Genomic DNA, 56,368 nt, shown 5'->3' with positions numbered 1-56,368 from the left:
TCTCGGCGACGCGCTGTCACTTGCCCGCTGGCTGACCGGCAATGCAGCCGATGCCGAGGATGTCGTGCAGGACGCCTGCATCAAGGCGCATGCCGGCATATCAGGCTATGCCGGCGGCAACGCTCGCGCCTGGCTGCTGACCATCGTGCGCAACACCTCCTACACCTGGATGTCGCGCAACCGGCCGCGCGCCATGGTGGCCGTCGGCGACCTCGGCGATCTCGACGACATGGCGGCGGCCCATGGCACCAGCCTGCCGGACGAGGACGGCCCGGAGGCGAGCCTGATCGCCAGGGCCGACACGGCCGCACTCGAGGCGGCGATCGCCGCATTGCCGCAGCCATTTCGCGAAACGCTGGTGTTGCGCGACATCAACGGCCTCAGCTATCGCGAGATATCGGCCATGCTCGACGTCCCGATGGGCACGGTGATGTCCAGGCTTGCCCGCGCTCGCGGCCTGCTTACGTCTGCACTGGGGAGAGCGCCATGACCAGCCATGACGACGGACTGCCCAATGATCCCGAAGGTATCAGACTGATGATCCACGCCCTTGTTGATGGCGAACTCGATGCCGCGGCCGCCCTTGCCGTGGAGCGCCGCATCGCCGCCGACCCCCGGCTTGCCGCCGAGCATGCCCGTATCGTTGCCTTGCGCGGCGCGGTCAGCCGTTTGCCGCGCCCCAACGTCAGCGAAGCCTTCCGGGCTCGCATCGCGGCGATCGGCATGGCGGGCACCGAACAGCAGGAGCAGGCCGAGGCGACAGAGCCGCGGCAGGGCGCGCCGTTGGCGCTGCCGGGATTGATTGCGGGCGCCGGCGCGGGCCAGAGACGAACCGCGGGGACACGTCCGTCGCGGACGCGGCCATCGCCGGGGGCACGCCGCTTCGGCTCGTTCGACTGGCGCGCACTTGCCGCGTCGATCATGATCAGCGCCGTGCTGGCCAGCGGAGCGACGCAATGGGTGATGCAGAGCGGCGTGGATGACGGCTTTGCCGCGGCGGTCGCCAGCGGCCACCGCCGCAGCCTGCTTGCCGCGAGCCCGATCGACATCGTCTCGTCCGACCGCCATACGGTCAAGCCGTGGCTCGACGCCCGCATCGGCGTGTCGCCGCCGGCGCCGGATCTTGCCCAGGACGGCTACGCGCTGATTGGTGGCCGGGTCGAGGTGATATCAGGCCGGCCGGTTCCGGCCCTGGTCTATCGCCACCGCGAGCACCTGATCACGCTGGTCGCCGAACCGCAGCAGCGCGGCAGGATCACCCAGCCCGACGACCTTTCGTCGGGTGGCTTCTCGATGGTGCAGTGGAGCGACGGCGCCTTCTCCTACTGGGCGATCTCCGACATGGAGCGGCCGGAGCTCGACGACTTCGTCGCCCGTTTCCGCAAGGCGGCGGTATGACCCAGTTTCAGGAAAACGGCCCAAACGATCCTGGTGGACGCGAGCATTCGCGCCGCCGACGGCCGCGAAGACCGGCGGTCGCTGGTTCCGTCGCCTGAACAGGAGCTGCCCATTCGGGCAAGAAACGCCGCGCGGCGCGCAGTCCTCGCCGGCAGCCATTTCATCCGGTTATCCTGGTTGCCGGCCTATGAGGCTCTCGCCAGAAGTGACACCGGCGCGCGTTTGCCGGGACGCGCCCAACGCTGCTCATCCTTGCCGTTGCCGCCGAATTCCGCTAAGGCGCGCCTTTGTCGCCGGGAGCAGAAGCTTGAACGATCAACGCGCCGACGTCGCCATCATCATGGGCAGCCAATCCGACTGGGCAACGATGCGCCAGGCGGCCGAAACGCTGGAGGCCCTAGGCGTGCCGCACAAACGGCTGATCATCTCCGCGCATCGCACGCCGGACCGGCTCTATGACTTCGCCAAGGGCGCCAAGGCCGCCGGCTACAAGGTGATCATCGCCGGCGCCGGCGGTGCCGCCCACCTGCCCGGCATGACAGCCGCCATGACGCCGCTGCCGGTATTCGGCGTGCCGGTGGAATCAAAGGCGCTGTCGGGGCAGGATTCGCTGCTCTCGATCGTCCAGATGCCGGCCGGCATTCCGGTGGGCACACTGGCGATCGGCAAGGCGGGTGCAGCCAATGCCGCCTTGCTGGCCGCCGCCGTGCTGGCGTTGAACGACGACAAGCTCGCCCAGCGGCTCGATGCCTGGCGCGCCTCGCAGACCGCCAAGGTCGCGGCTGAACCCACGGATACGCCATGAGCCTGCCCGCCGGATCGACCGTCGGCATCATTGGCGGCGGCCAGCTCGGCCGCATGCTGGCGATGGCAGCCGCCCGTCTCGGCTACCACACAGTGGTGCTGGAGCCGCAGCCAGATTGCCCGGCCGCCCAGGTCGCCAACCGGCAGATAACGGCCGACTATGACGACCCGGGCGCCCTTGCCGAACTGGCGGCGGCAAGTTCCGTCGTCACCTACGAGTTCGAGAACGTTCCGGTTGCCGCGGCACAAGCGCTCGCCGCCAAGGTCGCGGTCTATCCGCCGGCACGCGCGCTGGATGTGGCGCAGGACCGGGTGAGCGAAAAGACATTCCTGAATGGCATCGGCATTGCCACCGCCGATTTCCGGCGGGTCGACACTGACGATGAACTGACGGCGGCGCTGAAGGCATTCGGCGGCAGCGGCATCCTGAAGACCCGGCGCATGGGCTATGACGGCAAGGGCCAGCGCGTCTTCCGCGACATGGCAACCGGCGGCTTCGCCGGCACCTGCGAGGCGATGGGCAATGTGCCGCTGATCCTGGAAAGCTTCGTGCCGTTCGAATGCGAGATATCCGTGATCGCGGCGCGTGGACAGGACGGCGCTGTCGCCGCCTACGATCCGGCCGAGAATGTCCACCGCGACGGCATTCTCCACACATCGACCTTGCCGGCCGCCATCATGCCCGGAACGGCGGAAGCGGCGCGCGCGGCGGCGGCGAAGATCCTGTCGGCACTCGACTATGTCGGCGTCATCGGTGTCGAATTCTTCGTGCTGGCGGACGGTTCGCTGCTCGCCAACGAGATCGCGCCGCGCGTCCACAATTCCGGCCACTGGACCGAAGCCGCCTGCATCGTTTCGCAGTTCGAGCAGCACATCCGCGCCGTTGCCGGCCTGCCGCTCGGCAGCCCGGAGCGCCATTTGGATTGCGTGATGGAAAACCTGATCGGCGACGACGTGCTGCGCGTCCCAGCCCTGCTCGCCGAGCCCGACCTGATGCTGCATCTCTACGGCAAGGTGGAGGCAAGGCCCGGCCGCAAGATGGGTCATTTCACCCGGATCACCCGCCGATAAAGCCGCTCACGCCCTGCAATGGCTGCCCAAGGCCGGCAAACTACTCCCCCTCGTCGCTATCGTCTGGACTGGCGCAGCTCGCATCGTCCCCTTGGCAATTGGCCGAGGCGGCGAGCTGCTTGATACGCTCGTTGGTCAGCCTGGTCAGGCATTGCGAAACCTCCATGGCATGGATGGAGCCGCCCTGACTGGCGGCCGTGGTATGCGCGCATTCGGCGTCGCGGAAGGCGATCCAGGCGCGCTGCGCCGTCTGCAGCAATCTCTTGTCATCGGCATCGTCGGAGCCGATCAGATCCTGATAAGCCTTATTGAGCCTGCCGTCGGCCGCCTGATAGTCCTCGCCGGCGCAGATGTTCATCATCTGCTGGCTGTCGTCGGATCGGTCGCATTCCTGGGCGCGCACGGTTGCGGTCGCCGCCAGGACGATCAGACAGGCATACAGGAATGTTCGGCGCACGCTGGTCTCCAAATCACTTGAGATCTACGGCATCATTCCAGCCGGCCCGGAACCGTGCAATGCCGCGGAGCCGACATGGCGGATATTTGATGATATCGGAACGCGCGGCACGCTTGCGGTTGACTTACGGTTGACACGGGCAAGGCTCCTCGTTTATGAGCCACCCACCGTTCAAAAGGCGCGTCTTCTGGCGCGCCTTAAAATTTCGACCCGGGACCGGGTCCACACCGACAGGCAAGACCATGAAGATCAAGAATTCGCTCAAGGCGCTGAAGGCGCGTCACCGCGACAACCAGCTGGTTCGCCGCAAAGGCCGCGTCTACATCATCAACAAGACCGCTCCGCGCTACAAGGCGCGCCAGGGCTGAGCTTTCGGCAGGAGGCTTTTCGCCTCCGCCATTGATGCATGTCGGCCTGCCGACCCTTTTTACGCTGAAATCACTTTGATGTTCCGCCGCCCGGGACTAGAGTCGGGCGATGCGGATTCTTTTTGCATTTTTGACGGCTCTCCTGGTTTCCGGCGCCTTGCCGGCCCTGGCGGACGATCAGGCGGCTCAGTCGCCGGCTCCGGATGCTCCGGCGGCGCCAATGACGAAACAGGTTCGGCTCGACAAGCTGTTCGCCGACCTGAAGCGCGAGCGCAACGAAAAGGCCGCCGAACGCATCGCCGGCAACATCTGGAACGAATGGTTCCGGTCCGGCAGCGCTTCCATCGACCTGATGATGCAGTGGTCGCAAAAGGCGATCGAGAACCACAAGTTCGACGTCGCGCTCGATTTCCTCGACCAGGTGGTGACCTTGCAGCCGACCTATGCCGAAGGCTGGAACCGGCGCGCCACGGTGCATTTCATGATGAAAAACTACGGCAAGTCGATGTCCGACATCGAGCACACGCTGAAGCTCGAGCCGCGCCATTTCGGTGCGCTGTCGGGTCTGGCGCAGATCATGACGCTGACCGGCCACAAGCAGTCGGCGCTCGAGGCCTGGCAGAAAGTGCTGGCCATCTATCCGATGATGCGCAGCGCCCAGGACCAGGTCGCCACCCTTTCCGAAGAGCTTGCCGGCGAAGGAATTTGACCAGGCAGTGGGGAATAGGGATTAGGCAGTAGGCTGAGATGCCCCTCCCCCTACTGCCCTACTGCCCTACTGCCCTACTGCCCTACTGCCTGTTCCCTTCTCCACCCGTATATCCCCATGAACCTTCTTTACGCCGCGTTCGCCTTCCTTTTCGCACTCGTCTTTGCCCTTGTCGGCGTTACCCGGATCGGCTCGTGGCTGATCGAACGCCGTAATCCATCCATCGGTGAATTCGCCGACATCGGCGGCGCCCGTATTCACTACGTCCATATTCCCGCCCCCGCCGATGCGGACCTGCCGCCGGTCGTCTTCATCCATGGCGCCAGCGCCAATCTCAGGGATCAGATGCTGCCGCTGAGGCCGATGCTGGAAGGCCGCGCCGAAATGCTGTTCTTCGACCGGCCGGGATTCGGCTGGTCCGGGCGCGGACCGGGCACCAATGAAGACCCGTCGGCGCAGGCCAATACCCTCGCCGCGCTGATGGATCATCTGCGCATCCGCGAGGCAATCATCGTCGGCCATTCCTTTGGCGGCGTGGTGACATCGGCATTCGGCCGCGAACATCCCGACAGGACGCTCGGACTGATCTTCCTGGCGCCGGCGACCCATCCGTGGCCGGGCGGCGCGACATCCTGGTACTACGACCTGGCCATGCTTCCGGTGATCGGCCGGCTGTTCTCCGAAACGCTGACCTATCCCGCCGGAACACTGCGGATTGCCGATGCCACGACCTGCGTCTTCTCGCCGAACAAGGTGCCGGACGACTATATCGACAAGGCGTCGATCCCGCTGGTGCTGCGGCCAGCGGCCTTCCGCGCCAATGCCAGCGATGTTGCCGGGCTCTACCGCTATGCGCTCGGCGCCGCACCGCGCTACAACGAGATCAAGGCGCCGACCGTGGTCATCTCAGGCGACCGCGACAAGGTCGTCTACGCGCGTATCCATTCCGTCGGCCTGGTGCGCGACATCGCCGGCGCCGAACTCGTCTGGGTGGGCAATCTCGGCCACAAGCCAGACTGGATCGCCCCCGACCTCGTCGTCGGGGCTGTCGAGAAGGTCGCCGGCAAGGATATCGATCTCAAGGCGATGGCCAGGACGGTGGAGGCCCGGATCGCCGGCGATGCCTATGGCGCCGATACATGTGCCGACATCAGGGAACCCCAAGCTGAGCTCGCACCGACTTGAGGCCTGTCCCTGGGCGAACGAGCAGGCTGCGCCACAAGCTAAATGACCAGCAGCGGGGTTTTGCCGGGAACGCGCTCATAGAGGTCCATGACGTCTTGGTTGAACATGCGTACGCAGCCGGATGAAGCGGATTTGCCGATGGACTTCCAATCCGGCGACCCGTGAATGCGGTAAAGCGTGTCGACGCCATCCTTGAAGATGTAGAGGGCGCGAGATCCGAGCGGGTTGCTGACGCCGGGCTCCATGCCCTGGCGCCATTTTTCCAGCTTCGGATCCCGGCGGATCATCGCCGAAGGCGGCGTCCAGGTCGGCCATTTGCGTTTCCACTGGACGATCGCGCGACCCTTCCAGGAATAGCCCTGGCGACCCAGGCCGACGCCATAGCGCATGGCCTTGCCATCCTTGAGCACCAAGTAGAGGAATTTGTCGGTCCTATTGACCACGATCGTTCCAGGTCTCTCGCCCGTCGGATCGTCGACCATCTGCCGCAGAAATCGTTCGTCGACCTTGGTGAAGGGTATCGCCGGCAACGCATGGCCGCCATCCCCGACCGCGCTGTACATGCTCGCATGGTCGGGCGACGCCGGGACCATGATTTCAGGCGCGGCTTGTTCGATCGGCGTCTTTTCCGGTGTCGGCTCAAGCGGCGCGGGATTGAAGGAACTGGCCGCGCTGATCGGCTGCCTGGGCATCTGGGCACAGGCCGAGATCGCCGAAACGCCGACAAGCGACAGCCCGGTCAGCAGCGACCGGCGCGAAACGAGAGATGACATTGAAGTACACTTTCAAAATGGGAGATGCTGGCGGGTAGGGCGACTGTTAACGCCACTTCACCGCGTCTTGTAGAGGCGATCGCGGCAAGTCCGTGTCCAGACAGAGGCCAGGACCATTGTCCAAGCCTCTGTTGCATCGCGGCCACAGTGAGCTACGCACAGGGCGCGGGATATGCTTCCGTCAGGAAGGGCTGGGCTTACCGGCCGGCTGCTTCCGATCCGACATAGGCGATGCGCAGCATGTTGGTCGACCCCGGAGTCCGCAACGGCACGCCGGCGGTGATGATGACGCGGTCGCCCGGCTTGCCGAATTCTTCTTCCAGCGCAATGCGGCAGGCGCGGTTGACCATGTCGTCGAGATCGGTGGCATCGGGCGAGACCACGCAATGCGTGCCCCACAGCAGCGACAGCCGCCTGGCCGTGTTGACGATCGGCGACAGCGCCACGATCGGCACCTGCGGCCGTTCGCGCGCCGCGCGCAACCCGGTGGTGCCGGACGCGGTATAGGTGATGATCGCCGACAGTTTCAGCGTTTCGGCGATTTCGCGGGCGGCCAGCGAAATCGCGTCAGCCCCGGTCGCTTCCGGCTCAGAGCGCTGCGCGTTGATGATGCCGGCATAGGTCGGGTCGGTTTCGACCTTGGTGGCGATGCGGTTCATCATCGCCACCGCTTCCACGGGATAAGCACCCGCCGCCGATTCGGCCGACAGCATGATGGCGTCGGCACCCTCGAAGACGGCGATCGAAACGTCGGATACTTCGGCGCGGGTCGGCACCGGGGCGGTGATCATCGATTCCAGCATCTGCGTGGCGATCACCACCGGTTTGCCGGCGCGCCGCGCGGCGCGCGTGATCTGCTTCTGGATGCCCGGCACAGCTTCCAGCGGCATCTCGACGCCGAGGTCGCCGCGGGCGACCATCAGGGCGTCGGACAGCTCGATGATCTCGGCCAGCCTGGCGACGGCCTGCGGCTTTTCGATCTTGGCCATGATCAGAGCCCGGCCACGCGCGATCTTGCGCGCTTCCGCCAGATCCTCCGGCCGCTGCACGAAGGACAGCGCGACCCAGTCGACGCCCGTGGCGAGCACGGCGTCGAGATCCTTGCGGTCCTTCTCGGTCAACGCGCCGACCGGCAGGTCGGTATCGGGCAGGCTGACGCCCTTCTTATCGGAAATCGTGGTGCCGGCGACGACAGTGCAGGTGATCGACTTGCCGTTGCTCTTCACCGCCTTCAGCTCGAGCTTGCCATCATCGATCAAAAGTCGGTGACCGGCCTCGACCGAGCTCAGGATCTCCGGATGCGGCAGATAGACCCTGGTCGAATTGCCCGGTTCGGGATTGTCGTCAAGCGTGAAGGTTTGGCCTGATGTCAGCACTTCCTTGCCATTGGCGAACTTGCCGACGCGCAACTTGGGGCCTTGCAGGTCGGCCAGGATGCCGATCGGCCGGCCAACCTTTTCCTCGACGGCGCGGATGCGGCCCACCAGCGTGCGCATCAGCTCGTGGTCGGTGTGGCTCATGTTGATGCGGAACACATCGGCGCCCGCTTCGAACAATTTCTTCAGCATCTCCTCGGAGGAGGAGGCGGGGCCGATTGTGGCTAGGATCTTGACCTTGCGGCTACGTCTCATTGACTATTGATTCCCGGGGTGGCTGGGGCGCCTCCCGTTGCGGGCTCATCGGTCAGCTGGACCATCCAGCTTGCCTGCTCGCCCGTGTCATATTCCTGGAATCCGGCGCGCTGGAAGCCCCGGGCGACGCAGTCGTTTACGCCGGCGATCTTGAACTCTTTTTCAGCCACGCACATGTTGATCGGGCCGTCCCAGCGTCCACCACGCTCGGCGTCTTCTGCATAAAGATAGTAAAACCTTGATGACAGCGGCCCTTCGATCAACGTCTTGCAGCTCGATCCTTCAATGTGCCACCAGCCCTCTGTGATCCAGCCGGCCTTGGCACGATAGCCGATGCCGACGCCGACCAGGTTCTGCGTGGCGTTGCAGACGCGGAAATCGGCGCGTGCCGGCGAGGCCATGACCATTGCCGACATGCCGACGGTCAGGATCAGGAGCGGCATGGCAAAGGCAGGGCGCATGCGCTGCCTGCCGGCGGAACCCATTCCAAAACCCCTCAAGAACCACATCTGCATCTCTCTGCGCCCCTTTTCGGAAAAGTCCGAGCGCATGTCAACGCGCCGTTTTTACCAATTCCAATCGATTTAGGAAGGCTCCCGGCGCACTTTCCGTCGCCCCTTGCCAGATTTCGGCGGAAACCTTGGCCAAACAACGGCATTGCGCACGCGTCGTCTTCATGGAATGACGATAGCACCCTCCCCGGAAGCCAGCGAACAGACCTTTTCCCGCCAATGACCCGATCCACAGTTTTCGCGCCCTTCGATCTCGTCGAGGGCGACCGCAAGCGAGGCATCGTGCTCCTGGCCGATCATGCCCGCCGCGACCTGCCCGACGACTATGGCAGCCTCGGCCTGCCGGCTGCCGAGTTCGACCGCCATATCGCCTATGACATCGGCGTCGAGGCGGTGACGCGCGAGCTCGCCGCCTTGCTCGATGTGCCCGCGGTGATCGCCAATTTCTCGAGGCTGCTGATAGATCCCAACCGCGGCGAAGACGATCCGACCCTCATTCGCCAGCTCTATGACGGCACGATGGTGCCGGGAAACTATCCCATGGCGCCGGAGGAACGCGAAAGACGGCTCGATCGCTTCTACCGGCCTTATCACGACGCCGTTGCCGCCATGATCGCTTCGGTCGCGCAGGCTTCCGGGCAGGCGCCGTTCATCTTTTCGGTGCATTCCTTCACGCCGGTCATGCAAGGGATCCAGCGTCCCTGGCATGTCGGCATCCTGTGGGACAAGGACGACCGGGTGGCGCGGCCGCTGATCGATATGCTCGGTGAGGACAAGAACCTCGTCGTCGGCGACAATGAACCTTATGACGGCGCGCTGCGCGGCGACACCATGTTCAAGCATGCCATCGTCAACGGCTATGCCCACGCGCTCATCGAGATTCGTCAGGACCTGATATCTGACCAGAAAGGTGCGATCGCGTGGGCCGAGCGCCTGGCCCCGATCGTTGACGCTATCGATCGCCGTGCCGATATACACGTGATCAGGCAATTCGGCTCGCGCACCGGGCCGGTGTAAGCCGTATGGAGGTTGCGATGACCGAACTCAACGACCAGCAGAAGCGCGACTTCGAGGCCGCGGCCTTTCGCCGGCTGGTCGAGCATCTCAGAGAACGCAGCGATGTGCAGAACATCGAGCTGATGAACCTTGCCGGTTTCTGCCGCAACTGCCTGTCGAACTGGTATCGCGAAGCGGCGAATGCCGAGGGCGTCGACCTCTCCAAGGACCAGTCGCGCGAGATCGTCTACGGCATGCCCTATGCCGACTGGCAGGCGCTCCATCAGACGGAAGCTTCCGACGCCAAGAAGGCCGAGTTCGAGGCAAGGCGTCCCAAGGACCACTAGCGAACCTTGTACGGCCACCAGCCTCCGGCACTACTTCCGACGCGGGACGAAGTTTCTGAGGCTTCGTTATCCTCTGCGCCGCGTCGCTTCGCTCCTTGCTTTGCCCGTGGATGACGAATGGAGAAGCGTTTCTGCCAACCTCCAAAGCCGCAGCACGCCTCGAACGAAACCGACCCTCGGTTGCTTCCTTTGGTCCAAACACTTCCCATTGCGGGGTGCTTGACTGAAAATTGAATCGATCTAATTTGCCGCACAAAGCCATTTTCTGAGCGGATTCGCCTTTATGAACGTGTCGAACACCATGCAGACTGCCATTCGCGGGCGATGGGCCGTGGCCGCCATTTTCCTCGCCAATGGCTTCCTGACCGGCAGCTGGGCGCCGCAGATCCCGGTGTTCCTGACCCGGCTGGACATCTCGAAATTCACGCTCGGCCTGCTGATCCTTTTGTTCGGCGCCGGCGCGGTCACCGCGATGACCTGGTGCGGCCACCTGATTTCGAAACACGGTTCTCGCACCGTGCTGCGCTGGTTCGGCCTCTGCGGCAGCCTTGGCCTGCTGGTCGTGGCGCTGGCGCCCAACGTGCCGCTGGCGGCCATCGCCATGTTCATCTTCGGCGGCTCGATCGGCGGCATGGATGTCGCCATGAACGCCAACGCGGTGGTCGTCGAACGAAAATTGTCCCGCGCGATCATGTCCTCCTCGCACGGCTTCTGGAGTCTCGGCGGCTTCGCCGGCGGAGCGCTTGGTGGCTTCGGCATCCAGAATTATGGCCATCTCGCCCACGCCGCGGTGGTGACGGCGCTTGCCTTCGCGGCAATCGCGGCGGCGGTGCCTCATGTCGTGGCCGAACATAAGCCGCAGGCTGCCGAGCATCACAAATTCACCTTGCCGGCGAACCCGCTGGTCTACCTGGTCGGCCTGATGGCGCTGCTGACGATGATTTCCGAAGGTGCCGTGCTCGACTGGGCGGCGCTGTATCTGCGGCAGGAACTCGGCGCCGACCTTGCCGTTGCCGGTCTCGCCTACGCCGCCTTCTCCGGCGTCATGGCAATCATGCGTTTCTTCGGCGATGGCGTGCGCAACCGTTTCGGCGCGGTGACGACACTGCGCGGCTCTGCCATTGTCGCCGCCACCGGTATGCTGGTCGCCGGCCTGTCGCCCTCGCCCTGGCTCGCCATCGCGGCCTTTGCGCTTTGCGGCTTCGGCATCGCCAACATGGTGCCGATCATCTTTTCGGCCGGCGGTAACCAGGAAGGCATGTCGTCGGGCACCGGCATGAGCGTCGTCACCACCATGGGTTATTCCGGCATTCTGGTGGCGCCGTCGGCGATCGGCTTCGTCGCCGAGCATTTCAGCTTCGGCCCGATCTTCATCGCCATGGCGGGCTTGCTGATCGTCGTGTTGCTGATGGCCGGACTGGCTCACCGGGCCGAATTCGCGCCCGCACCCGCCGAATAGCGCTTCAGTTCCTCATGGAGAAAATCCGCCACGCGGCGGATGCGCACGCTGCCGCGCACATCGCGATGCAGGCGAGCCACATCGGCAGGTTCGGCAGCGGCAGGCTGGGCAGCACCTTCTCCATCAGCGAATCCCGCTCGGCCAGCGGTCGCTGGCCGAGGCCGATACCGTTTCCCGTCCGCACCGCTTCCCACTCGCCTGCTCGCTGACCGCCTTGCCGCGTTCGAACAGCGTGGCCCCGGCTTCCGTGAGCACATAGCTTCTTCGCCCACGCCGGAACAGCGTGACGCCCAGCGCCGCTCCAACTCCCCGATGTGACGGCCAAGCGTCGGCTGGCTGGCGGACAAGTTTCGCGCCGCGGCCGACAGGCTGCCTGTTCCAGCGACCGTGACGAAGGTTCCAGTCGACATTTTCCATTCAAGAATGAATATCGAACCTACGTTCATGGTCAATTTCAATTCATCTGCGGGACGATCATATTCGCCCTGCAAACACCGATGCGGACTGCAACTACCAGCCAGGGGTACTGACATGACCAAGATCGCAATTCTCGGCGCCAATGGCCGGCTCGGCCGCGTGGTTGCCAAAGCCTTCATCGACGCCGGCTTCGACGTTCGCGCCGTCACCCGTTCCGGCAAGGTGCCGGCCGAGCTCAAAGGCGCCATGGCGGTCGCCGGCGATGCGCTGGACCGTCAATCGCTGGTCCGCGCCACCGAGGGTGTCGATATCATCTTCAATGGCCTCAGCCCGATCTACACCGACTGGAGCAAGTGCTTGCCGATGGCGCAGAACGTCATGGCCGCCTGTTACGCGAACAACGCGCTGCATCTTTTTCCCGGTACCATCTACAATTACGGTTCGCCGATGCCGGCGGTGCTGTCAGAGGACACGCCTTTCAATCCGACGACCGAAAAGGGCCGCATCCGCTGTGCCATGGAGGAGCTGTTCCGGAACGAAGCCGAGGCAGGCCGGGTCCGAACCATTCTTCTGCGGGCCGGCGACTTTTTCGGCGGCACAGGCAGCGGCTCGTGGTTCGACCTGGTCGTCGCCGCCAAGATGACCAAGGGCATCTACACCGCGCCCGGCCCGGCCGACCTTGTGCATGAATGGGCCTATTTGCCGGACTTCGCCGTGGGCTTCGTGGCGCTGGCGCGCAATCTCGACAAGCTCGGCTCCTACGAGGCGCTGAACTTTCCCGGCCACGCGGTCACCGATCTGGAAATCAAGGCCGCCGCCGAGAAAGCACTCGGCCGGCCGCTGAAGATGAGCGCGATGGCGTGGTGGGTGCTGCGCGCCGGCAGCCCGTTCGTGGCAATGTGGCGCGAGATCGTCTCGATGTCCTATCTGCGCTTCGAGCCACACCGGCTGGTTTCGACGCGGCTGGAGGGCATCATCGGTGAGATACCCCATACGCCGCTCGATCAGGCTGTCGCCGAGGCCCTTGAGGATATCGGCATCGCCACCGCGAATGGCCATTTGCACGCCGCCTGAATGAGGTTGGCGGGCCAAGCCCGCCCACGCCTCTTCACCAGCCGATAGGCGGCTCAGAGCCGCCCCATCAAAAGCAGCACCAGAACCACCACCAGCACCACACCGACTATGCCCGAAGGTCCATACCCCCAGGAGCGCGAATGCGGCCAGGCCGGCACCGCGCCGATAAGCACAAGGATCAGGACGATGATGACAATGGTGATGATCGGCATGACGAAATCCCCGCTCTGCATTGCTCCCGAGACGATGCTTCGCATTGCTCGTGAGGACAAAATGCAAAAGGCCGCCCGGATGTTCCGTGCGGCCTTTGCCGGTCAGATCGGCAAGCCTGCCTATTCGGCGGCCTTCGGGAAGGCGATGGCCGGCTCGGAGGCCGCCTCCGCTGTCGGCGCGTCCGATGGGGTCTCGCCCTTGCCGCGCCGGAACAGCCGGCCGAACCAGCCGCGCTTGGCGCCAGGCTTCACCTTGGCGCGGGTGAATACCATCAGCATCGACGGCGTCACCACCAGCGTCAGGATGGTGGCGAAGGACAGGCCGAAGACGATCGCCGAGGACAGCGAGATCCACCACTGCGTCGACGGTGCGTTGATCGTCGTCTCGTGATGGAAGATTTCCAGCCCGAGGCCGAAAGCGATCGGCAGCACACCCAGGATCGCCGACACCGCGGTCAGCACCACCGGTCGCGCACGCTCGCGGCAGGTCTGCAGCACGGCATCCATCTTGTCCCAACCCTCTTCGCGCAGCCGGTCATAAGTGTCGATCAGCACGATGTTGTTGTTCACCACCACGCCGGCGAGCGCGATGACGCCGATGCCCGACATGACGATGCCGAATGTCTCGCCTGTTATCAGCAGCCCGAGGAACACGCCGATCGTCGCCATGACGACGCAGGACAGCACCAGCCAGACGCTGGTGAACTTGTTGAACTGCGCCAGCAGTACCAGGAAGATCAGGAAGATCGCGGCGCCAAAAGCCTTGCTGAGGAAGGCGCTGGCTTCCGCGCTGTCCTCGTTCGAGCCGGCCAGCTTCCAGCGGATGCCACTGCCGAGGTTCATGTCGGCGACGGCCTTGGTGACCTCCTGCTGTACCGCCGCGACCTGGGCGCCGGCGGCGACATTGGCCTGCACCACCACGGTGCGCGCGCCGTCGATGCGGTTGAGGACGCCGACGCTCGGCTTCGCCTTGCGCACGACGAAGTTGGAGATCGGCACCGATCCCTGCGAAGTCTGCACCCTGAGTTCGTCGAGGGTCGACAGCGTGCGCCGGTCCTCCGGCAAGCGCAGGCGGATGTCGACCGCCTTGTCGGCGCCGGCGGGCCGGTATTCCGACAGCTTCAGACCGTTGGTGACGAGCTGCACAACGGTGCCAACCGATGTCGGGCTGATGCCATACTGGGCGGCCTTGGCACGGTCGACCTCAAGCGCCCAGTCGACGCCGGGCGGCGGCAAGCCGTCGGAAATGTCGATGACGCCGGGCACCTTGGCGATGCGCGCCGCCACCGCGCGCGCCTTCTCGTCCAACCCCTTCGGATCGACGGCCGAAAGCCTGATCTGGATCGGCTTGCCGGTCGGCGGGCCGGCTTCCGGCACGCGAACCTCGACGTCGACGCCGGGAATGCCGGCCATGACGCCGCGCAGATCGTTCAGGATCTGGTTGGCCGATTTGCGCTCGCGCCAGTCGATGAACTCGTACTGGATGACGCCGACGACGTCCTCGGGCACATCCTGACCGCCGCCCTGGGACTTGCCGACGCGGGTATAGACCGACTTCACGCCCGGCCAGCCGAGCAGCCTGCTTTCCGCTATCTTGGTCGCCGTGTCCATTTCGGCCAGCGAAAGGTTGCCGCGGGCATGCACGTAGAGCAGTCCGTAATCCGGTTCCACACTCGGGAAGAACTCGACGCCGGCGCCATATTTCGAGTATCCAACGAAGATACCGGCCAGAAGAACGACGGTGAGCACCATTACGGTGATGGGGAAGCGCACCGCCTGCTTGACGACGGCCATATACCAACCGTCGCGATTGTCGTCCTCGTGATGCTCCGGCGCCTTGGCGAAGATAGCGCCCAGCGTCGGCGCGAAGACCAGGGCATAAAGCATCGAGGCCGAGAGTGTGACGATCAGCGTGATCGGCATGTACTTCATGAAATCGCCGATAATGCCCGGCCAGAAAAGCAGCGGCGAGAAGGCAGCGATGCGCGTCATGGTCGCGGCGATGACGGGACCGGCCATGCGCTTTGCGGCGAGCGCGAAGGCTTCCTGCTTCGGCATGCCCTCGCTCATCCGCCGTTCGGCGAATTCGGTGACGATAATGGCGTCGTCGACCAGCATGCCGACCGCCAGGATGAGGCTGAACAGCACGATCATGTTGATCGTGTAGCCCATCATCGCCAGAAGCAGGATGCCGATCAGGAAGGACGATGGAATGGCGAGGCCGATCAGCAGCGAGGCACGGCCGGACAGCGCGTAGAGAATGACGATGAACACCAGGATGACCGCGATCATCACGTGGTTCTGCAGATCGCCGAGCAGCTGGTTGACGAAGACAGACTTGTCCTGCGTGTAGGTGACGTGCATCCCCTCGGGCATCGTCTTGACGAAGGTGTCGGACACCTCCCTCACCTTGGTAAGCGTGTCGATCAGATTGGCGCCGATGCGCTTCTTGACCTCGATTGCGATGGCCGGCTTGCCGTTGAGGCGCGTGATCGTCGTGGCGTCGGCGAAGGTCGAACGGATCGTCGCGATGTCCTTTGCCTGCACCACGGCGTTGGGGCCGGCAACCACCGGCAGCGCCGCCACATCCTCGGGCGTCTCGATCAGGGACGGCACCTTGACGGCGTACTTACCCTGCGAACCTTCGATGTTGCCGGCGGCGACAAGGCTGTTGGAAGCGCCGACGGCGCCGATGAGCTGATCGAGCTGCAGGCCGTAGGAAGACAGTTTCATCGGATCCATCACGACCTCGACGAGATCGTCGCGGGAGCCCTGCAGCGAGCCTTCGAGAACGCCGGGCACTTCCTCGATGCGGTCACGCAGCTCGCGCGCCGCGGCCGCCAGCACGCGTTCAGGCAATTCGCCGGACAAGGTGACGACGAGCACTGGAAATTCGGAAACGTTGACCTCGGTGACGACAGGCTCCTCGGCCGCTTGGGGCAGGTCGGCCTTGCCGTCCTGCACCTTGGAGCGCGTATCCTGCAGCGCCGTTGCCAGATTGGTCTGCGGCTGGAACTCGACCAGCACATAGCCGCCGCCCTGGAAGGCAGCCGAGCGCATTTCCTTGAGGCCCTTCAGGCTCTTCAGCTTGCTTTCCATCGGGCGCAAGAGGAGCCGTTCGGAATCCTCCGGCGAAATGCCCTGGTAGATCAGGCTGACATACATCATCGGAATCGGAACGTCGGGTTCCGCTTCCTTTGGTGTCGACTGATAAGCGACCCAGCCGGCAAGCAGAAGGAAGACCAGCACCGAGATGGTCAGGCGGGCATTTTGATTGCGAGTCTGACGATATCCATGAATTGGACCTGCTGTTTCTTCGGGAGCGGCGAACTGACCAGGCGCCGGACAAGTCCGGCGCGCTGACGTCGCGCTACTGGGTACCGGCGGTGGCTTCGCCAATCAGCTTGTTGATGGTCGCCTGGTCGGCCTCGACCGCATTGACCCCATCGCCTTCCTTCACAAGTTCCTGACCGGCGACGATGATGCGCGCGTCGGCGGGAATGCCGCCAAGCACAAGACCGGTCGGCGTGTCGTCGACCAGATCGATCGGGTAGAACACGACCTTGTTGTCCTTGCCCACGGCGCGGATGCCCAGATCGCCCTTGTCGCCGAGCGTCACCACCGAGCGCGGCAGCATGATCGCGTCGGTCGGCAAGGCGCTGAGACCGATCTCTGCGGTCATGCCGGCGGGAACGCTGCCATCGGCATTGGGGATGGCGATTTCGACGCGGAAGGTTCGGGTCGCCGACGAGGCATCGCGGCTGATGTAGCGCACGGTGCCTTCGACGGTCTGGCCGTTGACCAACCGAACGCTGGCCTTGTCACCGAGCTTCAGGTAGCCGAGATCGCGCTCGCTGATCTCGCCACGGGCGATGATCGGATCAAGCTTGAGGATGGTTGCCACTTCGCCGCCCTGCATGACGGAGCTGCCGAGTTCCACCGGCACCCGGTCGATGACGCCGTCGAACGGCGCCTTGACTTCGTCGCGATCGAGTTCGGCCTGCGCGGTATCCAGCTGGGATTGCGCCTGGGTCAGATTGGAACGGGCGGTGTCGAGCTGCAGCTTGGGCAAATTGCCGGTCTTGGCCAGCCGCTCGGCCGCATCGAGCTCGGCCTTGCGCTGCGCCACAAGCTGCTTGGCGTTGTCGACCATCGAGATCTTTTCCTCCGCCGCCAGCATCAGAACCAGATCGCCCGTCTTGACGTGCTGGCCCTGCTTCACCGGCAGCTTGTCGATGACGCCGGCGACGCGGGTTGCAAGCACCGCGCGCTTGTCGGCCTCGGTCAGCCCGGAGATACGGATGGCGCGCGCATAGGTCTTGCGCGGCGGCGTCACCACCGCGACGGTGCGCAGCGTCGCTTTCAGCTCGACTTCTGATGTCTTCGCCTTGCTCGCATCCGGCGCCTTGCCCTGATCGACTTCGGCTGCCTTGGCCTTGTTGGCCGCTACGCTGCCGACAGACGAGAACTCGCCTGTCGCCATCCAGGCAGCGAAACCAATGAGCACAACAATGGCTGCAAGCTTGTGAAACCTGATTTTAGGCATCGTCGTTTTTCCGTTGCGGGTTCGGCCAGCACCGCGCCTCCGCGGCGCGGGCGCGTCGCCGATATGGGTGCGCGCCTGACCGTGTTCAATTTGCCGTGATCGGCGAGCGCGCTTCTACATCAAAGTTGCACCGCGATATAGTGCCAAAGTTGCAGCAGCATTGCGTAGCCGGACAAGGTGTGGCCACCGCGATACTGTTCTTGATCCGCTAAAATACCTGCTCAACCGACATACAGCCGGGTCACGATCCGCCCCCTCATCGCCGGCCCGAATGACCGCTCTGTCATTGCCAACGCGGCAGCACCACATTCCCGCGGAACCGTCGCCATCCTGCGCGGGTTTTTGATCGGGATGCGGATTTCGACCGACGGGGCAGATCATTTCCGATCGGCGAATGCTATCCGATTCCGGCGGCGGCGATCCCGACCAATCCATTGGAATTGCTTGCGAAATAGCAGGTCATGCCAGCCAAGTTTGGATTGCGGCAAGCCAGTCCGCCGACGTTTAGCCTGCCATCAAGAGCGTCAGTGCGCCCGGCAATGGGCTGTGTCGGATCACTGCGGCTCGAAGCCAGCGACATGGCACTGACCACAGCGCGGCTACGGAAACTCCGTCCCATTCGCAAGCGTGGTGCCGACCGATCCACTCATCATTTCCGGGCAGTAGCGCGCGACGGTGCGCGGCAGCATGGGCGTGTCGGTGGCAGCAGGCGTCAGCATGATGATGCGATCCTCACACGCGCTGGTTGTCACTTGCCCATTGTCCACGGACGCTACGCGGATTTCCGGACAACCGCGCCGATGGTCCTGATCGATCCGGCACCCTTCACGCGACAGCCGGGCAGTGCCGGCCGGCGGCACGGCTATCGCGCTCTTTGGCGGCCGACGGGTTCAGGCCCGGCGGCGTTCTGCTTCCGGGGTCTTGCGTGCGGCAAGGAATTCCTTGACCCGCCGACCGGGTGCCGGGCCGCGCACCGGCTTGAACCCGTCGTCCAGTTCGCCCGAGAGATCGAGCGTCGCATGCTTGCCGACGGCGTCGTAGTTCTCCTCCAGCCAGTCGCTGGCGGCGGTGCGGCCGAGGTCGCGCAGATAGGTCAGAAACGCCCATTCGGCGTTGATCTTGGATGATGCCGACAGGTCCTTGAACGCCTCGTCGGCATCGATGCGGTGCATGCGGATGTCGCGATATTCGCCATGCGGCAGCCGGCCGGCAGCGATCAGTTCCTTGACGAAGGCGATCGAGCGGAATTCGCGCAGCAGCCCGGCATTGAAAGTGATCTCGTCGATGCGGTTCTGGATCTCGTTGGCGCTTTTCGGCGTCCCCTCGCGCACCACGGGGTTGATCTGCACCAGAAGCACGTCCTCGGTCGCCGCCGTCTTGAAGAACGGATAGAGCGCCGGATTGCCGCCATAGCCGCCATCCCAATAGGGCACGCCCTTGATCTCGACGGCCCGGAACAGTTGCGGCAGGCAGGCGGAGGCCATCACCGTGTCGAGGTCGATCTCGCCATCGGAAAAGACCCGCAATTGTCCCGTCTCGACATTGGTGGCGGAGATGAACAGTTCCATCGACTTGCAGGCGCGAACATTGCCGAAATCGATCTCCCGCGCCACCACGTCGCGCAACGGATTGAGGCCGAGCGGGTTGGCGACATAGGGCGAGAACACTCGCGACATGGTGTCGAAGAAGACGTAGCCCGGCGTGTTCTCGATCGACCAGTTGCCCCAGGCGACATCCCAGGGCATGCGCTGCACCGGGCTGAAGCGACCCTTCGCCGCCACGGCGCGCCAGAAATCGTCGAGCTTCTTGCGCGCCCCCTCGACCCCGCCTCTGACAAAGCCATCGGCCAGCGCCACCGCGTTCATGGCGCCGGCGCTGGTGCCGGACACAGCCGCGATCTCCAGCCGCCCATCCTCCAGCAGCCGATCAAGCACGCCCCAGGAAAAAGCCCCGTGCGAGCCGCCGCCCTGAAGGGCGATATTGATTTTCTTCTTTTCCTCCGCCTTGCCGTTCTTCGTCATGGCGTTCCTGTCATCCTGATGCTCCAGCCTGCCCCAACGTGGTCGGAAGGAAGCGGTTGCCAGCAGTTTATGTTGCAGTGCAGCATATAAGGATGGACCAAGGCAAGAACACGAACACGGTCGCGTGATCACATGAAATTTTCAGGCACGCCGAAAGCCCCTCCGCTTCAACGCGAAGAGGCGTTCGGTTCGAAACCGGCATGGAGCCTAGGCGACGAGGTCCGGCACCGGGCCGACATAGCGTGACTGCGGACGGATCAGGCGTCCGGTCGTCTGCTGCTCGCGCGCATGCGCGACCCAGCCGGCGACGCGCCCGGCGGCAAAGACATTGCTGAAGGATCGCGGCGGGAAACCCGCAGCTTCCAGCACCAGTGCCGTGTAGAACTCGACATTGGTCTGCAGCGAGCGCTGCGGCTTGGCGATCCGAAGCACCTCGAGCGCCGTTTGCTCGACAGTCTCGGCGAAGGCCAGCCGGCGGCCGGTCTCGCCCTCGCCGCCGAGCTGCCGGACCACTGCTTTCAGCACATCGGCGCGCGGATCGCGCACGCGGTAGATCCGATGGCCGAACCCCATGATGCGTTCGCCATGCGCGATCTCGTCGCGCAGCCAGACGGCCGCGTCGCCATGCGCCTGGATGGCATCGAGCATCTCGATCACCGGGCCGGGCGCGCCACCATGCAGCGGCCCTTTGAGCGCGCCGAGCCCGGCCAGCACCGACGATGTTAGGCCGGCCAATGTCGAAGCGACGACGCGGGTGGCGAAAGTCGAGGCATTGAGGCCGTGGTCGCAGACGGTCACCAGATAGGTGTCGAGCGCCTTGGCAAGATCAGGCGAAGGATCGGAACCCCTCAGCATCCGCAACATGTCGGCGGCATGATCGGCCTTGCCGTTCGGTGCGATCGGCTGCTCGCCGCGTCCCAGACGCAAGAGCGCCGGCGTCAGCACGGCGGGTGCCGCGATCAGCAGCAAGGCATCCGCCAGCGTCTCGCCATCCGGCAGCAGCGCCATGCCGGCGCGCATGGCGCTATAAACGTCAAGCGGTGCCAGCAGGGGCAGCGAAGGCAGGAGCCGATCGAACACCTCGACACGCGCCTTGCCCAATCTCGCCGCCAGATCGGCGTCACCAGGCAAATCGTCGAAGAACCCGTCCAGCAGCAGATGCACGACCTGCGGATAACTCCATCGCCCGGCGAGTTCCGGCAGGGAATGACCACGGATCGTCAGGCGGCCGCCCAGACCATCCACGTCCGACAGCACGGTTTCAGCCGCCACCACATCATCGAGCCCATTCGCCATGACCTTGTCTCCTTGAAGCTTTTCCCGATCGGAGATAAGAGTGGACAACCCAAGCATCAATCTTGATCAATAGAATCAATATCAGGGCTCGATATGTCCGAATGGCTGTCGCGGGAAGAGGCACTGGAAAGGCTTCGGGTGAGGCCGCAGACGCTCTACGCCTATGTCAGCCGCGGGCGCATCGGCATGCGCCCGGACCGTGCCGATCCGCGCCGCAGCGAATATCGCGCCGACGACATCGCGGCGCTGGCAACCCGCCGGGCGCGCGGACGCAGCCCCTCGGCCATCGCCGAAAGCGCCATCGCCTGGGGCGAGCCGTCGATCGCCACGGCGATTTCGACCGTTTGGCATGGTCATCTCATCTACCGGGGCCAGGACGCCGTTGCGCTGTCCGACCATGCCACGCTGGAAGAGGCCGCCGCCCTGCTCTGGGCCCTGCCTGAACCCGTCCGTTTCGAAGCGCCGGCGCCGGATGCGCCAAGCCAGCTCGGTCGAGCCGCGGCCTTTGCGCAGCTTGCCCTGCTGGCCGGCCAGGGACGGCCTTCGCTTGGACGCAGCGTCGCTTCGCTATGCACGGATGCCGCGCACGCGATCGGCGTGCTGGCCGGTGCCCTCGGTGCCTCGCCGGGGCCGGATCCGGTGCATCGGCGATTGGCGCGGGGCTGGTCGGTCGATGATGGCGGCGCGGAAGCGATCCGGCGCGCCCTTGTGCTGCTCGCCGACCACGAACTCAACGCATCGACCTTTGCCACCCGCGTCGCGGCCTCCACGGGAGCCTCACCCGCCGCTTGCCTGCTGGCGGGCCTGGCGACACTGTCCGGCCCGCGCCACGGTGGCGCCGGCGAAGCGGTGATGCAACTCGCGGAAGATGCGGCACGACACGGCGCCGATGCCGCGATCCGGCGCTGGCTCGGCCATGACCGGCCACTGCCGGGGTTCGGCCATCAGCTCTATCCCGAGGGCGACCCCCGAGCCACGGCACTTCTGGCGGCCATCGACAACACCGACGAGACATTGTGGTCGCTGGTAGCCGCCGCCATTGCCGCGACCGGCGCCCGACCGAACATCGATTTTGCCCTGGCCGTGCTGACGCGCAGCCTCGGCTTGCCGCGCGATGCGCCGTTTCAGCTGTTCGCGCTCGGACGCAGCATCGGCTGGGCGGGGCATATGGTCGAACAGATGGTGAGCGGCAACATCATCCGGCCACGCGGCCGCTATGAGGGATTGTTGCCCTAAACGCGTGACGCGTGCGCTTACGACATCGTGTCGAGTTTACGCTGCATGGCCGCGATCTGGTCCTTCAGCTGCTGCAGATCGTCGGGCTTCTCAGGCGTTTCCTTCCTGGCCGGTTCGGCGGGGGGCGCGGCCGGTGCCGAGCCCGCCGGCGGAAATGGCGTGAACAGCCGCATCGCGTTCTGGAACATTTCCATGTTGCGGCGTGTCTGCTCTTCCAGCGCCTTCATCGGCGTCGCCATCTTCATCACGTCGAGCGGTGACTTGCCGATGGCGCCCTTCATCTGTTCGCGGAACCGCTCCTGCTCCTTGGAGAAGGCGATCATCGACTGTTCGAGGAAGCTCGGCACGATCATCTGCATCTGGTCGCCGTAGAATGCGATCAGCTGGCGCAGGAACGGGATCGGCAGCATGTTCTGCCCATCCTTGTTCTCAAGCTCGAAAATGATCTGGGTCAGCACCGGGTGCGTGATGTCGTCGCCGGTCTTGGCGTCCTGGACGGTGAATTCCTCGCCCTTCTTGACCATCTCGGCCAGATCCTCGAGCGTCACATACGTGCTCGTCCCCGTATTGTAGAGGCGGCGATTGGCGTATTTCTTGATAATGATCGGATCGTCTTTTGCGGCCATCTGCTTCCTCCCCGGACACCGGCGCGCCTGAGTAAGCAGCCGGTAACGATTGCGCCCTTTTTGAGGATATGCGCAAAAGCCTCATAATTCCAAGCAGTTTGTGCAGTGCGGGATCACATAATGCTGCATAGCGGGCAAAATATGCTGCGCAGCAGCGGCCGGGCCAGCGGCACGGCGACGCGCGCCCTGCTTGCGACGCATGGGCGCCATGCCGATTTCCGGTTTGACTTGAGGTTGGGAAAGGGCAAGAAAAGTCCTCAACGACAGAACATCAGCTTGAGGTCTGGAGAACAAAATGTCCGATTCCATCGTCATTGCCAGCGCCGCGCGCACGGCCGTCGGTTCCTTCAACGGCGCTTTCGCCGCCACGCCCGCCCATGAACTGGGCGCCATCGTCATCAAGGAATTGCTGTCGCGTGCCGGCGTCGAAGCGGCCGAGGTCGACGAGGTCATTCTCGGTCAGGTGCTGACCGCCGCTCAAGGGCAGAACCCGGCCCGGCAGGCCTCGATCATCGCCGGCTTGCCCAAGGAGACCACTGCCTGGGGCCTCAACCAGGTTTGCGGCTCGGGCCTGCGCGCCATTGCGCTCGGCATGCAGCAGATCGCCACCGGCGACGCCAAGGTGATCATCGCCGGCGGCCAGGAATCGATGTCGCTGTCGCCGCACGCCGAGCACCTGCGCGCCGGCGTCAAGATGGGCGACTACAAGATGATCGACACCATGATCAAGGACGGGCTGTGGGATGCCTTCAACGGCTACCACATGGGCAACACCGCCGAAAACGTCGCCCGCCAGTTCCAGATCACCCGCGATGATCAGGACCAGTTCGCGCTGGCCTCGCAGAACAAGGCCGAGGCCGCGCAGAAGGCCGGCAAGTTCAAGGACGAGATCGTCGCCTTCACCATCAAGGGCAGGAAGGGCGACACCGTCGTCGACCAGGACGAATACATCCGCCATGGCGCCACGCTCGACGCCATGACCAAGCTGAAGCCGGCCTTCGACAAGGATGGCACGGTGACCGCCGCCAACGCCTCCGGCATCAATGATGGTGCGGCCGGCGCGCTGCTGATGAGCGAAGCGGAAGCCGTCAAGCGCGGCATTACCCCGCTGGCGCGCATCGCGTCCTGGGCAACCGCCGGCGTCGATCCGGCGATCATGGGCACCGGCCCCATTCCCGCCTCGCGCAAGGCTCTGGAAAAGGCCGGCTGGTCGGTTGGCGATCTTGACCTTGTCGAGGCCAACGAGGCTTTCGCGGCGCAGGCCTGCGCCGTCAACAAGGACATGGGCTGGGATCCCTCGATCGTCAACGTCAACGGCGGCGCCATCGCCATCGGCCATCCGATCGGCGCCTCGGGCGCCCGCATCTTCAACACGCTGGTTTACGAGATGCGCCGCAGAGGCGCCAAAAAGGGTCTCGCCACCCTATGCATCGGCGGCGGCATGGGCGTCGCCATGTGCGTGGAAGCACTCTGAAAAACGATTGACGGGCGGCGCGAGCCGCCCGTCCCATATCAAGTGCCTGCCAAGCCCGACAACAGGGCGATCTCAAAAAGGGGAAATGCATGACCAAGGTTGCAATCGTCACGGGTGGATCGCGCGGCATCGGTGCGGCGATCTCGATCGCTTTGAAGACCGCCGGCTATTCGGTCGCCGCGAACTACGCCGGCAACGACGACGCGGCGGCGAAATTCAAGGCCGAGACCGGCATTCCGGTCTACAAATGGTCGGTCGCCGACTATGACGGTTGCGCCGCCGGCATCAAACAGGTCGAGGCCGACCTCGGCCCGGTCTCGGTGCTGGTCAACAATGCCGGCATCACCCGCGACGCCATGTTCCACAAGATCACGCGTGAGCAATGGAAAGAGGTGATCGACACCAATTTGACTGGTGTCTTCAACATGACGCATCCGCTGTGGGGCGGCATGCGCGATCGCAAGTTTGGCCGCGTCATCACCATCTCCTCGATCAACGGCCAGAAGGGCCAGGCCGGCCAGGTCAATTATTCCGCCGCCAAGGCCGGCGACATTGGTTTCTCCAAGGCGCTGGCGCAGGAAGGGGCTCGCGCTGGCATCACCGTCAACGTCATCTGCCCCGGCTACATCGCCACCGAAATGGTCAAGGCGATCGACGAGAAGGTGCTCAACGAGCGCATCCTGCCGCAGATCCCCGTCGGCCGCCTCGGCGAACCGGAAGAGATCGCGCGCTGCGTCGTCTTCCTCGCTTCGGAAGAGGCCGGTTTCATCACCGGCTCGACCCTCACCGCAAACGGCGGCCAGTATTTCGTCTGACACGTCGCCGAGGCCAAAGGCCTCGCACTGGCGACAAACGGACCGGGAAAACCGGTCCGTTTGCGAATTGACGCTGAGGCCTCCAGGCCCTCGCCGCGGCCTGATCCCTCATCAGGCACGCAAAGTTAATTGGCGGCGGGACCCTCGGCGCGAAACCGGTGGCCAAGCTTGTGGATTCCCGGTGGATAAGCTGTTCACAACACCGATATTGGCGGAACAAAAAGGGAAAATACCGCTGGCGCCGTTTTGTCGCCGATTCGTTCCGGGTTTGAGCGCAAGTTAATGTTAATAGGGCCGGAATCGCCTGCCGCTCCTTGATGCCAAATTCAGAAAAGTTAACAATTTCAAAAGATTGAGCCAAGCGTGTCGCACCGCTTTCTTCGTTTTCCGGCAAAGGTTAACGGCAAAGCTCGCCTTGCATAAAATGGGCCAGTTCGACGATTCAGCATGTGGTGAGACTCATGGTCACAAAATCCATATGTAGCCGTGAACAAAAGCTGAATCTGGAAGAGTCAGCGATTCGTCGCTGATTCGTTCCAGACTCGTTCCATCCGTTAATCGGCAACCGGCCGGGAGCTTCGCGCAGACACCTTCGAGCCGCCGGCGGAACATTCCGCTTTCGCTTCGCGCTCGAAATCCCTATGTGTCGCCTGTCATACGCGCCGTCCAGGGCACGCTCCCGACAATGAGAGGCCAGAAAGCCCTATTTTCGAGCCGATGAACATCCAGCCGAAACACACCCAGCCGCTGATCCTGTCGGGCCGCGACGTGACCGCGGTGCTTGGGCCGACCAACACCGGCAAGACCCATCTCGCCATCGAGCGCATGGTGGCGCACGGAACCGGCGTCATCGGCCTGCCGCTCAGGCTGCTGGCGCGCGAGGTCTACAGCCGCGTCTGCGAAAAGGTCGGTGCCCACAAGGTCTCGCTGATCACCGGCGAGGAGAAGATCCAGCCGCCAGGCGCCAAATATTCTGTCTGCACCGTCGAAGCCATGCCGCGCGAGACCGACGCCGCCTTCGTCGCCATCGACGAGGTGCAGCTCGCCGGCGACCTCGAGCGTGGCCACATCTTCACTGACCGCATCCTGCATTTGCGCGGTCGCCAGGAAACGCTTCTCCTCGGTGCGGCCACCATGCACGGCATCCTCCAGCGCCTGCTGAAGGGCGTCTCGGTGGTGACGCGCCCGCGGCTGTCGCATCTGGCCTATGCCGGGTCCAAGAAGCTGACCCGCCTGCCCCGGCGTACCGCCATCGTCGCCTTCTCCGCCGACGAGGTCTATGCCATCGCCGAGCTGATCCGGCGCCAACAGGGCGGTGCCGCCGTCGTGCTCGGAGCGCTCTCGCCCCGTACCCGCAACGCCCAGGTGGCGCTGTTCCAGTCCGGCGATGTCGACTATCTCGTCGCCACCGATGCCATCGGCATGGGTCTCAACCTCGATCTCGACCACGTCGCCTTCGCCCAGAACCGGAAATTCGACGGCTACCAGTACCGCAACCTGACGGCGGCCGAACTCGGTCAGATCGCCGGGCGCGCCGGCCGGCATCTGCGCGACGGCACTTTTGGCGTCACTGGCCAGGTCGATCCGCTCGACGAAGAGCTGGTCAAGAAAATCGAGAGCCATGATTTCGATCCGGTAAAGGTGCTGCAGTGGCGCACCGCGCATTTCGACTTTGCCAGCCTCGATGCGCTGAAGCGCTCGATCGAGACCAACGCGCCGGTCGAAGGCCTGACGCGCGCGCTGCCGGCGGTGGATGCCCAGGCGCTCGAATATCTGTCGCGCGACGGGGACATCCGCGCGCTAGCCACGGATGCCAAACGCGTGGCGCTGCTGTGGGAGGCCTGCGCGCTCCCCGATTACCGAAAGATCGCCCCGGCCCAGCATGCCGATCTCATTGCGTCGATCTACATGGACCTCGCCCGGCATGGCCATGTCGACGAGAACTACATGGCCGAGCAGGTGCGCCGCGCCGACACCACCGAGGGCGATATCGACACGCTGTCGCACCGCATTGCTCAGATCCGCACCTGGACATTCGTGTCGAACCGGCCCGGCTGGCTGGCCGATCAGGCACACTGGCAGGAAAAGACGCGTGAAATCGAAGACAGATTGTCGGATGCGCTGCATGAGCGGTTGACGAAACGCTTCGTAGACCGCAGGACTTCCGTCCTCATGCGGCGCCTTAGAGAAAATACCATGCCTGAAGCCGAAATTAGTCCTACCGGAACCGTCCTTGTCGAAGGCCACCATGTCGGCGAGTTGCAAGGGTTCCGCTTCACCGCAGACCAGAGCGCCGGCGGCGAAGACGCCAAGGCCGTGCGCACCGCCGCCCAGAAGGCGCTGGCCGCCGAGTTCGAGGCGCGCGCCGAACGCTTCGGCGCCTGCGCCAATGGCGACCTCGCGCTTGGCTCGGACGGCACGCTGCGCTGGATCGGCGCGCCGATCGGCACACTGGTCTCCGGCGAGGATGCGCTGAAGCCGCGCCTCGTGCTTTTGGCTGACGAACAGCTGACCGGCCCGGCGCGCGACAAAGTCGCGGCGCGTGCCGAACGTTTCGTCAATTTCCAGATCGAGTCGCTGCTGAAGCCGCTGGTCGACCTGAAGAATGCCGACCAGATTTCCGGCATCGGCCGCGGCATCGCCTTCCAGCTGGTCGAGAATTTCGGCCTCATCAACCGCCGCGACATCGCCGAGGAGATGAAGTCGCTCGACCAGGAGGGCCGGGCCGCCCTTCGCCGGCTAGGCGTGCGCTTCGGCGCGTACCATGTCTTCGTTCCGGCGCTGATCAAGCCCTCACCCGCCGGGCTGGTGACGCTGCTGTGGGCGCTGAAGAATGACGGCAAGGACAAGCCGGGGTTCGGCGACGTCGTCCATGCGCTGGCGTCCGGCCGCACCTCGGTGGTGATCGACCCGGCCTTCGACAAGGCCTTCTACAAGCTCGCCGGCTACCGCAATCTCGGCCGCCGCGCCGTGCGCATCGATATACTGGAGCGGCTGGCCGACTTAATCCGTCCGGCCACCAACTGGAAGCCTGGCCTCGGCCAGCGTCCGGATGGCGCCTATGACGGCCAGTCCTTCATGGTGACGCCGCCGATGATGTCGATCCTCGGCGCCACCGCCGACGACATGGAGGAGATCCTGAAGGGTCTCGGCTATCGCGCCGAGCCGAAGCCTGCGGCGGAAGTCAAGGCACGGCTCGAGGCACGGGACAATGCCGTCCGGGAAGCCGCCGCGGCCAAGCTTGCGGCGGAAGAAGCCGCCCGCGCAAAGGCGGCGGAAGACGCGGCTACGGATGTTGCAGCGGAAGCGTCCGTCGAAGGTTCCGAACCTGCGTCTGATATGGTCATCGCTGTGGAGCCGGCATCCGAAACTTCTGCCACCGATACCGTTGAGGCCGAGCCCGCCGGGGAAGAGCCCGTGGCCGCACCGGCAACGCACGAAGAAGCTCCGACAGCCGAGGCCGTGGTTGAGTTGCCTGCCGGGCCGGCACAGGCGGAATCTGCGGAGGTCGTGGAAAACCAGCCTGTTGCCGCCGCCGAAAGCGCCGGCGCCCTTGCCTCCCCCTCGATGGGGGAGGTCGCGGCGCGAAGCGACGCGGGCGGGGCTGACAGCGCCGACGATGCCGGCAGTGTTGACAGCGCTGGCGCTCCCCCCACCCCGGCGCTGCGCGCCGACCCTTCCCACGAGGGGGAGGGTGAGACCGCCGAGGCCGCGCCGGAAGCCGAAGCGCCCAAGCCCATCTTGCTGTGGCGGCAGGCTCGCTTCGACCAGCGCCCGCGTCATCGTGAGGGCCGCGGCAATCGCCCGCAAAACGGGCAGGCGCGGGGCCGGCGCGACGCACCGGCGGGTGCCGGCGCACAGGCACCAGGCGCACCTGGCGAGCGCCCGGCCCATGAAGGGCGGCGTGACGGCGCCGGCAAGCCGCGCTTCGACCGCTCGAAGTTCAAGCCCAAGCCGCAGGGTGAAGGCGAACAGCGCCGTGACAGCCGTCCGCAGGGCGAGCGTCCCGACCGCCGCGAGGGCCGGCCGGACTGGAAGGGCGGCAGGCCGGAAGGCAAGAGCGGTGCCGACGGGAACAGGGGCGGCAAGCCCGCCTTCCAGCCGAAGCCGCGCGAGGAGCGTCCGGTCCGCTTCGATCCGGACTCGCCCTTCGCCAAGCTTGCCGCCTTGCGCGACCAATTGAAGAAATAAGCTCGGCGCTTCGATGGTTGCTGAAGGCCGACAGCGCATCGACAAATGGCTGTTCTTCTCGCGCGTGGTAAAATCGCGCTCGCTGGCGGCCAAGCTGGTCGTCGCCGGCCGCGTGCGCATCAATCGCGACAAAGCAGCGCAGGCCTCCGATCTGGTCAAGCCGGGCGACGTGCTGACCATCACGCTCGACCAGCGCATCTTCATTTGGAAGGTGCTCGGCGCGGGTGTGCGGCGCGGCCCGGCAGACGAGGCCCGCACCCTCTACGAGGACATGTCGCCACCGCCCACACCGAAGGGCGAGGCGCTTCCCGATGCGATTCCGGCGCTGCGCGAGGCCGGCAGCGGCCGTCCGACCAAAAGAGAGCGCCGCCAGACCGACCGCTTGCTTGGCGAGGATTGAGGCTTGCCGTCCTGAACGCAGGGCCGTGGCTTCGGCACAGGAGTGGACGCGGGACAGAACGGAGACCGGGACACGAGACGCTCCACGGGTCATCACCGGTCCTTGCCGCGCTTGCCTCTGGAATTTCATTCCCGAAGAGCCGGTGTGGACGGGCACGGCCGCCCTTGCAAGCGGCGGGCAAAGGCGTTACCTCACGGAAAAAGCCCAATAAAGCTGGGACGTTCCGGAGCCGACCGATGACCTATGTCGTGACCGACAATTGCATCAAATGCAAATACATGGATTGCATCGAGGTCTGTCCGGTCGACTGTTTCTACGAAGGCGAGAACATGCTCGTCATTCATCCCGACGAGTGTATCGACTGTGGCGTCTGCGAGCCTGAATGCCCCGCCGACGCGATCAAGCCCGACACCGAGCCCGGTCTCGACAAATGGCTGCAGATCAACACCGAATATGCCGAGAAATGGCCTAACATCACCGCCAAGAAGGAACCGCCGGCCGACGCCAAGGCCTTCGACGGCGAGGCCGGCAAGTTCGAGAAATATTTCTCCGCCGAACCTGGCGAAGGCGACTGACAGCGCTACCGTTCAGACTGGTATGACGCTGCGTAAGAGGCACGGCACATGAACCGCCTTGACAGGCGGCGGTGACCTGTGGCCTTCGCTTATGCAGCAAAACCTTGATTCTTCCGACTTTTTGTGTTACATCAGCGAACCATGCCGGTGACACAACGTCGATTTATGGCGCAGACGCCCCAAATCACTGAAAGGTGAAAATCCCATTTCGGACCAGAGCGATCTGGGCCAGGCGGTCGCAATCGTGCGGTTTGCCGGTCCCAGCCTTTCCGGTGGGTTCACCTGTTGTGCGGCTAATGATCGGGATTTCCCGGTCACACCAGTTCGGGCCGGCAGGACGCCGGTTCCACAACAAGGAGTTCAGGGCGTAATGGCAACGATCACCCCGCAGAAGAAGTCCACTGGAGCGCGTCACGGTTTCAAGACCGGCGAGTACATCGTCTATCCGGCGCACGGCGTCGGCCAGATCGTCTCGATCGACGAGCAGGAAGTGGCCGGGCACAAGCTGGAACTGTTCGTCATCGACTTCCAGAAGGACAAGATGCGCCTGAAGGTGCCGGTCGCCAAGGCGACCTCCATCGGCATGCGCAAGCTGTCGGAAGAGGATTATGTCGAGCGCGCGCTGAAGGTCGTGCAGGGCCGCGCCCGCGTCAAGCGCACCATGTGGTCGCGCCGCGCCCAGGAATATGATGCCAAGATCAACTCGGGCGACCTGATCTCGATCTCGGAAGTCGTGCGCGACCTCTATCGCGCCGACAACCAGCCGGAGCAGTCTTATTCCGAACGCCAGCTCTACGAGGCGGCGCTCGACCGCATGGCCCGCGAGATCGCGGCTGTCAACCGTATGTCGGAAACCGAAGCCGTCCGCCTGATCGAGGTCAATCTCAACAAGGGCCCTAAGCGCGGCGCCAAGGCCGACAATGAGGAAGCCGAGCAGGAAGAAGCTGCCTGAGCTTTTCGCCTTTGAATTCGAAAAACCCGGCCTCGCGCCGGGTTTTTTGTTGCGGGGCGACTGCGGCAGGCTGACCGCGCCGGGAAATCTCTCGACTACCCCTCGCCTCCGCCTTCCCTCTCCGCCTCCTGCTTCAGCGTGGCGATGAACCGCTTGGTCCGCTCACGCTCCGGATTGCCGAACAGTACAGCCGCCGGCCCCTTTTCGACCACAACACCGGCGTCGAGGAAAACCACTTCCCGCGCGATCTTGGAAGCCAAGCGCAAATCATGCGTCGCCATCACCATGGTCGTGCCTTCGCTGGCGAGCTGGCCGAGCACATCGACCACCTCCTGCGCCAGTTCCGGATCCAGCGCCGAAGTCGGCTCGTCGCACAGCAGCACTTTCGGCGACGGGGCCAGCGCCCGGGCGATCGCCACGCGCTGCTGCTGGCCGCCTGACAGCGTCGCCGGCCAGGCATCGGCCTTGTGCGCCATCCCGACTTTTTGCAGCAGGGCGAGCGCTCGCTCGCGGGCCCTCTCGGGCGACCATTTGAGCACCGTCACCAGTCCTTCCACGACATTCTCGATTGCGGTGCGGTGCGGAAACAACTGAAAATTCTGGAACACCATGCCGGTCTGCAGGCGCAGGCGTCTTATGTCCGCGGCCGGCACCTTGACGCTCGGACGGAACTCGAGCGACTCGTCGCCGATCCGCACCGTGCCCGATGTCGGGATCTCCAGGAGGTTGATGCAGCGCAAGAGCGTGCTCTTGCCGCCGCCCGACGGGCCGACAAGCGCGGTAACGCTGCCTTCGGCGATGGCGACCGTTACCCCCTTCAGCACCAGATTGTCGCCGAAGCGCTTCTCGATGTTGGTGAGGCTGATCATGAGCGTGCCTCCAGGAAGCCGCCATAGCGGTTGAGCCGTTCTTCCAGCCGCGTCTGCAGGGCAGACAGCACCGAACTCATAGCCAGATAGAGGATCGCCGCCTCGACATAGAGGATCAGCGGCTCATAGGTGGTGGCGACGATGCGCTGCGCCGCCTGGAACATCTCCGGCACGGTGATGGCGGCGGCCAGCGACGTATCCTTGACCAGCGAGATGAAGGTGTTGGAGAGCGGCGGCACCGCGACGCGGCCGGCTTGCGGCAGGATGGTGCGCCGCATCGCCTGGCTCCAGGTCATGCCGATCGAATAGGCGGCCTCCCACTGGCCCTTCGGCACCGAGCCGATGGCCGCGCGGATGATTTCCGACGTATAGGCGCCGATGTTGAGCGTGAAGCCGATCAGTGCCGCCGTGAAGGCGTCGAGCAGGATGCCGACCGACGGCAGGCCATAGAAGATCAGGAACAGCTGCACCAGCAGCGGCGTGCCGCGGAAGATCCAGACATAGAAGCGCACGAGCGCGACCAGCGGTCTCGGCCCGAACAGCCGGCCGAGTGCCGCGCCGAGGCCGACGGTCAGGCCAAGAACGAAGGACAGCAGCGTCAACGGCACGGTGAAGATCAGGGCAGCCCAGAGCAGCGAAGGCAGTGACTCCAGCATCAGTTGCAGCCAGTGCAGCACGAAAGACCCTCCAGACCAGAGCAATTCCAGGAAAAGCGCGTGGCGGTTTTCCGCCCGGAATTGCGTAGAAACAACGAGTTAGAGCGGATCAACGATTCTATCAAACGCTGAACCGCTCTAGATGCATGTCGCCCAAAAGTGACCCCGGCTTTGGGGGAACGACATGCATATAGACAAAGACCTGATGCGCGTCGCATGACCGAAGTGCGAATGCAGGCGCCATATCACGACAAAAGCGGCGAGCCGTCAAAGACGGCCCGCCGCGCTGGATGCGTTGCGGGACCAAACCGCCCCGCTGCGTGATTTACTTCGAAACGTCCTGGCCGAAATAGGTATCGGCGATCTTCTGATAGGTGCCGTCGGCCTTGATGTCGGCCAGCGCCTTGTTGATGGCCGCGACCAGCTCGGGATCGCCCTTGCGCACGATGACGCCGGAATAATCGGCGTTTTCCTCTTGCGCCGCGATCTTCACATTGGCGTCGGGCTTGTGCTTCTTGAAGTCGAGGAAGGACAGGCTGTCGTTGATGGTGGCGTCGGCACGGCCGGTCAGAAGCAGCTGGATCGACTGGTCGAAGCCATCGGTGCCGACAAGCTCTGCTCCATTCGCCTCGGCCAGCTTGCCGAAATTGGAGGTCAGCGACTGCGCCGACTTCTTGCCCTTGAGGTCGGCGAAGGTCTTGATGTCGGTGTTGTCGCCGCGCACGATCAGCACCGCCTTGGAAGCGATGTAGGGATCGGAGAAATCGTACTTGGCCTTGCGCGCATCCGTGATGCCGACCTCGTTGATGACGGCGTCGTAGCGCTTGACGTCGAGACCGGCGATCAGCCCGTCCCACTTACCTTCGAGAAACTCGACCTTGACCCCCAGCTTGTCGCCGATCGCCTTGGCGATTTCGACGTCGAAGCCGACCAGCGCGCCGGACGCATCATGATAGGTGAAGGGTGCGTAGGTGCCTTCCGTCCCGACCTTGATGACGCCAGCCTGCTTGATCTGGTCGAGATTGGCACCGGCATGGCCCGATGCGACGGCCAGGGCCTGCAGCGTTCCGGCGACGATAAGCGACTTGAGCCATTTCATTTTTCTGTGATCCCGTCCTTGGCCTGATATCAGGCATGTTGTGAGGGCTGGAAAATGCCAGATGTCAGCAGGAAGAATAAGGAATTGCATTTCAAAAACAAAGAATTTCCGAAACCATATTCTCAAAAATGGATTTCTTCGCGCATTCAAAAGGGCAACTGTGCTGAAATCGCGCGCGCAGGATGGCCTCGCTGCCCGCGCCAGCGGAACCTTTCTCGCGCGTGGCAGTTTTGGCTGTTGTAGGGCACGACGCCGCGATTTCAACCCGGTGCCTACCAAGCAAACGTCATTCGCATCGCCTGAGCCAGGGAGCCCCTCATGATGGAAGACACGGCAGGACGGATCATGGTCCGCGCGGCGATGAAGGCTCCTTACCTCGAACGGGACGAAGAACATCGGCTGGCCTTGCTCTGGAAGGAGGACAATGACCAGAACGCGTTGCACTGCATAACCGTCGCCCATATGCGGCTGGTCATTTCCATGGCCTCCAAATTCCGTCACTACGGCCTGCCGCTCGGCGATCTGATCCAGGAAGGGCATGTCGGCCTGCTGGAGGCCGCCGCCCGCTTCGAGCCGGAACGGGAGGTGCGGTTTTCGACCTATGCGACCTGGTGGATCCGTGCTTCGATGCAGGACTACATCCTGCGCAATTGGTCGATCGTGCGTGGCGGCACGAGTTCGGCGCAAAAGGCGCTGTTCTTCAATCTCAGGCGCCTGCGTGCCCGTCTGGCAAACGGCGCCGAGCCGCTTTCCAACGAAACCCTCTATCGCGAGGTATCGGTGGCGCTCGGCGTTTCCGAAGCTGATGTGGCGATGATGGATTCGCGGCTGTCGGCGCCGGATTCCTCGCTCAACGTGCCGCTTGCCGATGATTCAGGCGCCACCGAACGGATGGATTTCCTGGTCTCGGACGACCCGCTGCCCGACGAGGTCGTCGGCGACAAGATCGATGTCGCGCGCCGCTCGCTCTGGCTGAAAGCCGCTCTCGCCGCCCTCAACGCCCGCGAACTGCGCATCATCGAGGAAAGGCGGCTGACCGACGAAGGCGCGACGCTCGAGGCACTCGGCGAGACCCTCGGCATCTCCAAGGAGCGCGTTCGCCAGATCGAGGCCCGCGCCATGGAAAAGCTCAAAGTCGCGCTGGTGAAGCAAAATCCGGAATTCCTGGCGACAGCAGCCTAGAGCAATTCCAGGAAAGGCGCGTAACGGTTTTCCGTTCGGAATTGCGTAGAAACAAAGAGTTGGAGCGGATCAACGATACGCTGAACCGCTCTAAGATCCCAGCGACAACGGGCTACTTGTCGGTGACGATCTTGACCTTGTCGCCGGCCGAGACCGCGGCCCCTGGCGACAACGCATTGAGCACCCGGAACAGGTCGAGCTTGCGATCGACGCCCACCATTTGCGCGGCGAGCGAGCCCATGGTCTGTCCGGGCTGCACGGTGAGCACGCGGATATGCAGCGGCTTGAGCGCCGCCTTTTCCGCGGCACTCAGGGTCCGGAACGACCCGCTGACCGACCGCGCCACCGTATCCAGCGAAGTGCTGGCCGAGGGGGCCGCTGTCAGCAGCCGATAGACCTGGCCGCCGGCACGGATCACCGCGATATCGAACTGCCAGCCTTGCGCGCCGGCATGCGCGGTCGCGGCCTCGTTGCCGTTGATCGTTTCCTGCTTGACGGTGCTGTCGTCGAGGCCAGCCACCCAGCCGCTTCTGATGTAGTCGGTCAAGGCGCGGTTCTTGTCGATCGAAACGCCATCGAAGCGGATCGCTATGTCGCCTGGTCCGGTCGCCGTCACCGCCGCCGCCGAATTGTCGATGATGAACCCATCCGGCACCGTGAACGACACGCCGAGGCCCGGATGCAGGAAGGTTTCCCCCCGCACATAGCCTTCCTCCGGCGTATCGCCATAGAGCAGACCGTCTATGCCGGCGAGGAAGGAATCGCGGTCGCGCGTACCCACACCCGGTGCGCCGAACTGGCGGGCGTGGCGCTGCGCCAGATCGATGCGCTGCGGCGTGTTGGGATGCGTGGCCAGGAAGTCCAGACTGGCGTCGGTGGCACCGCTGATCGAGCGGAAATCGGTGTAGGCCGACATCGACTGCAGGAAGCGGCCGGCGGCGTAAGGGTCATAGCCGGCCTCGCCGATCGACTTGATGCCGATGGCGTCTGCCTCCAGCTCCTGGTTACGCGAGAACTGCGCCAGCCGGAGCTTGCCACGGATGAGTGCCGCCTTGGCGGTCGGGCTGTCGCCAAGCACATCCGAGACCACCTTGGTCGCCAAGCCTTCCTCGGCCTCCAGCTGCTGGCGCTGCAAGCCGTGATTGGCTGTGACGTGGCCCATCTCATGCGCGACGACGGCGGCGAGCTCGGACGAATCATTAGCCAGCGCCAGCAGGCCGCGTGTGATGTAGAGATAGCCGCCCGGCAGCGCGAAGGCGTTGACGTTGGGCGAATTGAGGATGGTGATCCGATAGGTCTGGGTCGGGTTCGCCGACACCACGGTCAGATTGCCGACGACCTTGGCAACCATGCGCTCGAGCTTGGGATCGGAATATTCGCCGCCATAGGTCGCCAGGATGCGCGGATGCTGTGCCTTGGCCAGTTCGGCAAGCCTGTTGTTGGCGGCGACATTGTCGACCGTGATCGGCTTGTCGGACGGTTGGAACCCGGATTCCTGGACTTCCGGAGGCGTGAACATCTGGCAGCTTGCCAGGGCCACGGCAAAGCCGACCAGCGCCAGAAAGCGCGCCAGCGGATTCCTTCTTGGTCTGTCAACGCCGATCGCCAGAACAGCTTCCTTTCAGGTCCCGGCGCATGACCACGAAAATCGGCGGCGATCTTCGGAACGTGTCATGCGCAAAAAAACTGCTACAGCATCCGTCACGCGTCCCTCGAGGCGCGCGGCGGATGCTGTAGGCAAATCACGGCGTGTGCCGGACCAGTAGGGCGGACCTAGCCACACTACTTTGACCATGGCAAGCAAGCGCCCCATCGCCTGAAGCCGGTTTGACCGTAAATTATGTCCGCTTCCGGGCAATATCTCGTGATACGGCATCCCCAACCCCCGAACCGATATAGCGTCGGAATGCGTCCGGACCAGCCCCGGTAAAGAAATCGTCCGCCTTGCCGGTCGCCGCAACGGCGCCATTGTCCAGAAACACCACATTCTGGCCGATGCGCCGGGCATCCTGCGGCTGGTGCGTCACGAACAGCACCGTCATCCCACGTTCAGCATGAACCCCGGCAACCAGGTCGAGCATGTCGTCGCGCAAGGCCGGCCCGAGCGAAGCGAACGGTTCGTCGAGCAGCAGCACCGGGCGATCGCGCACCAGCACGCGCGCCAGGGCAACGCGCTGCCGTTCGCCACCGGAAAGTTCGCGCGGCAACCGCTTCTCCTTGCCGGCAAGGCCGGTGCGCAGAAGCGCCTCCGCGATATCAGTGCGGTCGGCCTCGGTCAGCCGCAGCGACGGCGAGCGGCCGAGCCCGACATTCTGCTCGACCGGGAGATGAGCAAAGAGATTGTTCTCCTGGAACACCATCGACACCGGCCGGGCCGAGGGCGGCTGGACGCTGACATCCGCCCCGCCGATCAGCACCCGGCCGGACCGCGGTGTCTCGAACCCGGCGACCAGGTTGAGCAGCGTCGACTTTCCCGAGCCGCTCGGTCCCATGATGGCGGTGATCTTTGTCGCGGCGAAATCAACATCGAAGACGAGGGGCGCTTCGCCATAGCTGAACAATACCTTGTCCAGCCGCACCGAAGCGCCTCGTTCAAGCCTGCTGGCCGCTCCGTCAGGCATCCCGGTTCTTCTCCCTGCCCATCCAGTGAGCCGCCATGACCAGAGCCAGGCAGACGAGGCCGAGCAGCAGCGCCAAGCCTGCGGCATCCTCGGTACGATAGCTGCCCATGCGCGCCAGGAGAAGGTAGGGCAAGGTCTGCACGGAATCACTGCCGAACAGCGCGATGACCCCGAGATCGCCGAGCGACAGCGCCATGGCGAAGGCAAAGGCGGTGGCGAGCGGACGCCGCAGCGATGGCCAGTCGATCAGCCGCAGCCTGGTCCAGCCGGAAATCCCAAGTTGCGCGCAGAGCCGTTCGTGACGTTCGCTCCCCACATCATAGGCAGGGCGGACGGCGCGCAGCGCGAAAGGCATCGCCATAACCGCATTGACGGTGACGACCATGACCGGGGCAATGGCGAAGACATCGCCGGCATGGCGCAGCAGCAGGAACCAGCCAGCGCCGATGACGATCGGCGGCACGACGAGGACAAACCCGGCGCCGGTATCGGTGGCATGCTCGAGCATTGTTCTTGGACCGGCGCGACGGTTCAGCGCCAGCGCCCGGCGCGCCATGGTCAGGGCCAGCGACAGCACCACCGAAAGCAACGCCGACAGGCAGGCCAGCACGGCGCTGGTCAGCGTCGCCTGCCGGACAGTGGCCTCGCCGGCGAGCCGGCCGAGATCGGCACCCAGCCCGGCTGCGACGGTCGCGGCCATCGGTCCGGCGACGAACACCAGCGCCAGCACGATGAGCGCCGCATTAAGCCAGGCCTCGGTGGCCTTGACGGAGAGATAGCGGCGCGGCGCGACCGGCAGGTTGGTGTCGCCGACGACATTGGTACCAAGACGCGTGAGTGCCAGCACGACGATGAAAGTCAAGGCAATCTGCAGCAATGTCAGCGCGACGGCTCGCGCGGGATCGAAGTCGAAGCGCAGCGCCTGATAGATGCCGACCTCCAGCGTCGTCGCGGCCGGTCCGCCGCCAAGCGTCAGCACGATGGTGAAGGATGTGATGCAGAGCATGAAGACCAGCCCGGCGACGCCGGGCAAGGCGGCGCGCAGCGCCGGCCATTCGATCAGCCGGAACGCCGGCCGCGGACCCATGCCGAGCTGGCTCGCCAGCCGCCATTGGTCGGCCTGTATGGTCTGCAGCGCCTCGAGGAACAGCCGCACGCCGAGCGGCAGATTGAAGAAGACATGGGCGACCAGAATGCCTGATAGCCCGTAGATGCCCGGCCAGCCCTGGCCGCCGACCGCGCTGAACAGACCGGCGAAATAGCCGGCGCGGCCGTAGAGCGCCAGGATGCCGAGTGCCGCGACGATCGCCGGCAGCGCCAGGGGCACGGCGAAGAGCTGCAGGATGAAGGCGCGGCCGAAAAAGCGTGGATGCCGCGACAGGGCACGCGCCACGAACAATGCCGGAACAACTGAAAGCAGCGTCGAAAGGGCCGCCTGCCACAGCGTGAAGCGCACGACGCGCAGCAGATAGGGATCGAAGGCTGCCCAGGCGCCCGAAAGGTCACCGGCGCCTTCGACAAGCAGCCCGGCGAACGCGCCTCCGATCAAAAGGGCGATTGCCGTAAGCGCGATGACGCCGGCGGTGACGCGGGGATCAGTGGGATGACGCGCATGCATGTCGCGCTACCCGAAACTGAGACGGACATTGAGCGAAGCAAATGCTTGGCTAAGGCCGAGTTCCCGCCCACCCCCCTCAGGCGGGGGAGATGGCCGGCAGGCCAGAGGGGGGTGGCTTGGCACAGACATCCACGAAGCTTGAGTCCTACTTGCTCATCACCGCCAGCCATTCATCCACCCAGGCCTTGCGGTTGGCCGCAACCTCTTCGGGGCTGAACAGCAAGGTCTTGGTCGGCTTGACCAGCTTGTCGAAAGCCGGGTTGAGCGGCTTGTCGGTCTTGCCGGCCGGGAACATCCAGTTGGTCTCCGGGATGGCGTCCTGGAATTTGGGGCCGGTCATGAAGGCCATGAACTTTTGCGCCAGCGGGTTCTTGGCTCCCGTCGTGGTGATGCCGGCGACCTCGATCTGCAGATATTCACCCTCCTCGAACGAGGCCGCCTGGTAGCGCTCGGTATTCTCGGCGACCATGTGGTAGGCCGGCGAGGTGGTGTAGGACAGCACCATCGGCGCCTCGCCCTTGGTGAACAGGCCATAAGCCTCGCTCCAGCCGGGCGTCACGGTCAGCACCTTCGCCTTGAGCTTGGCCCAGGCTTCCGGTGCCTTGTCGCCATAGACCGACTTCACCCACAACAGCAGGCCGAGGCCGGGTGTCGAGGTACGCGGATCCTGGATGACGATCTTGTCGTCGGCATTGCCTTCGACCAGTTCCTTCAGGCTCTTGGGCGGCGCCTTCAGCTTCTGTGTGTCGTAGACGACGGCGAAATAGCCGTAGTCGAACGGGACAAAAGTATCGTCGCTCCAGCCGCCCGGCACGTTGACGTCGGACACGGCGCCATGCGGTGCGAACAGACCCGAAGCCTTGGCATCGGCGGTGAGATTGGTGTCGAGGCCGAGCACGATATCGGCCTTGGTCGATGCTCCTTCGAGCTTGACGCGGTTGAGCAGGGCGACGCCGTCGGCGACCGAGACGAATTCGACATCGCAGCCGCATTCGGCCTCGAATTCCTTCTTCACCACCGGGCCAGGGCCCCAGTCGGCGGTGAAACTCTCATAGGTGTAGACGGTGAGCTTGTCCTTGGCCAAGGCCGGGCCGGACAGCACCACGACCATTGCTGAGACGAGAGCATATAAAAGCGTGCGCATCGGCGCCTCCTTCGTTTGAATTGAAAGGAATTGAGGCGTCGGACTGTCCGAAACGTCTAATCCCTCCGCCGGTACAAACCGGATCAGGTTCAGCGGGTTGGCGAGACTGCCTCTCAGCCGGTCCGCGAACATCGCAGCCGGCACCCCGTTAGAGCGTTTCGACACATAGGCCCGGCCGGCGAACCGCGCAAGTGGGAGTTTGCCGCCTTCCGTTTCCCGTGCCGGGCTGGTAAGGGCGACAGGATATGAGCACATTCACCATCCTGCTTGGCGGCGATCTCATCCGCACGCCCCGGCTCGACCGCCAGGTCGACGGTTCGCGCGTCATCGCCGCCGACTCCGGCATCGGCCATGCACGGATGCTGGGCCTTGTGCCGGAACTGTGGGTGGGTGATTTCGATTCGGTTCCGGCCGACCTGCCCGCCGACCTCGCCGCGGTGACCCGCCTAACCTTCCCGGCGGAGAAGGACAAGACCGACGGCGAACTCGCGATCGCGGCGGCACTGGAGCGCGGCGCAACGCGCCTCGTGCTGGCCGGCGCCTTCGGCGGCAAACGCGCGGATCACGCCTTCCTGCATCTGGCGCTGGGTCTGCGCCTGGCCGAGGCAGGAACGGACGTATTGCTGACCAGCGGCGCACAGGAAGGCATCCCCTTGCTGAACGCAACGGCTGGTTTCGACTATGCCGACGGCACGCTGTTTTCGATCCTTGGCTTTTCCGAACTGGCCGGCCTGACCGTCACCGGCGCCAAATGGCCGCTCGACGAGGTCGAAGTGGCCTTCGGTTCGTCACTGACCATCTCCAACGAGGTCAAGGGCCGCCTCGAAATCGCGCTCGGCCATGGCCGAGCGCTGCTGCTCGCCCATCCCTATCCCTTGCCCGAAAGCTGACATGGCCCCGCCTCTTCTCAATCTCGACGGGATAAAACTGACCTTCGGCGGCACGCCGCTGCTCGACGGCGCCGCCTTGACCGCTTCGGCCGGCGACAAGATCGCGCTGGTCGGCCGCAACGGATCGGGTAAATCAACGCTGCTCAAGATCGCCGCCGGCCTGATCGAGCCGCAGGACGGCGAGGTCTTCCGCCAACCTTCGGCGACCGTCCGCTATCTGCCGCAGATGCCCGACATGGAAGGTTTTGCCACCGTGCGGGCCTATGTCGAGGCCGGGCTCGGGCCCGCCGACGATCCCTACCGCGCCAGCTATCTGATGGAACATCTCGGCCTGTCGGGCGAGGAGCGGCCGGGCGACCTGTCCGGCGGCGAGGCCAGACGCGCCGCCCTTGCCCGCGTCATGGCGCCGGAACCCGACATTCTGCTGCTTGATGAGCCGACCAACCATCTCGATTTGTCTGTCATCGAATGGCTGGAAGAGGAACTCGTCCGCACCTCTTCGGCGCTCATCGTCATTTCGCACGACCGCCGCTTTCTCGAACGCGTGTCGCGCGCCACCGTCTGGCTCGACCGTGGCCAGACCCGCAGGCTGGACAAGGGTTTTGGCCATTTCGAGGAATGGCGCGACCTGGTGCTGGAAGAGGAAGAGCGCGAGCAGCACAAGCTCGGCCGCCAGATCGTGCGCGAGGAACACTGGCTGCGCTATGGCGTGACGGCGCGGCGCAAGCGCAACATGCGCCGGCTGGGCGAGTTGCAGACCATGCGCCAGCGTTTTCGCGGCCATCGCGGCGCCGAAGGCACCGCGACCATGGTGGCGAGCGACGCCGCCGAATCCGGCAAGCTGGTGATCGAGGCTAAGAACATCGAGAAGAGTTTCGGCGATCTCACCGTGGTCAAGGGGTTCTCCACCCGCATCCAGCGCGGCGACCGCGTCGGTCTTGTCGGACCGAATGGCGCCGGCAAGACGACGCTTCTGAAGATGCTGACCGGCGAATTGGCGCCGGACGCGGGTTCGGTGCGGCTCGGCACCAATCTGGAGGTCGCCACGCTCGACCAGAAGCGCGAAGCGGTCGACCCGCAGGAGACGCTGGCCCAGTATCTCACCGACGGACGCGGCGAAAACCTCGTCATCAATGGCGAGCAGCGCCATGTCGTCTCCTACATGAAGGATTTCCTGTTCAAGCCAGAGCAGGCGCGTACCCCGGTGCGCGAGCTTTCCGGCGGCGAACGGGCGCGGCTGATCCTGGCGCGCGTGCTGGCGCGGCCGGCGAACCTGCTGGTGCTCGATGAGCCCACCAATGATCTCGACATGGAGACGCTGGAACTGCTGCAGGAACTGGTCGCCGGTTTTGCCGGCACCGTCATCCTCGTCAGCCACGACCGCGATTTCCTCGACCGCACCGTCACCAGCATCATCGCGCCGGATGGCGGCGGCCGCTGGGTCGAATATGCCGGCGGTTATTCCGACATGCTGGCGCAGCGCGGCGGCACCAGGCTCGACGACCGCAAGGCGCGGGCCAAGGCCGAGCCCGGCGATGCGCCGGCATCGGGCAAGAGCGAGCCGGCAACGCCGAAGGGGCCGGCGAAGAAACTGTCGTTCAAACAGAAATTCGCGCTCGACTCCTTGCCCAAGAAGATCGAGGCCGTGACCGCATCGATCTCGCGGCTGGAGAACAACATCGCCGATCCGGCCTATTACGAACGTGATCCGGCCTCGTTCCAGAAGACCATCGCCGCCCTCGACAAGGAGCGTGCGACGCTCGCCGCGCTCGAGGAAGAATGGCTGGAACTGGAGATGCTGCGCGAGGAGATGGAGGGCTAGGCCACCTGCGACCTAGCCCTTGATTATTGCTTCCGCACGAGAGTGCGCATACATTATGCGCATGTTGCGGAGGTTATTATGCGCAAGATTGCTTTGAATGCGATCCGTCAGCCAGCAAACCTGTCGATCGACTCCAACCTCATGAGGGAAGCCAAGGGGCTTGACGTGAATGTCTCGCGCGCCGCGGAAGCTGGCATCGCGGAAGCGGTGGCGGCCGAAAAAACGCGGCTGTGGAAGCTCGAGAACCGCGCCACGATTGATGCGTGGAACGATTACGTCGAAAGGCACGGCATTCCATTGGAAGAATATCGGCAGTTCTGATGGCGCGCCATGATGTCTTTGCCGGTCGCGTCGAAGGCAGCTATTTGCTGGACGTTCAATCCGATCTGCTCGACAACTTCAAGACGCGGGCAGTCGTCCCGCTTCTCCCGGTCGCGACGGTGCCGCCGCCGATGCGAAAACTTCATCCGGTTTTCGAGATCAATGGCCGAAAGCTGGTAATGGCGACTCACCTGATCGCCACTGTTCCAGCGAGCGAACTGGGTGAAAGTCGGATGAACCTGGCAAAGCACCACGACGACATCATCGCCGCGCTCGACATGCTATTTCAGGGTTTCTGAACGAAGGCGACTATTACGTATCCCGGCCCTCTCAACCCGCCGTCTTGGCCTGCCAGGCCTTGATCGCCTCGTCGAACACCTTCTCGCCGGGAATGCCCTTTTCCATGGTCAGCAGCGCCCGCCGTCCGGTCTTGTAGACCACCGGCACGTCGATCCAGTCCTGGCCGCGCAGCAAGGTCATATTGGCGTCCTCGTCGGCCTTGGTGTCGTTGAGCGCGACGAGGAAGAAGCCGTCGGCGATCTTGGCCGGAATGCCGATCAGCGGACTGCCGGCATCCTGCTCCGAACTCTTCATGGCGACGCGCAATATGTTGTCGACGCCACCACCTTCGAAGCCGTCGGGCGTCAGGAAGATCATCTCGATGATGTGACTGGCCGGCAGCGTCCGGTCGGTGTTGCGGCGGATGGTCATGCGCAACTGGATATCCTTGCCCGGGATGGTCGCCTCGGCGCGGATCGCCGGCTCGGGCGGCAGGTCGCCGCCGGGCGATTCCTGCACCAGCGACCAGACGATGCTGCCGGGTTCGGCCGAACCCTGCGCGGTGCTGGTGCGCTCCTCATAGAAGATCGCCTTCTGGCCCACCGGCACCGAAGCTTGCGTCGGAGCGGGAGCGGCAGCGGGCGCCGCTGGTGTCGTGCCCGCCGGTGCCGGCGGCGTGGCGGCGGCATTGGCCGGGGCCGCGGGTGCGGTTCCATTGGCAGGAGGTGTTGCGGGCGCCGTGCCGCCCGCGGGTGGAGTGGCGGCAGGTGCCGCCGCCGCGGGCGCGCCGGCGGCCGGCGGCGGACTGGCCGGCGGCGGTGTTGCCGGCGGCGGTGTTGCCGGCGCGGTCGTCGCCAGGGGCGGCGTCGTCAGCGCGGCGACGGATTCACCCTCGCCTACGCCGCTTTGTCCTCCCGCCGGGCCGGGGTCGGTTTCGCCGCCTCCAGGCGTCAATCGTTGCGTGAATTTCGTCCCTTCGGCGCCTGTCGCGGGCGCCGGTGGCGGCGCGACGTCGGTCGCCGGCTTGGCCGGCGCCGGTTTGGCCGGCGCCGGTTTGGCCGGCGCCGGTTTCACCGGTTCGACCTTGGCAACAACCTTGCTGCCGCCCAGGCCCAGCATCTTGCCGAAGGCGTCCTTGTTCAGCCAGATGCCATAGCCACCGCCGGCAATGACCAGCAACGCGACGACGGCGGCGATCAGCCCGCCATAGCTGCGCTTGCGCTCGGCCGGGCGCGGACGCTGGAAGGTGTCAGCCTCCGCCGGTTCCTCGTCGTCCGGGAAGACATCGGCGTGCTCGTCGTCCTGGTCCGCGTCCATGCCAGGCAGGGCATGGTCGGCAAGGTTCGGGTCGGCAAGGTTCGGGGCTGCTGGCTGCGCCGGCACGGGCTTTTGCCAGCTTGGCTCGGCCTGGGCGGCGGGCGGTGGCGCGGGCCGCTCGGGCGGTGGCGCGGGGCGATAAGGCTCCGGCCTGGCGGCGGGCGGCGCCGGCCGGGCGGGCTCCGCCTTCACCGGCTGGCGCGTGTGACTCGACTGGTTCTTGTTGCGGTCGATGGACGAGAAGATGTTTTCCAGCTCGGCCAGCGGGTCCGTTTCCGGCACGCTTTTGGCATAGTCGCGCTCTACGCTCGCAATGGCGTCTTCCAGGGAGCGTTTCTGCCTGGCTATCGCCTCGGCGGCCAGCGGCGGCGAATATTCCGCAAGCTTCTTCACCAGCATGGCACGCACGCTTTCGTAAATGCGCGTACGCTTTTCAGGCGTCTCGTCGCCGTGCTTGTCGAGCGCCTTTTTCAGAACAGCAACGAAATCTGCCATGCTTCAGTCGACCTGTATTTTTGCTTCCGCGCCGACCCCCGCAAATCAGCCGCGATGCCCGGAAAGGCTTCAGAAACTAGTCTTGAAACGGGTCGGTCACAAGTATCGTGTCGTCCCGTTCCGGGCTGGTGGAGAGGAGCGCGACCGGCGCGCCGATCAACTCCTCGATATAACGGACATACTTGACGGCCTGGGCCGGCAGATCGTTCCAGCTGCGCGCGCCGGCGGTGGTGCCTTTCCACCCCTCCAGCGTCTCGTAGACCGGTTCGACGCGGGCCTGCGCGCCCTGGCTGGCCGGCAGGTAGTCGATCATCTCGCCATCGAGCCTGTAGCCGGTGCAGACCTTGATCTCGTCCAGCCCGTCGAGCACGTCGAGCTTGGTCAGCGCAATGCCTTTGATGCCGTTGACGGCGACGGCCTGGCGCACCAGCACCGCGTCGAACCAGCCGCAACGGCGCTTGCGCCCGGTGACGACGCCGAATTCGTGACCGCGCGTGCCGAGGAACTCGCCGATCTCGTTCTTCTGTTCGGTTGGGAACGGACCTTCGCCAACGCGCGTCGTGTAGGCCTTGGTGATGCCGAGCACATAGCCGATGGCGCTAGGCCCGACGCCGGAGCCGGCGGCCGCCTGCCCGGCCACCGTGTTGGACGAGGTGACGAAGGGATAGGTGCCGTGGTCGATATCGAGCAGCGTGCCTTGCGCACCCTCGAACAGGATGCGCTCGCCGGCGCGGCGCTTGTCGTCCAGCACTTTCCAGACACGATCCATATAGGGCAGGATCTCGTCGGCGACCGACGTCAATTCACTCATGATCGCCTCGTGCGTGACTTCGGCATGGCCAAGCCCGCGGCGCAGCGCATTGTGGTGCGTCAGCAACCTGTCGACCTTCAGGGGCAGTGTTTCCAAATCCGCCAGATCCATCACCCGAACCGCGCGCCGGCCCACCTTGTCCTCATAGGCGGGGCCGATACCGCGGCGGGTCGTACCAATCTTCGTCCCGGAATTTGAGGCGGCGTCCTCGCGGAATCCATCCAGTTCCCGGTGCAGCGACAGGATAAGCGCTGTGTTTTCGGCTATTTTCAGGCGATCGGGCGTCACTTCGACGCCCTGTGCCTTGAGCTTGGCGACTTCGGCCACGAAAGCGTGCGGATCGAAGACCACGCCATTGCCGATGATGGACAGCTTGCCCTGCCGCACGACACCGGACGGCAACAGTGACAGCTTGTAGACCTTGCCGTCGACGACCAGCGTGTGGCCGGCATTGTGGCCGCCCTGGAAACGCACCACGACGTCGGCACGCTCCGACAGCCAGTCGACGATCTTGCCCTTGCCTTCGTCGCCCCACTGCGAGCCGACGACCACCACATTGGCCATGTTTCTTTTCCCTTGAGACGCCGCCGAGCGGCTTGGATATGGTTCGAAACGACAGGCCTCTATAGCGTCAAGACCTCGCGAGCGCGACCTTTCTTTGCCGCCGAAAATGCCCTGAGGCACAACAATTTTCGGCTTTGACATCATTTACTTGGGCTGAAGGGGGCAATAGGCCGGCAAACACCGCGGCGCATCCGCAGCGGCCGGAATCCCGCCATGCATCGAAGCGCCTATATATTCCTGCTGCTCACCACCTTGCTGTGGGGCGGCAATTCGGTGGCCGGCAAGCTGGCGGTCGATCATGTCTCGCCGATGACGCTGGTCTTCCTGCGCTGGGTGCTGGCGGTCGCGATCCTGCTGCCGATCGGCTGGCGCACGATCCAGGAGGACTGGCCGGTGGTGCGCCGGCACTGGTTCGTCCTGGCGGCACTGGGCGCCAGCGGCTTCACTCTGTTCAACACCATCTTCTACACGGCGCTCAATTACACGACGGCGATCAACGTCTCGATCGAACAGGCGGCGATGCCGATCCTGATCATGACAGCCAATTTCATCTTCTTCCGCCTGCGCGTAAGCTGGGCGCAGATTGCCGGCGTCGTGCTGACCATCGCCGGCGTGATCCTGACCGCCTGCCACGGCGACCCGCGTCGGCTGCTAACGCTGGAGCTCAACTTCGGCGATGCGATCATGCTGGTCGCGGTCATCCTTTACAGCGGCTATTCGGTGGGGCTGCGGCTAAAGCCGGTGATGCGTTGGCAGAGCCTGATGCTGTCCCTGTCGGCCGCGGCGCTGATCACCTCGCTGCCTTTCTTCCTGTGGGAAATAGCCACCGGCAAGGTCATCGTGCCCGACGCGCGCGGCTGGACAGTCATCGTCTACACCGCGATCGGCGCCTCGGTCGTCTCGCAGATCCTCTACATCAGGGGCAACGAGCTGATCGGCGCCAACCGCGCCGGCCTGTTCATCAACCTGGTGCCGATCTTCGGCACGCTGCTTTCGGTGCTGATCGTCGGCGAGACGTTCCAGCTCTATCAGGCATTGGCACTCGTGCTCGTGCTGGGCGGCATCGCGCTTGCCGAATATAGCGGGCGAAGGATGGCCGTGCCGGCCCGCCGGTAAGGTGCTACCGCAGCAACTCCTTGCGCACCGCCGCAATATCGTCGGATGAGACCGCCGGAGCGGAATTGCCCCAGCTGCCGCGCACGTAGGTCAGCACGTCGGCGATTTCCTGGTCCTTCAGGCGCCATGCGAGCGAAGGCATGGCAGGTGTCGTCGGCGCGCCGGCCGTATGGACAGCCTGGCTGCCGGCGAGAACCACCCGGGCAAGCGTTTCGGCATTGCCTTGCGCCACGATCGAGTTGCCGACGAGCGGCGGGAACAGAGCTCCGGCCCCGGCACCATCGCCACCATGGCAGGCCGAACAATTGTCATGGTAGATCGCTTCGCCCGCGGCCATCCGTGCCTCGTCCGGCTTTGGCGCTTGCGTATTGCCGGTATCCGAGCCCAGGCTCTTGAGATAGACGGCAACAGCCTTGAGGTCCGGATCCGTCATTTTCGAGGTCGAGTTTTCGACGGCCTCGGCCATCGGACCGGACGCGATCGAACGCGCGTTGACGCCGGTCTTGAGGTAGGCAACCACATCCTCCTGCGACCATTTTCCAAGGCCGGATTGGGCATTGCTGGTGATGTCGGGCGCGAACCAGCCCTGCAGCGACGCTCCTTGCAGGAAAACACTGTCCTGGTCCGCTCCGAGGAAGGATTTGGGCGTATGGCAGGTGCCGCAGTGTCCCGCCCCCTGCACGATATAGGCGCCGCGATTCCATTCCGCCGACTTGGAGGGATCCGGCGTGAAAGCGCTTTCGGTGAAGTTGAGGAGATTCCAGCCCCACATCGCCAGCCGGATATTGAGGGGGAACGGCAGCTGATTGGCTTCGACCTTGTTCGGCACCGGGTCGACCGTGGTGAGGTAGGCCCAGAGGTCGGAAATGTCCTGCTCGTTCATCTTGGTATAGGCGGCGTATGGCATGGCGGGATAGAGCCGCACGCCGTTGTGGCCGATGCCGGTCTTCATCATATTGCGGAAATCGCTCTCCGACCAATTGCCGATGCCCGTCTCGTGGTCGGGCGTGATGTTGGGCGGCACGAGAGCACCAAACGGCGTTTCGAGCGGCAGGCCGCCGGCCAGGGGCTTTCCGCCCGGCCTTGTATGACAGCCAGCGCAATCGCCGAGCACGGCCTGGTACTGACCACGTATGATCTGGTCCGCCTGGTCGGCCGCGATTGCCGGAGCGATCGCCAGGAGCGCCGCGCCGGCGGCGAGGATGGCGGTGAGCGTTCTCATGCCCGCACCAGCGGTGCGCCGGGATTGCGCAGATACTGGTTGCGGATGGCGTCTGCGGCACGGAAGGCAAGCGCGCCGACCGTTCCCGTCGGGTTCTTGCCGGCGTTCTGCGGGAAGGCCGATGCGCCGATGACAAAGACGTTCGGAACGTCCCAGCTTTGCAGGAAGGTGTTGACCGCGCTTCTCTTCGGGTCGGTTCCCATGATGGCGCCGCCGGTATTGTGGGTGCTCTGATAGGGGACGCTGTCCCAGCCCTTCTTGCGGCGGCCGACGCTGTATTGCTTGCCGCCGAATGCCTTGGCGATGTCCTCCATCCGGTCGCATAGGTAGTTCGACATCCGGATGTCGTTGTCGGGGAAATCGAACGTCATGCGCATCAGCGGCCGGCCGAAGCGATCCTTGTAGGTCGGGTCGAGATCGAGATAGTTGGTGCGCGTGGCGTAGCTGCTGCCCTGCGAGGAATAGCCGAGCGTGCTCTTGTAGCCCTCGACGGTCGCCTTCTTCCAGGCACTGCCCCATTTCGGCGTGCCGGGCAGCGTCGGCCTGGTGCCGATCGGGCGCCCGTTGGTGGGGATGCAGTTGATGCCCGCGCCGCCGACGAAATCCAGCGCACCGTGATCGAAAGCGTCGCCGTTGAAGTCGTCGATCGTCTGGCCGAGCGCGCCGGCAGCGATGAACGGATTGAAGTTCTTGTCGTCGAAGAACACCTGCACGCCGGCATTGGTCTGGTAGCAGTAATTGCGGCCGACCGTCCCCTCGCCGGTATTGGGATCATAGATCTTGCCGATGCCGGAGAGCATCATCAGGCGGGCATTGTGCAGTCCATAGGCGCACAGAAGCACGAGATCGGCCGGCTGGAAGAATTCCTGCCCCGACGTGTCGACATAGGTCACGCCACGCGCCGACTTGCCGCCGGCGGCGAGATCGACATGCAGCACTTCGCTGTCGGTCCGGACCTCGAAATTGGCCTTCTTCATCAGGACGGGGAGGATGGTGGTCTGGGCGCTCGATTTGGAATAGTTGGCACAGCCGAAACGCTCGCAGAAACCGCAATAGGTGCACTGCCCCATGGTGATGCCGAGCGGATTGACATAAGCGCGCGACATGTTGGCGGACGGCGTCGGGAACGGGTGCAGCCCCATCGACCGGCCGACATTGGCGAACAGGGTCGGCGCGTAGGTCATCTCCATCGGTGGGTTCGGATAGTCCCGCGCCCTTGGATCCTCGAACGGATTGCCGCCCTCCTGCAGTTTGCCCTTGATGTTGCCGGCCTTGCCCGAAATCCCCGCCAGATACTCGAACTGGTCGTAATAGGGCTCCATCTCGGCACCAGTCACGCCCCAGTCCTCGACCTGGAGATCCGCGATCCTGGCCGCGCCATACCGTTTGGTCAGATTGGTTTTCGTCTGGAAGTCCGAATCCCAGAACCGCCAGGTGTGCCCGTTCCAGTGCACGCCGGCGCCGCCGACCCCGTTGCCGGGCAGGAAGGAGCCGAAATCGCGCATTGGCAGCGCCGTCTGCGAAGGGTCGTTGCGCATGGTCATGGTTTCGACGGCGGGCTGCAGGAACAGGTCGCGCCGGATGCTGTAGCGCAATTCGTCCTGCGCATAGCCGATGTTGAAATCGGTTGCCGTGTCGCGCCACGGACCGCGCTCTATGGCCAGCACGTCGAGGCCCTGGTCCGTCAATTCGTGCGCGAGGATAGCTCCGGTCCAGCCGAGGCCGACGATCACGACATCCTTACGGGGCAGTATCGTCGTCATGGTCAGCTCCTCTTGCCCAGCCATTCCGGGCTGCCTTCGATGGAAACGGGCGGCCGCGGATAGGGCTGATTGTGCTTGCTGACATGATCCCGGTAATCATAGCGCGCGCCGGGGAAGCCGAGCATGCGCCACGACACCATGTCCTTGTTGCCGCCATAGACCGGATCGGCAAAGAACCCTTCCATCGTGTTCTGCAGAAGAAGTCCGAAGAAGCCGGGCCCCTTGACGCCATTGGGCAGTTCGACCTTACCCGCCTCCATGGCCGTCAGGAACGCATCCTGATCGGCCGGCTGCAGTTCGGCGAATGTCTTGCCGTCGCGTTGCTTCAGGAAGGCATCGATGGCGGCGAGGCCGACGCGGTAGCGCTGGGCGGGATTGGCCTCACCCTGATATCCCTGCGTGGGCAATGCGGGCAGGAATGGCCCTTGCGTATAAAGCCGGCTCGAGGTTCCGAACGCGCCCATCAACTGCCTGTCGATATAGACGGCGCAGCCCGCCTCCTTGCCGCCCATGCTGAGATCGTCGGCGGGGATGATGCGGTCGACGATGGCTTCGACAAGAGCCGCTTCCTGCGGTGTGAAAAATTGCCAGCCGCCAGCGACCACCTGCATCGGCGGATCCGACGACAGGGGTGCCCAAGGCAGGGAGCCGGAGAAAGAGCGGGCAAGGCTTGCCGAAGTCGCCGTGACCGTAAACATCGCGACTGATGACAGGAAAAGGCGCCGATTCAGCCTGACAGTATTGCGATGATCCATCCAAGGCACCTTGACAGCAACGAGCGCGCGCCGGAAGTTGCGCGTTAAATCATGACCAAAACCGTTAAGTTCAAGCCATACGGGTCGATTGATGACAGCCTGCGGAAAGAAATCCGCATCGTCAAGCAGATCACAAAATCGTTAGATTAGGCCAGGCCTTATGCTTATCGGCGCCGGCTAATGTATCAGCAAGTTGAAAAGTAATCCTTGGACCAAGCGCCAAGCTCGCACGGTCAATCACGGTCCGGGAAGGGCCGAACTGCGCAGGAATCGGGTAAGGCAGCGTCCGCCGCGGGATGCGGTCCGCCGGCTGAATCGAGGCCAAACGAAACGTCCCGCGTGCTGCCGGCACGCGGGACGTTTCGTGCGCCTGGTTGCGACGGTACGGGGCCTAAACCGCGCTCACGTCGAACTGCAGCCGTTTGGCCGAGTCGATCGACTTGTGCGCCCGCACCTGCTCCAGCACTTTTTCCGGGAACGGCGCGTCGAGATAGAGCAGCGCGATGGCGTCGCCGCCCGGCCGGTTACGGCCAAGCTGGAAGTTGGCGATGTTGACGTCGTTCTCCCCGCACACGGTGCCAAGCAGGCCGATGATGCCGGGCGCATCGGCATTGGTCGTGTAGAGCATATGCTGGCCGACCTCGGCGTCGAGGTTGATGCCCTTGATCTGGATGAAGCGCGGCTTGCCGTCCGAGAAGCAGGTGCCGGCGATCGAGCGCGTCATGTGCTCTGTCTTGACGGTGAGCTTGATGTAGCCGTCGAAGACCCCCGACTTGTCACGCTTGACCTCGGCGACGATGATGCCGCGCTCCTTCACCATGATAGGCGCCGACACCATGTTGACGTCGGCGACCTGCGGCCGGATCAGGCCGGCGAGTGCGGCACTGATCAGGGCGCGTGTGTTCATCGTCGCGGTCGAGCCGTCAAACAGGATCTCGACCTCCTTGATCGGATCTTCCGTGACCTGGCCGACAAAGGCGCCGAGCACTTCGGCGAGCTTGACGAACGGCTTCAGCCGCGGCGCTTCTTCCGCCGTGATCGACGGCATGTTGATGGCGTTGGAGACCGCGCCCTTGATCAGGTAGTCGGCCATCTGTTCGGCAACCTGCAGCGCGACATTTTCCTGCGCTTCCGCCGTCGAGGCACCGAGATGCGGTGTCGCCACCACATTGTCCATGCCGAACAGGGTGTTCTGCTCTGCCGGTTCGACCTCGAACACGTCGATGCCGGCGCCCGCCACCTTGCCGCTCTTCAGCGCCGCGACAAGGTCGGCCTCGACGACCAGCCCGCCGCGTGCGCAGTTGATGATGCGCACGCCGTTCTTCATCTTGGCGATGGCGGCGGCATCGATGATGTTGCGCGTCTTGTCCGTCAGCGGCGTGTGCAGAGTGATGAAATCGGCGCGGGCGAAGAGCTCGTCGAGCTCGACCTTCTCGACGCCGAGCTCCTCGGCGCGGCTGTCCGACAGGAACGGATCGAAGGCGACGACGTGCATCTTCAGTCCGACACCGCGCGTCGCGACGATCGAGCCGATATTGCCGCACCCGATGACGCCCAGCGTCTTGCCGGTGATCTCGACGCCCATGAAGCGGTTCTTCTCCCATCTGCCAGCATGGGTCGAGGCGTTGGCCTCCGGAATCTGGCGCGCCAGCGCGAAGATCATCGCGACGGCATGCTCGGCTGTCGTGATCGAATTGCCGAAGGGCGTGTTCATCACGATGATACCCTTGCGGCTCGCCGCCGGGATGTCGACATTGTCGACGCCGATGCCGGCGCGGCCGATGACCTTGAGGTTGGGCGCGGCATTGATCAGCTTTTCCGTGACCTTGGTCGCCGACCGGATGGCGAGGCCGTCATACCGGCCGATCACTTCGAGCAGCTTTTCCTTGTCCTTGCCGAGGTCAGGCAGATAGTCGACCTCGACGCCGCGATCCTTGAAGATCTGCACGGCGGTGGGAGAAAGTTTGTCGGAAACGAGAACACGGGGCGCCATGGCGGCCTCCTTGAAAATGGGATTGATCCGAGGAATGGGCGGCCCGCGGGCCGCCACGGAAATCTCAGGCAGCCGCTTTCAGCGACGCCTTCTGCGCGGCAAAGGCCCAGTCGAGCCAGGGCAGCAACGCTTCGAGATCGGCAGTCTCGACCGTCGCGCCACACCAGATGCGAAGGCCGGGAGGCGCGTCGCGATAGGAGCCGATGTCGTAGGCAACGCCTTCCTTGTCGAGCACCGAGGCGAGAGCCTTGGCGAACGCCGCCTGCCCGTCCGCGCCAAGCGCTGCGACTTGCCGGTCGGTGAAGGACAGGCATACGGACGTGTTCGACCGCGTCGCGGGCTCGACGGCGAGATGGCCGAGCCATGCGGATTTATCGACAAAACCGTCGAGAACCGCGGCATTGGCGTCCGCCCTGGCGATCAGCGCATCCAGACCGCCGATCGACTTCGCCCAGCTCAGTGCATCGAGATAGTCCTCGACGCACAGCATTGACGGCGTGTTGATGGTCTCACCCTTGAAGATACCTTCGATCAGCTTCCCGCCCGAGGTCAGGCGGAAGATTTTCGGCAGCGGCCAAGCCGGCTTGTAGGTTTCCAGCCGCGCGACGGCGCGCGGACTGAGGATCAGCATGCCATGCGCGCCCTCGCCGCCCAGCACCTTCTGCCAGGAGAAGGTGACGACATCGAGCTTCTCGAAATCGAGCCTCTGCGCGAAAGCCGCCGAGGTGGCGTCGCAGATGGTCAGCCCCTTGCGATCGGCCGGAATGAAATCACCGTTTGGCACGCGCACGCCCGATGTGGTGCCGTTCCAGGTGAAGACCACGTCGCGGTCGAAATCGATCTTGGACAGGTCCGGCAATTCGCCGTAGCCAGCTTCGATCTTGCGCACATCGGCGAGTTTCAGCTGCTTGACCACGTCGGTGACCCAACCGGAGCCAAAACTCTCCCAGGCGACCATGTCGACGCCGCGCTCGCCGAGCAGCGACCACAGCGCCATCTCGACCGCGCCGGTGTCCGACGCCGGCACGATGCCGATGCGGTAGCCGGCAGGAACCTGGAGGATTTCCCGTGTAAGCTCGATCGCCTGTTCGAGCTTGGTCTTGCCGATCTTGGCACGGTGGGAACGCCCGAGCGCAGCGTTTTTAAGTGCCTCGACCGACCAGCCGGGGCGTTTTGCGCAAGGACCCGAGGAAAAATTGGGATTTGCCGGACGGAGTCCGGGCTTCGTGGGAGTCGTCATCGTGGTCTATCCTTCCAGATAGTGGCCCCTCGTTGGGGAGGGGTGGCCCACTCGCCGCATTACCGGAAGGCCGGGAAAAGCGCAAGCCCTGTCGCATCTTGTCATGCAGGTTCGTGCTCCATCTTGCAGAACGAAGTCGGAACCGGTGCCGAGAAGTGGCACAAATCTGACACAGGCAGTTCGGCGTTTGTTCGTGCGGACAGTGACATCGCGATAGGCGGCATAACGGCCTGTGCCACCAGTCGAGCGCGGCGATCGAGATCGCGACGGTCTGGTATCGGGCTAACAACAGCATCAGCGCGCCCCAGTTGACGTAGTGACAGCCTCGCAGGCCACCAGCACCACCATTGCCCTCAACGACATCGAAACCAAGGTGAGCGGCTGCGTGATGGCTATCGGCGTTTGCGAGCCGACAATCACCGGCTAGACCGAAAACTACACTGGCGCCGACACCGTCATTGAAGACGCAAGTCCAGATATTTATGTGCGCACATAAGGCGGCGGGAGCCGCGACGTTCGGCGCTCCAACTGCTTGGGCTTTAGAGGAGCATACCCAGCGCCGGTTGCAGGAAGATGTGACAGCCGACGGAGGCGACCTCTGCGGCCATAAATCCGAACCGCCAGAAAAGCCAGGCCCAGATCACGCCTGGCACGATATACCGCAGAGCTTCGTAGGAGAGCGTCGCCGGTGTTATCGGATCTGGCGAGAGCGCCGTGACGTTCAAGCCGATATTGAGCGCTTGGGTGGCGACCATGACGGCCAGGATCACGGTTGGCGCCAGACCTTGCGGCCTGGCCATCAACAGCAGGCAAAGGGCCATCGAGAAGACGAACAATCGGTAGATCACATTCTCATTGAACGCCCGAAGCATGAAGTAGGCGAGGCGAGCGGCAAGCGGTGTCTGTTCAAAGAACTGAACGTATGAGGCCGGAAGCGAGCTCCGAAACAGGTAGCAATCGATGGCAACCACATAGCCGGCGACGAGAACAGCCGCGATTGCTCCAATCAACACCGAGCCGATCTGCCCCGTCAGCAGCCTGAGGCC

Annotated in this window: 49 protein-coding genes, 2 pseudogenes and 1 riboswitch (2 of these 52 only partly in view); of the genes and pseudogenes, 24 read left to right on the top strand and 27 right to left on the bottom strand. The window is 64.2% G+C overall.

The features are described 5' to 3' along the window. From FJ930_RS00855 to FJ930_RS00840, 4 genes are all read left to right on the top strand, one after another. A protein-coding gene (locus FJ930_RS00855; protein ID WP_141833782.1) for a sigma-70 family RNA polymerase sigma factor crosses the window boundary here: on the top strand, positions 1–490 show its 3' portion. The gene continues 50 nt to the left of window position 1, outside the view; the window shows 490 of its 540 coding nt (coding positions 51–540); its start codon lies beyond the left edge, outside the window; its stop codon occupies positions 488–490. Then, positions 487–1,398 carry an anti-sigma factor gene (locus tag FJ930_RS00850; protein WP_140748550.1) on the top strand — a complete coding sequence of 304 codons (912 nt, stop codon included), beginning with the start codon at positions 487–489 and terminating at the stop codon, positions 1,396–1,398. The genes FJ930_RS00855 and FJ930_RS00850 overlap by 4 nt, the downstream gene beginning before the upstream one ends. A gap of 307 nt (positions 1,399–1,705) precedes the next feature. Then, positions 1,706–2,203, top strand: coding sequence for a 5-(carboxyamino)imidazole ribonucleotide mutase (purE, locus tag FJ930_RS00845; RefSeq protein WP_140748553.1), 498 nt, complete (start codon positions 1,706–1,708; stop codon positions 2,201–2,203). Next, on the top strand, positions 2,200–3,273 hold the full coding sequence (locus FJ930_RS00840) for a 5-(carboxyamino)imidazole ribonucleotide synthase (protein WP_141833780.1): 1,074 nt from the start codon (positions 2,200–2,202) through the stop codon (positions 3,271–3,273). Before purE ends, FJ930_RS00840 begins: the two co-directional genes overlap by 4 nt. Before the next feature lie 40 nt (positions 3,274–3,313). Here the strand turns inward: FJ930_RS00840 and FJ930_RS00835 are convergent, their stop codons facing one another. Continuing rightward, positions 3,314–3,730: a lysozyme inhibitor LprI family protein gene (locus FJ930_RS00835; RefSeq protein WP_141833778.1), complete on the bottom strand. Its 417-nt coding sequence runs from the start codon at positions 3,728–3,730 to the stop codon at positions 3,314–3,316. A 242-nt stretch (positions 3,731–3,972) separates the two neighbouring features. Here FJ930_RS00835 and ykgO point away from each other — a divergent pair, with 242 nt between their 5' ends. The 3 genes from ykgO (at position 3,973) to FJ930_RS00820 (ending at position 5,992) form a co-directional block, all read left to right on the top strand. Further along, positions 3,973–4,098, top strand: a complete 126-nt coding sequence (gene ykgO / locus FJ930_RS00830) for a type B 50S ribosomal protein L36 (protein ID WP_006327841.1) — start codon at positions 3,973–3,975, stop codon at positions 4,096–4,098. 109 nt (positions 4,099–4,207) lie between these two features. Continuing rightward, positions 4,208–4,807 (top strand): hypothetical protein, encoded by a 600-nt coding sequence (locus FJ930_RS00825; RefSeq protein WP_141833776.1) that lies wholly within the window; start codon positions 4,208–4,210, stop codon positions 4,805–4,807. Positions 4,808–4,924: 117 nt separating this feature from the next. Beyond that, positions 4,925–5,992, top strand: coding sequence for an alpha/beta hydrolase (locus tag FJ930_RS00820; RefSeq protein WP_141833773.1), 1,068 nt, complete (start codon positions 4,925–4,927; stop codon positions 5,990–5,992). 38 nt (positions 5,993–6,030) lie between these two features. Here FJ930_RS00820 and FJ930_RS00815 read toward each other — a convergent pair whose 3' ends face one another. The 3 genes from FJ930_RS00815 to FJ930_RS00805 all read right to left on the bottom strand — a co-directional run bounded on the left by FJ930_RS00815 (position 6,031) and on the right by FJ930_RS00805 (position 8,857). Further along, positions 6,031–6,765 (bottom strand): L,D-transpeptidase, encoded by a 735-nt coding sequence (locus tag FJ930_RS00815; protein WP_141833771.1) that lies wholly within the window; start codon positions 6,763–6,765, stop codon positions 6,031–6,033. 197 nt (positions 6,766–6,962) lie between these two features. Further along, positions 6,963–8,396 carry a pyruvate kinase gene (gene pyk, locus FJ930_RS00810; protein ID WP_141833768.1) on the bottom strand — a complete coding sequence of 478 codons (1,434 nt, stop codon included), beginning with the start codon at positions 8,394–8,396 and terminating at the stop codon, positions 6,963–6,965. Continuing rightward, a complete protein-coding gene (locus tag FJ930_RS00805; RefSeq protein WP_181165551.1) occupies positions 8,393–8,857 on the bottom strand; it encodes a DUF1036 domain-containing protein in 465 nt (154 codons plus the stop codon). The genes pyk and FJ930_RS00805 overlap by 4 nt, the downstream gene beginning before the upstream one ends. A gap of 270 nt (positions 8,858–9,127) precedes the next feature. Here FJ930_RS00805 and FJ930_RS00800 point away from each other — a divergent pair, with 270 nt between their 5' ends. From FJ930_RS00800 to FJ930_RS00790, 3 genes are all read left to right on the top strand, one after another. Then, positions 9,128–9,925 (top strand): N-formylglutamate amidohydrolase, encoded by a 798-nt coding sequence (locus FJ930_RS00800; protein WP_141833765.1) that lies wholly within the window; start codon positions 9,128–9,130, stop codon positions 9,923–9,925. A gap of 17 nt (positions 9,926–9,942) precedes the next feature. After that, positions 9,943–10,251: a DUF1244 domain-containing protein gene (locus tag FJ930_RS00795; protein ID WP_141833762.1), complete on the top strand. Its 309-nt coding sequence runs from the start codon at positions 9,943–9,945 to the stop codon at positions 10,249–10,251. A gap of 283 nt (positions 10,252–10,534) precedes the next feature. Beyond that, positions 10,535–11,710, top strand: coding sequence for an MFS transporter (locus FJ930_RS00790; RefSeq protein ID WP_141833760.1), 1,176 nt, complete (start codon positions 10,535–10,537; stop codon positions 11,708–11,710). A gap of 341 nt (positions 11,711–12,051) precedes the next feature. Here FJ930_RS00790 and FJ930_RS30265 read toward each other — a convergent pair. After that, positions 12,052–12,120, bottom strand: a pseudogene (locus tag FJ930_RS30265) (hypothetical protein); the annotation flags it as partial. 121 nt (positions 12,121–12,241) lie between these two features. Here FJ930_RS30265 and FJ930_RS00780 point away from each other — a divergent pair. Then, positions 12,242–13,201 (top strand): SDR family oxidoreductase, encoded by a 960-nt coding sequence (locus tag FJ930_RS00780; RefSeq protein WP_141833758.1) that lies wholly within the window; start codon positions 12,242–12,244, stop codon positions 13,199–13,201. 53 nt (positions 13,202–13,254) lie between these two features. Here the strand turns inward: FJ930_RS00780 and FJ930_RS00775 are convergent, their stop codons facing one another. The 5 genes and pseudogenes from FJ930_RS00775 to FJ930_RS00755 all read right to left on the bottom strand — a co-directional run bounded on the left by FJ930_RS00775 (position 13,255) and on the right by FJ930_RS00755 (position 21,276). Continuing rightward, positions 13,255–13,413 carry a DUF3309 family protein gene (locus tag FJ930_RS00775; RefSeq protein ID WP_140608213.1) on the bottom strand — a complete coding sequence of 53 codons (159 nt, stop codon included), beginning with the start codon at positions 13,411–13,413 and terminating at the stop codon, positions 13,255–13,257. 120 nt (positions 13,414–13,533) lie between these two features. After that, positions 13,534–16,709 (bottom strand): annotated as a pseudogene (locus FJ930_RS00770) (efflux RND transporter permease subunit). Positions 16,710–16,783: 74 nt separating this feature from the next. Then, positions 16,784–17,959 carry an efflux RND transporter periplasmic adaptor subunit gene (locus tag FJ930_RS00765; RefSeq protein WP_141833756.1) on the bottom strand — a complete coding sequence of 392 codons (1,176 nt, stop codon included), beginning with the start codon at positions 17,957–17,959 and terminating at the stop codon, positions 16,784–16,786. An 890-nt stretch (positions 17,960–18,849) separates the two neighbouring features. Beyond that, positions 18,850–19,980 (bottom strand): patatin-like phospholipase family protein, encoded by a 1,131-nt coding sequence (locus FJ930_RS00760; RefSeq protein ID WP_141833754.1) that lies wholly within the window; start codon positions 19,978–19,980, stop codon positions 18,850–18,852. Positions 19,981–20,187: 207 nt separating this feature from the next. Next, the gene (locus FJ930_RS00755; protein WP_141833752.1) at positions 20,188–21,276 is read right to left on the bottom strand and encodes a citrate synthase/methylcitrate synthase; all 1,089 of its coding nucleotides are present in this window, start codon (positions 21,274–21,276) and stop codon (positions 20,188–20,190) included. 93 nt (positions 21,277–21,369) lie between these two features. On the opposite strand from FJ930_RS00755, the gene FJ930_RS00750 reads away from it, so the two are divergent. Further along, on the top strand, positions 21,370–22,512 hold the full coding sequence (locus tag FJ930_RS00750; protein WP_141833751.1) for a citrate synthase: 1,143 nt from the start codon (positions 21,370–21,372) through the stop codon (positions 22,510–22,512). Positions 22,513–22,529: 17 nt separating this feature from the next. On the opposite strand, the gene phaR is transcribed toward FJ930_RS00750, so the two are convergent. Both phaR and FJ930_RS00740 read right to left on the bottom strand, forming a co-directional pair. Next, the gene (gene phaR / locus FJ930_RS00745) at positions 22,530–23,138 is read right to left on the bottom strand and encodes a polyhydroxyalkanoate synthesis repressor PhaR (RefSeq protein WP_140748362.1); all 609 of its coding nucleotides are present in this window, start codon (positions 23,136–23,138) and stop codon (positions 22,530–22,532) included. An 81-nt stretch (positions 23,139–23,219) separates the two neighbouring features. Beyond that, positions 23,220–23,453: a hypothetical protein gene (locus FJ930_RS00740; RefSeq protein WP_140748359.1), complete on the bottom strand. Its 234-nt coding sequence runs from the start codon at positions 23,451–23,453 to the stop codon at positions 23,220–23,222. On the opposite strand from FJ930_RS00740, the gene FJ930_RS00735 reads away from it, so the two are divergent. From FJ930_RS00735 to FJ930_RS00710, 6 genes are all read left to right on the top strand, one after another. After that, positions 23,434–24,612: an acetyl-CoA C-acetyltransferase gene (locus tag FJ930_RS00735; RefSeq protein ID WP_140608227.1), complete on the top strand. Its 1,179-nt coding sequence runs from the start codon at positions 23,434–23,436 to the stop codon at positions 24,610–24,612. The two genes, FJ930_RS00740 and FJ930_RS00735, sit on opposite strands and share 20 nt — an antisense overlap. A gap of 89 nt (positions 24,613–24,701) precedes the next feature. Then, complete coding sequence (phbB, locus tag FJ930_RS00730) at positions 24,702–25,427, top strand: acetoacetyl-CoA reductase (RefSeq protein WP_140748353.1); 726 nt, start codon at positions 24,702–24,704, stop codon at positions 25,425–25,427. A 717-nt stretch (positions 25,428–26,144) separates the two neighbouring features. Then, positions 26,145–29,618, top strand: a complete 3,474-nt coding sequence (locus tag FJ930_RS00725; RefSeq protein WP_141833749.1) for a helicase-related protein — start codon at positions 26,145–26,147, stop codon at positions 29,616–29,618. 13 nt (positions 29,619–29,631) lie between these two features. Beyond that, positions 29,632–30,018, top strand: coding sequence for an RNA-binding S4 domain-containing protein (locus FJ930_RS00720; RefSeq protein WP_140748346.1), 387 nt, complete (start codon positions 29,632–29,634; stop codon positions 30,016–30,018). Between the two features lie 236 nt (positions 30,019–30,254). Then, on the top strand, positions 30,255–30,593 hold the full coding sequence (fdxA, locus tag FJ930_RS00715; protein WP_141833746.1) for a ferredoxin FdxA: 339 nt from the start codon (positions 30,255–30,257) through the stop codon (positions 30,591–30,593). 370 nt (positions 30,594–30,963) lie between these two features. Then, entirely contained in the window at positions 30,964–31,545 is a 582-nt protein-coding gene (locus FJ930_RS00710; protein ID WP_010911999.1) for a CarD family transcriptional regulator, read from the top strand. A gap of 95 nt (positions 31,546–31,640) precedes the next feature. Here FJ930_RS00710 and FJ930_RS00705 read toward each other — a convergent pair whose 3' ends face one another. The 3 genes from FJ930_RS00705 to FJ930_RS00695 all read right to left on the bottom strand — a co-directional run bounded on the left by FJ930_RS00705 (position 31,641) and on the right by FJ930_RS00695 (position 34,169). Continuing rightward, a complete protein-coding gene (locus tag FJ930_RS00705) occupies positions 31,641–32,414 on the bottom strand; it encodes an amino acid ABC transporter ATP-binding protein (RefSeq protein ID WP_141833743.1) in 774 nt (257 codons plus the stop codon). Next, on the bottom strand, positions 32,411–33,091 hold the full coding sequence (locus tag FJ930_RS00700; RefSeq protein ID WP_140608243.1) for an amino acid ABC transporter permease: 681 nt from the start codon (positions 33,089–33,091) through the stop codon (positions 32,411–32,413). Before FJ930_RS00700 ends, FJ930_RS00705 begins: the two co-directional genes overlap by 4 nt. Positions 33,092–33,395: 304 nt before the next feature. After that, positions 33,396–34,169, bottom strand: coding sequence for an amino acid ABC transporter substrate-binding protein (locus tag FJ930_RS00695; RefSeq protein ID WP_140748340.1), 774 nt, complete (start codon positions 34,167–34,169; stop codon positions 33,396–33,398). A 318-nt stretch (positions 34,170–34,487) separates the two neighbouring features. Between FJ930_RS00695 and FJ930_RS00690 the strand changes: the two genes are divergently transcribed. After that, positions 34,488–35,351, top strand: a complete 864-nt coding sequence (locus FJ930_RS00690) for an RNA polymerase factor sigma-32 (RefSeq protein ID WP_140748337.1) — start codon at positions 34,488–34,490, stop codon at positions 35,349–35,351. Positions 35,352–35,463: 112 nt separating this feature from the next. On the opposite strand, the gene FJ930_RS00685 is transcribed toward FJ930_RS00690, so the two are convergent. The 4 genes from FJ930_RS00685 to thiB all read right to left on the bottom strand — a co-directional run bounded on the left by FJ930_RS00685 (position 35,464) and on the right by thiB (position 40,734). Next, on the bottom strand, positions 35,464–36,870 hold the full coding sequence (locus tag FJ930_RS00685) for a M48 family metalloprotease (RefSeq protein WP_246676779.1): 1,407 nt from the start codon (positions 36,868–36,870) through the stop codon (positions 35,464–35,466). Between the two features lie 319 nt (positions 36,871–37,189). Further along, positions 37,190–37,972, bottom strand: coding sequence for a thiamine ABC transporter ATP-binding protein (gene thiQ / locus FJ930_RS00680; RefSeq protein ID WP_141833737.1), 783 nt, complete (start codon positions 37,970–37,972; stop codon positions 37,190–37,192). After that, positions 37,965–39,590: a thiamine/thiamine pyrophosphate ABC transporter permease gene (thiP, locus tag FJ930_RS00675; protein ID WP_141833734.1), complete on the bottom strand. Its 1,626-nt coding sequence runs from the start codon at positions 39,588–39,590 to the stop codon at positions 37,965–37,967. Before thiP ends, thiQ begins: the two co-directional genes overlap by 8 nt. Positions 39,591–39,735: 145 nt before the next feature. Then, a complete protein-coding gene (gene thiB, locus FJ930_RS00670; RefSeq protein WP_141833731.1) occupies positions 39,736–40,734 on the bottom strand; it encodes a thiamine ABC transporter substrate binding subunit in 999 nt (332 codons plus the stop codon). 43 nt (positions 40,735–40,777) lie between these two features. Further along, positions 40,778–40,892: riboswitch (TPP riboswitch) on the bottom strand. Between the two features lie 87 nt (positions 40,893–40,979). Between thiB and FJ930_RS00665 the strand changes: the two genes are divergently transcribed. From FJ930_RS00665 to FJ930_RS00650, 4 genes are all read left to right on the top strand, one after another. Continuing rightward, positions 40,980–41,624 (top strand): thiamine diphosphokinase, encoded by a 645-nt coding sequence (locus tag FJ930_RS00665; protein WP_141833728.1) that lies wholly within the window; start codon positions 40,980–40,982, stop codon positions 41,622–41,624. A 1-nt stretch (position 41,625) separates the two neighbouring features. After that, a complete protein-coding gene (locus FJ930_RS00660) occupies positions 41,626–43,446 on the top strand; it encodes an ABC-F family ATP-binding cassette domain-containing protein (RefSeq protein WP_141833725.1) in 1,821 nt (606 codons plus the stop codon). A 78-nt stretch (positions 43,447–43,524) separates the two neighbouring features. Next, positions 43,525–43,767, top strand: a complete 243-nt coding sequence (locus tag FJ930_RS00655; RefSeq protein WP_141833722.1) for a type II toxin-antitoxin system CcdA family antitoxin — start codon at positions 43,525–43,527, stop codon at positions 43,765–43,767. Continuing rightward, positions 43,767–44,066, top strand: coding sequence for a CcdB family protein (locus tag FJ930_RS00650; RefSeq protein ID WP_141833719.1), 300 nt, complete (start codon positions 43,767–43,769; stop codon positions 44,064–44,066). Before FJ930_RS00655 ends, FJ930_RS00650 begins: the two co-directional genes overlap by 1 nt. Before the next feature lie 31 nt (positions 44,067–44,097). Here the strand turns inward: FJ930_RS00650 and FJ930_RS00645 are convergent, their stop codons facing one another. Next, on the bottom strand, positions 44,098–45,858 hold the full coding sequence (locus tag FJ930_RS00645) for a hypothetical protein (protein WP_141833716.1): 1,761 nt from the start codon (positions 45,856–45,858) through the stop codon (positions 44,098–44,100). 76 nt (positions 45,859–45,934) lie between these two features. Next, positions 45,935–47,233 (bottom strand): adenylosuccinate synthase, encoded by a 1,299-nt coding sequence (locus FJ930_RS00640; protein WP_140608267.1) that lies wholly within the window; start codon positions 47,231–47,233, stop codon positions 45,935–45,937. Positions 47,234–47,446: 213 nt separating this feature from the next. Between FJ930_RS00640 and FJ930_RS00635 the strand changes: the two genes are divergently transcribed. Then, positions 47,447–48,349, top strand: coding sequence for a DMT family transporter (locus tag FJ930_RS00635; protein ID WP_141833712.1), 903 nt, complete (start codon positions 47,447–47,449; stop codon positions 48,347–48,349). A gap of 4 nt (positions 48,350–48,353) precedes the next feature. On the opposite strand, the gene FJ930_RS00630 is transcribed toward FJ930_RS00635, so the two are convergent. The 6 genes from FJ930_RS00630 to FJ930_RS00605 all read right to left on the bottom strand — a co-directional run. Continuing rightward, complete coding sequence (locus FJ930_RS00630; protein ID WP_141833709.1) at positions 48,354–49,571, bottom strand: cytochrome c; 1,218 nt, start codon at positions 49,569–49,571, stop codon at positions 48,354–48,356. After that, positions 49,568–51,334 (bottom strand): GMC family oxidoreductase, encoded by a 1,767-nt coding sequence (locus FJ930_RS00625; RefSeq protein WP_141833706.1) that lies wholly within the window; start codon positions 51,332–51,334, stop codon positions 49,568–49,570. Before FJ930_RS00625 ends, FJ930_RS00630 begins: the two co-directional genes overlap by 4 nt. 2 nt (positions 51,335–51,336) lie before the next feature. After that, entirely contained in the window at positions 51,337–51,945 is a 609-nt protein-coding gene (locus tag FJ930_RS00620; protein WP_246676778.1) for a gluconate 2-dehydrogenase subunit 3 family protein, read from the bottom strand. A 535-nt stretch (positions 51,946–52,480) separates the two neighbouring features. Next, complete coding sequence (gene serA / locus FJ930_RS00615) at positions 52,481–54,082, bottom strand: phosphoglycerate dehydrogenase (RefSeq protein ID WP_141833703.1); 1,602 nt, start codon at positions 54,080–54,082, stop codon at positions 52,481–52,483. A 64-nt stretch (positions 54,083–54,146) separates the two neighbouring features. Further along, a complete protein-coding gene (locus FJ930_RS00610) occupies positions 54,147–55,322 on the bottom strand; it encodes a phosphoserine transaminase (RefSeq protein ID WP_141833700.1) in 1,176 nt (391 codons plus the stop codon). Between the two features lie 539 nt (positions 55,323–55,861). Then, positions 55,862–56,368: the 3' portion of a hypothetical protein gene (locus FJ930_RS00605; RefSeq protein ID WP_141833697.1), read on the bottom strand. Its footprint extends 180 nt past the window's final position; 507 of the gene's 687 nt are visible here — the last part of the coding sequence; its start codon lies beyond the right edge, outside the window; the stop codon is at positions 55,862–55,864.

Origin of the sequence: Mesorhizobium sp. B2-4-15, from assembly GCF_006658505.1 — a bacterium.
Taxonomy (GTDB): domain Bacteria; phylum Pseudomonadota; class Alphaproteobacteria; order Rhizobiales; family Rhizobiaceae; genus Mesorhizobium.
This window is presented reverse-complemented; position numbering and strand designations above follow the sequence as displayed.

Excerpts from the sequence above, each read along its gene's own strand:
- FJ930_RS00850 (WP_140748550.1), top strand. The coding sequence starts at position 487 with ATGACCAGCCATGACGACGGACTGCCCAATGATCCCGAAGGTATCAGA.
- FJ930_RS00840 (WP_141833780.1), top strand. The coding sequence starts at position 2,200 with ATGAGCCTGCCCGCCGGATCGACCGTCGGCATCATTGGCGGCGGCCAG.
- ykgO (WP_006327841.1), top strand. The coding sequence starts at position 3,973 with ATGAAGATCAAGAATTCGCTCAAGGCGCTGAAGGCGCGTCACCGCGAC.
- FJ930_RS00825 (WP_141833776.1), top strand. The coding sequence starts at position 4,208 with ATGCGGATTCTTTTTGCATTTTTGACGGCTCTCCTGGTTTCCGGCGCC.
- FJ930_RS00820 (WP_141833773.1), top strand. The coding sequence starts at position 4,925 with ATGAACCTTCTTTACGCCGCGTTCGCCTTCCTTTTCGCACTCGTCTTT.
- FJ930_RS00815 (WP_141833771.1), bottom strand. The coding sequence starts at position 6,765 with ATGTCATCTCTCGTTTCGCGCCGGTCGCTGCTGACCGGGCTGTCGCTT.
- pyk (WP_141833768.1), bottom strand. The coding sequence starts at position 8,396 with ATGAGACGTAGCCGCAAGGTCAAGATCCTAGCCACAATCGGCCCCGCC.
- FJ930_RS00805 (WP_181165551.1), bottom strand. The coding sequence starts at position 8,857 with ATGCGCCCTGCCTTTGCCATGCCGCTCCTGATCCTGACCGTCGGCATG.
- FJ930_RS00800 (WP_141833765.1), top strand. The coding sequence starts at position 9,128 with ATGACCCGATCCACAGTTTTCGCGCCCTTCGATCTCGTCGAGGGCGAC.
- FJ930_RS00795 (WP_141833762.1), top strand. The coding sequence starts at position 9,943 with ATGACCGAACTCAACGACCAGCAGAAGCGCGACTTCGAGGCCGCGGCC.
- FJ930_RS00790 (WP_141833760.1), top strand. The coding sequence starts at position 10,535 with ATGAACGTGTCGAACACCATGCAGACTGCCATTCGCGGGCGATGGGCC.
- FJ930_RS00780 (WP_141833758.1), top strand. The coding sequence starts at position 12,242 with ATGACCAAGATCGCAATTCTCGGCGCCAATGGCCGGCTCGGCCGCGTG.
- FJ930_RS00775 (WP_140608213.1), bottom strand. The coding sequence starts at position 13,413 with ATGCCGATCATCACCATTGTCATCATCGTCCTGATCCTTGTGCTTATC.
- FJ930_RS00765 (WP_141833756.1), bottom strand. The coding sequence starts at position 17,959 with ATGCCTAAAATCAGGTTTCACAAGCTTGCAGCCATTGTTGTGCTCATT.
- FJ930_RS00760 (WP_141833754.1), bottom strand. The coding sequence starts at position 19,980 with ATGACGAAGAACGGCAAGGCGGAGGAAAAGAAGAAAATCAATATCGCC.
- FJ930_RS00755 (WP_141833752.1), bottom strand. The coding sequence starts at position 21,276 with ATGGCGAATGGGCTCGATGATGTGGTGGCGGCTGAAACCGTGCTGTCG.
- FJ930_RS00750 (WP_141833751.1), top strand. The coding sequence starts at position 21,370 with ATGTCCGAATGGCTGTCGCGGGAAGAGGCACTGGAAAGGCTTCGGGTG.
- phaR (WP_140748362.1), bottom strand. The coding sequence starts at position 23,138 with ATGGCCGCAAAAGACGATCCGATCATTATCAAGAAATACGCCAATCGC.
- FJ930_RS00735 (WP_140608227.1), top strand. The coding sequence starts at position 23,434 with ATGTCCGATTCCATCGTCATTGCCAGCGCCGCGCGCACGGCCGTCGGT.
- FJ930_RS00740 (WP_140748359.1), bottom strand. The coding sequence starts at position 23,453 with ATGACGATGGAATCGGACATTTTGTTCTCCAGACCTCAAGCTGATGTT.
- phbB (WP_140748353.1), top strand. The coding sequence starts at position 24,702 with ATGACCAAGGTTGCAATCGTCACGGGTGGATCGCGCGGCATCGGTGCG.
- FJ930_RS00725 (WP_141833749.1), top strand. The coding sequence starts at position 26,145 with ATGAACATCCAGCCGAAACACACCCAGCCGCTGATCCTGTCGGGCCGC.
- FJ930_RS00720 (WP_140748346.1), top strand. The coding sequence starts at position 29,632 with ATGGTTGCTGAAGGCCGACAGCGCATCGACAAATGGCTGTTCTTCTCG.
- fdxA (WP_141833746.1), top strand. The coding sequence starts at position 30,255 with ATGACCTATGTCGTGACCGACAATTGCATCAAATGCAAATACATGGAT.
- FJ930_RS00710 (WP_010911999.1), top strand. The coding sequence starts at position 30,964 with ATGGCAACGATCACCCCGCAGAAGAAGTCCACTGGAGCGCGTCACGGT.
- FJ930_RS00705 (WP_141833743.1), bottom strand. The coding sequence starts at position 32,414 with ATGATCAGCCTCACCAACATCGAGAAGCGCTTCGGCGACAATCTGGTG.
- FJ930_RS00695 (WP_140748340.1), bottom strand. The coding sequence starts at position 34,169 with ATGAAATGGCTCAAGTCGCTTATCGTCGCCGGAACGCTGCAGGCCCTG.
- FJ930_RS00690 (WP_140748337.1), top strand. The coding sequence starts at position 34,488 with ATGATGGAAGACACGGCAGGACGGATCATGGTCCGCGCGGCGATGAAG.
- FJ930_RS00685 (WP_246676779.1), bottom strand. The coding sequence starts at position 36,870 with ATGTTCACGCCTCCGGAAGTCCAGGAATCCGGGTTCCAACCGTCCGAC.
- thiQ (WP_141833737.1), bottom strand. The coding sequence starts at position 37,972 with ATGCCTGACGGAGCGGCCAGCAGGCTTGAACGAGGCGCTTCGGTGCGG.
- thiP (WP_141833734.1), bottom strand. The coding sequence starts at position 39,590 with ATGCATGCGCGTCATCCCACTGATCCCCGCGTCACCGCCGGCGTCATC.
- thiB (WP_141833731.1), bottom strand. The coding sequence starts at position 40,734 with ATGCGCACGCTTTTATATGCTCTCGTCTCAGCAATGGTCGTGGTGCTG.
- FJ930_RS00665 (WP_141833728.1), top strand. The coding sequence starts at position 40,980 with ATGAGCACATTCACCATCCTGCTTGGCGGCGATCTCATCCGCACGCCC.
- FJ930_RS00660 (WP_141833725.1), top strand. The coding sequence starts at position 41,626 with ATGGCCCCGCCTCTTCTCAATCTCGACGGGATAAAACTGACCTTCGGC.
- FJ930_RS00655 (WP_141833722.1), top strand. The coding sequence starts at position 43,525 with ATGCGCAAGATTGCTTTGAATGCGATCCGTCAGCCAGCAAACCTGTCG.
- FJ930_RS00650 (WP_141833719.1), top strand. The coding sequence starts at position 43,767 with ATGGCGCGCCATGATGTCTTTGCCGGTCGCGTCGAAGGCAGCTATTTG.
- FJ930_RS00645 (WP_141833716.1), bottom strand. The coding sequence starts at position 45,858 with ATGGCAGATTTCGTTGCTGTTCTGAAAAAGGCGCTCGACAAGCACGGC.
- FJ930_RS00640 (WP_140608267.1), bottom strand. The coding sequence starts at position 47,233 with ATGGCCAATGTGGTGGTCGTCGGCTCGCAGTGGGGCGACGAAGGCAAG.
- FJ930_RS00635 (WP_141833712.1), top strand. The coding sequence starts at position 47,447 with ATGCATCGAAGCGCCTATATATTCCTGCTGCTCACCACCTTGCTGTGG.
- FJ930_RS00630 (WP_141833709.1), bottom strand. The coding sequence starts at position 49,571 with ATGAGAACGCTCACCGCCATCCTCGCCGCCGGCGCGGCGCTCCTGGCG.
- FJ930_RS00625 (WP_141833706.1), bottom strand. The coding sequence starts at position 51,334 with ATGACGACGATACTGCCCCGTAAGGATGTCGTGATCGTCGGCCTCGGC.
- FJ930_RS00620 (WP_246676778.1), bottom strand. The coding sequence starts at position 51,945 with ATGCAGGTGGTCGCTGGCGGCTGGCAATTTTTCACACCGCAGGAAGCG.
- serA (WP_141833703.1), bottom strand. The coding sequence starts at position 54,082 with ATGGCGCCCCGTGTTCTCGTTTCCGACAAACTTTCTCCCACCGCCGTG.
- FJ930_RS00610 (WP_141833700.1), bottom strand. The coding sequence starts at position 55,322 with ATGACGACTCCCACGAAGCCCGGACTCCGTCCGGCAAATCCCAATTTT.